General features: G+C 69.5%; 58 protein-coding genes, 1 tRNA gene and 2 pseudogenes (2 of these 61 running past the window's edge). 45 read left to right on the plus strand and 16 right to left on the minus strand.

What is annotated here, in order from left to right; translation table 11 throughout:
* The 4 genes in view from ATK36_RS23965 to ATK36_RS23980 are tightly spaced (at most 15 nt apart) and all read left to right on the plus strand, a layout consistent with a single transcriptional unit that may run on beyond the window.
* Positions 1-693: the 3' portion of an aldo/keto reductase gene (locus tag ATK36_RS23965; protein WP_098513548.1), read on the plus strand. The gene continues 369 nt to the left of window position 1, outside the view; only the last 693 of its 1,062 coding nucleotides appear in the window; the start codon falls outside the window, past its left edge; its stop codon occupies positions 691-693.
* Positions 686-1,168 (plus strand): hypothetical protein, encoded by a 483-nt coding sequence (locus tag ATK36_RS23970; RefSeq protein ID WP_098513549.1) that lies wholly within the window; start codon positions 686-688, stop codon positions 1,166-1,168. The genes ATK36_RS23965 and ATK36_RS23970 overlap by 8 nt, the downstream gene beginning before the upstream one ends.
* Positions 1,169-1,181: 13 nt before the next feature.
* Positions 1,182-1,823 carry a DUF6445 family protein gene (locus ATK36_RS23975; RefSeq protein ID WP_098513550.1) on the plus strand — a complete coding sequence of 214 codons (642 nt, stop codon included), beginning with the start codon at positions 1,182-1,184 and terminating at the stop codon, positions 1,821-1,823.
* A gap of 15 nt (positions 1,824-1,838) precedes the next feature.
* Complete coding sequence (locus tag ATK36_RS23980) at positions 1,839-2,465, plus strand: pentapeptide repeat-containing protein (protein ID WP_141544517.1); 627 nt, start codon at positions 1,839-1,841, stop codon at positions 2,463-2,465.
* A gap of 749 nt (positions 2,466-3,214) precedes the next feature.
* On the opposite strand, the gene ATK36_RS34805 is transcribed toward ATK36_RS23980, so the two are convergent.
* From ATK36_RS34805 to ATK36_RS23995, 3 genes are read right to left on the minus strand one after another with little or no spacing between them, the layout of a single operon-like run.
* Entirely contained in the window at positions 3,215-4,243 is a 1,029-nt protein-coding gene (locus ATK36_RS34805) for a TniQ family protein (RefSeq protein ID WP_098513553.1), read from the minus strand.
* Positions 4,125-4,502 (minus strand): TniQ family protein, encoded by a 378-nt coding sequence (locus tag ATK36_RS31640; RefSeq protein ID WP_141544518.1) that lies wholly within the window; start codon positions 4,500-4,502, stop codon positions 4,125-4,127. Before ATK36_RS31640 ends, ATK36_RS34805 begins: the two co-directional genes overlap by 119 nt.
* A 3-nt stretch (positions 4,503-4,505) precedes the next feature.
* Positions 4,506-5,789: a TniB family NTP-binding protein gene (locus tag ATK36_RS23995; protein WP_098513554.1), complete on the minus strand. Its 1,284-nt coding sequence runs from the start codon at positions 5,787-5,789 to the stop codon at positions 4,506-4,508.
* A gap of 434 nt (positions 5,790-6,223) precedes the next feature.
* On the opposite strand from ATK36_RS23995, the pseudogene ATK36_RS34810 reads away from it, so the two are divergent.
* Positions 6,224-6,574, plus strand: a pseudogene (locus ATK36_RS34810) (recombinase family protein); the annotation flags it as partial.
* Between the two features lie 904 nt (positions 6,575-7,478).
* Here ATK36_RS34810 and ATK36_RS24005 read toward each other — a convergent pair.
* Positions 7,479-7,551 (minus strand) — tRNA-Arg (locus ATK36_RS24005).
* A 134-nt stretch (positions 7,552-7,685) separates the two neighbouring features.
* On the opposite strand from ATK36_RS24005, the gene ATK36_RS24010 reads away from it, so the two are divergent.
* From ATK36_RS24010 to ATK36_RS24020, 3 genes are all read left to right on the plus strand, one after another.
* Positions 7,686-8,807 carry an epoxide hydrolase family protein gene (locus ATK36_RS24010; RefSeq protein WP_098513555.1) on the plus strand — a complete coding sequence of 374 codons (1,122 nt, stop codon included), beginning with the start codon at positions 7,686-7,688 and terminating at the stop codon, positions 8,805-8,807.
* A gap of 153 nt (positions 8,808-8,960) precedes the next feature.
* On the plus strand, positions 8,961-9,881 hold the full coding sequence (locus ATK36_RS24015; protein ID WP_098513556.1) for a cation diffusion facilitator family transporter: 921 nt from the start codon (positions 8,961-8,963) through the stop codon (positions 9,879-9,881).
* A 9-nt stretch (positions 9,882-9,890) separates the two neighbouring features.
* Positions 9,891-10,496, plus strand: coding sequence for a flavin reductase family protein (locus tag ATK36_RS24020; protein ID WP_098513557.1), 606 nt, complete (start codon positions 9,891-9,893; stop codon positions 10,494-10,496).
* 235 nt (positions 10,497-10,731) lie between these two features.
* On the opposite strand, the gene ATK36_RS24025 is transcribed toward ATK36_RS24020, so the two are convergent.
* Entirely contained in the window at positions 10,732-11,469 is a 738-nt protein-coding gene (locus ATK36_RS24025) for a DUF305 domain-containing protein (protein ID WP_098513558.1), read from the minus strand.
* A 4-nt stretch (positions 11,470-11,473) separates the two neighbouring features.
* The gene (locus ATK36_RS24030) at positions 11,474-12,304 is read right to left on the minus strand and encodes a thioredoxin-like domain-containing protein (protein ID WP_098513559.1); all 831 of its coding nucleotides are present in this window, start codon (positions 12,302-12,304) and stop codon (positions 11,474-11,476) included.
* 200 nt (positions 12,305-12,504) lie between these two features.
* On the opposite strand from ATK36_RS24030, the gene argS reads away from it, so the two are divergent.
* The 8 genes from argS to prfA all read left to right on the plus strand — a co-directional run bounded on the left by argS (position 12,505) and on the right by prfA (position 22,911).
* Positions 12,505-14,169, plus strand: a complete 1,665-nt coding sequence (argS, locus tag ATK36_RS24035) for an arginine--tRNA ligase (RefSeq protein WP_098513560.1) — start codon at positions 12,505-12,507, stop codon at positions 14,167-14,169.
* A 2-nt stretch (positions 14,170-14,171) separates the two neighbouring features.
* On the plus strand, positions 14,172-15,602 hold the full coding sequence (lysA, locus tag ATK36_RS24040) for a diaminopimelate decarboxylase (protein ID WP_098513561.1): 1,431 nt from the start codon (positions 14,172-14,174) through the stop codon (positions 15,600-15,602).
* A gap of 12 nt (positions 15,603-15,614) precedes the next feature.
* Positions 15,615-16,961, plus strand: coding sequence for a homoserine dehydrogenase (locus ATK36_RS24045; protein ID WP_386998933.1), 1,347 nt, complete (start codon positions 15,615-15,617; stop codon positions 16,959-16,961).
* A 70-nt stretch (positions 16,962-17,031) separates the two neighbouring features.
* Positions 17,032-18,087 (plus strand): threonine synthase, encoded by a 1,056-nt coding sequence (gene thrC, locus ATK36_RS24050; RefSeq protein WP_098513562.1) that lies wholly within the window; start codon positions 17,032-17,034, stop codon positions 18,085-18,087.
* Positions 18,084-18,980 carry a homoserine kinase gene (gene thrB / locus ATK36_RS24055; RefSeq protein WP_098513563.1) on the plus strand — a complete coding sequence of 299 codons (897 nt, stop codon included), beginning with the start codon at positions 18,084-18,086 and terminating at the stop codon, positions 18,978-18,980. Before thrC ends, thrB begins: the two co-directional genes overlap by 4 nt.
* A 422-nt stretch (positions 18,981-19,402) precedes the next feature.
* Positions 19,403-21,337, plus strand: coding sequence for a transcription termination factor Rho (rho, locus tag ATK36_RS24060; protein ID WP_098513564.1), 1,935 nt, complete (start codon positions 19,403-19,405; stop codon positions 21,335-21,337).
* Between the two features lie 199 nt (positions 21,338-21,536).
* The gene (rpmE, locus tag ATK36_RS24065; protein ID WP_098513565.1) at positions 21,537-21,761 is read left to right on the plus strand and encodes a 50S ribosomal protein L31; all 225 of its coding nucleotides are present in this window, start codon (positions 21,537-21,539) and stop codon (positions 21,759-21,761) included.
* 79 nt (positions 21,762-21,840) lie between these two features.
* Entirely contained in the window at positions 21,841-22,911 is a 1,071-nt protein-coding gene (gene prfA, locus ATK36_RS24070) for a peptide chain release factor 1 (RefSeq protein WP_098513566.1), read from the plus strand.
* 109 nt (positions 22,912-23,020) lie between these two features.
* On the opposite strand, the gene wsfD is transcribed toward prfA, so the two are convergent.
* The gene (wsfD, locus tag ATK36_RS24075) at positions 23,021-24,463 is read right to left on the minus strand and encodes a glycan biosynthesis hexose transferase WsfD (protein WP_098513567.1); all 1,443 of its coding nucleotides are present in this window, start codon (positions 24,461-24,463) and stop codon (positions 23,021-23,023) included.
* A gap of 134 nt (positions 24,464-24,597) precedes the next feature.
* Here wsfD and prmC point away from each other — a divergent pair, with 134 nt between their 5' ends.
* From prmC to ATK36_RS24140, 13 genes are all read left to right on the plus strand, one after another.
* Positions 24,598-25,464, plus strand: coding sequence for a peptide chain release factor N(5)-glutamine methyltransferase (gene prmC / locus ATK36_RS24080; RefSeq protein ID WP_098513568.1), 867 nt, complete (start codon positions 24,598-24,600; stop codon positions 25,462-25,464).
* Between the two features lie 98 nt (positions 25,465-25,562).
* Positions 25,563-26,213, plus strand: a complete 651-nt coding sequence (locus ATK36_RS24085) for an L-threonylcarbamoyladenylate synthase (RefSeq protein WP_098513569.1) — start codon at positions 25,563-25,565, stop codon at positions 26,211-26,213.
* A 95-nt stretch (positions 26,214-26,308) separates the two neighbouring features.
* A complete protein-coding gene (locus ATK36_RS24090) occupies positions 26,309-27,478 on the plus strand; it encodes a glycosyltransferase family 4 protein (RefSeq protein ID WP_098513570.1) in 1,170 nt (389 codons plus the stop codon).
* A gap of 49 nt (positions 27,479-27,527) precedes the next feature.
* Positions 27,528-27,968 carry a Cg1360 family ATP-synthase-associated protein gene (locus ATK36_RS24095; RefSeq protein ID WP_098513571.1) on the plus strand — a complete coding sequence of 147 codons (441 nt, stop codon included), beginning with the start codon at positions 27,528-27,530 and terminating at the stop codon, positions 27,966-27,968.
* Positions 27,969-28,359: 391 nt separating this feature from the next.
* Entirely contained in the window at positions 28,360-29,160 is an 801-nt protein-coding gene (gene atpB / locus ATK36_RS24100; protein ID WP_098513572.1) for a F0F1 ATP synthase subunit A, read from the plus strand.
* A gap of 56 nt (positions 29,161-29,216) precedes the next feature.
* Positions 29,217-29,471, plus strand: a complete 255-nt coding sequence (locus ATK36_RS24105; protein ID WP_098513573.1) for an ATP synthase subunit c family protein — start codon at positions 29,217-29,219, stop codon at positions 29,469-29,471.
* 28 nt (positions 29,472-29,499) lie between these two features.
* Positions 29,500-30,057, plus strand: coding sequence for a F0F1 ATP synthase subunit B (locus ATK36_RS24110; protein WP_098513574.1), 558 nt, complete (start codon positions 29,500-29,502; stop codon positions 30,055-30,057).
* 7 nt (positions 30,058-30,064) lie between these two features.
* Positions 30,065-30,889, plus strand: coding sequence for a F0F1 ATP synthase subunit delta (locus ATK36_RS24115; RefSeq protein WP_098513575.1), 825 nt, complete (start codon positions 30,065-30,067; stop codon positions 30,887-30,889).
* A 63-nt stretch (positions 30,890-30,952) separates the two neighbouring features.
* Complete coding sequence (gene atpA, locus ATK36_RS24120) at positions 30,953-32,590, plus strand: F0F1 ATP synthase subunit alpha (RefSeq protein WP_098513576.1); 1,638 nt, start codon at positions 30,953-30,955, stop codon at positions 32,588-32,590.
* An 11-nt stretch (positions 32,591-32,601) separates the two neighbouring features.
* Positions 32,602-33,540, plus strand: coding sequence for a F0F1 ATP synthase subunit gamma (locus ATK36_RS24125; protein WP_098513577.1), 939 nt, complete (start codon positions 32,602-32,604; stop codon positions 33,538-33,540).
* The gene (atpD, locus tag ATK36_RS24130; protein WP_098513578.1) at positions 33,540-34,967 is read left to right on the plus strand and encodes a F0F1 ATP synthase subunit beta; all 1,428 of its coding nucleotides are present in this window, start codon (positions 33,540-33,542) and stop codon (positions 34,965-34,967) included. The genes ATK36_RS24125 and atpD overlap by 1 nt, the downstream gene beginning before the upstream one ends.
* Positions 34,968-35,081: 114 nt before the next feature.
* Positions 35,082-35,447, plus strand: a complete 366-nt coding sequence (locus ATK36_RS24135) for a F0F1 ATP synthase subunit epsilon (RefSeq protein ID WP_098513579.1) — start codon at positions 35,082-35,084, stop codon at positions 35,445-35,447.
* 28 nt (positions 35,448-35,475) lie between these two features.
* Positions 35,476-35,910, plus strand: coding sequence for a DUF2550 domain-containing protein (locus tag ATK36_RS24140; RefSeq protein ID WP_098513580.1), 435 nt, complete (start codon positions 35,476-35,478; stop codon positions 35,908-35,910).
* Positions 35,911-36,348: 438 nt separating this feature from the next.
* On the opposite strand, the gene ATK36_RS24145 is transcribed toward ATK36_RS24140, so the two are convergent.
* Entirely contained in the window at positions 36,349-36,915 is a 567-nt protein-coding gene (locus tag ATK36_RS24145; protein WP_098513581.1) for a cob(I)yrinic acid a,c-diamide adenosyltransferase, read from the minus strand.
* Positions 36,916-36,977: 62 nt separating this feature from the next.
* Here ATK36_RS24145 and murA point away from each other — a divergent pair, with 62 nt between their 5' ends.
* On the plus strand, positions 36,978-38,252 hold the full coding sequence (murA, locus tag ATK36_RS24150) for a UDP-N-acetylglucosamine 1-carboxyvinyltransferase (protein ID WP_098513582.1): 1,275 nt from the start codon (positions 36,978-36,980) through the stop codon (positions 38,250-38,252).
* A 220-nt stretch (positions 38,253-38,472) separates the two neighbouring features.
* On the opposite strand, the gene ATK36_RS24155 is transcribed toward murA, so the two are convergent.
* Both ATK36_RS24155 and ATK36_RS24160 read right to left on the minus strand, forming a co-directional pair.
* Positions 38,473-38,904: a LysE family translocator gene (locus tag ATK36_RS24155; RefSeq protein WP_245915064.1), complete on the minus strand. Its 432-nt coding sequence runs from the start codon at positions 38,902-38,904 to the stop codon at positions 38,473-38,475.
* A 23-nt stretch (positions 38,905-38,927) separates the two neighbouring features.
* Positions 38,928-39,554, minus strand: a complete 627-nt coding sequence (locus ATK36_RS24160; protein ID WP_098513583.1) for a LysE family translocator — start codon at positions 39,552-39,554, stop codon at positions 38,928-38,930.
* Between the two features lie 352 nt (positions 39,555-39,906).
* Here ATK36_RS24160 and ATK36_RS24165 point away from each other — a divergent pair, with 352 nt between their 5' ends.
* The gene (locus ATK36_RS24165) at positions 39,907-40,308 is read left to right on the plus strand and encodes a hypothetical protein (RefSeq protein WP_098513584.1); all 402 of its coding nucleotides are present in this window, start codon (positions 39,907-39,909) and stop codon (positions 40,306-40,308) included.
* Positions 40,309-40,533: 225 nt separating this feature from the next.
* Positions 40,534-41,307 (plus strand): enoyl-CoA hydratase-related protein, encoded by a 774-nt coding sequence (locus ATK36_RS24170; RefSeq protein WP_098513585.1) that lies wholly within the window; start codon positions 40,534-40,536, stop codon positions 41,305-41,307.
* Positions 41,308-41,313: 6 nt separating this feature from the next.
* Here ATK36_RS24170 and ATK36_RS24175 read toward each other — a convergent pair whose 3' ends face one another.
* Positions 41,314-41,853: an NUDIX domain-containing protein gene (locus tag ATK36_RS24175; protein WP_098513586.1), complete on the minus strand. Its 540-nt coding sequence runs from the start codon at positions 41,851-41,853 to the stop codon at positions 41,314-41,316.
* A gap of 37 nt (positions 41,854-41,890) precedes the next feature.
* On the opposite strand from ATK36_RS24175, the gene ATK36_RS34815 reads away from it, so the two are divergent.
* Both ATK36_RS34815 and nucS read left to right on the plus strand, forming a co-directional pair.
* Positions 41,891-42,112 carry a hypothetical protein gene (locus ATK36_RS34815; protein ID WP_423682844.1) on the plus strand — a complete coding sequence of 74 codons (222 nt, stop codon included), beginning with the start codon at positions 41,891-41,893 and terminating at the stop codon, positions 42,110-42,112.
* Entirely contained in the window at positions 42,109-42,768 is a 660-nt protein-coding gene (gene nucS / locus ATK36_RS24185) for an endonuclease NucS (protein ID WP_098515145.1), read from the plus strand. Before ATK36_RS34815 ends, nucS begins: the two co-directional genes overlap by 4 nt.
* A 201-nt stretch (positions 42,769-42,969) precedes the next feature.
* Here the strand turns inward: nucS and ATK36_RS24190 are convergent, their stop codons facing one another.
* Together ATK36_RS24190 and ATK36_RS24195 are read right to left on the minus strand one after the other, a co-directional pair.
* A complete protein-coding gene (locus tag ATK36_RS24190; RefSeq protein WP_098513587.1) occupies positions 42,970-44,058 on the minus strand; it encodes a helix-turn-helix domain-containing protein in 1,089 nt (362 codons plus the stop codon).
* Between the two features lie 10 nt (positions 44,059-44,068).
* Positions 44,069-44,365, minus strand: coding sequence for a type II toxin-antitoxin system RelE/ParE family toxin (locus tag ATK36_RS24195; protein WP_098513588.1), 297 nt, complete (start codon positions 44,363-44,365; stop codon positions 44,069-44,071).
* A 406-nt stretch (positions 44,366-44,771) separates the two neighbouring features.
* Between ATK36_RS24195 and ATK36_RS24200 the strand changes: the two are divergent.
* From ATK36_RS24200 to dhaM, 7 genes and pseudogenes are all read left to right on the plus strand, one after another.
* Positions 44,772-44,898 (plus strand): annotated as a pseudogene (locus ATK36_RS24200) (endonuclease NucS domain-containing protein); the annotation flags it as partial.
* A 393-nt stretch (positions 44,899-45,291) separates the two neighbouring features.
* A complete protein-coding gene (locus tag ATK36_RS24205; RefSeq protein WP_098513589.1) occupies positions 45,292-46,989 on the plus strand; it encodes a sodium:solute symporter family protein in 1,698 nt (565 codons plus the stop codon).
* Between the two features lie 10 nt (positions 46,990-46,999).
* Entirely contained in the window at positions 47,000-47,260 is a 261-nt protein-coding gene (locus tag ATK36_RS24210) for a hypothetical protein (RefSeq protein ID WP_098513590.1), read from the plus strand.
* Positions 47,261-47,307: 47 nt separating this feature from the next.
* Positions 47,308-48,294 carry a DUF3558 domain-containing protein gene (locus ATK36_RS24215; RefSeq protein WP_170069885.1) on the plus strand — a complete coding sequence of 329 codons (987 nt, stop codon included), beginning with the start codon at positions 47,308-47,310 and terminating at the stop codon, positions 48,292-48,294.
* 115 nt (positions 48,295-48,409) lie between these two features.
* Positions 48,410-49,411 (plus strand): dihydroxyacetone kinase subunit DhaK, encoded by a 1,002-nt coding sequence (dhaK, locus tag ATK36_RS24220; protein ID WP_098513591.1) that lies wholly within the window; start codon positions 48,410-48,412, stop codon positions 49,409-49,411.
* A complete protein-coding gene (gene dhaL / locus ATK36_RS24225) occupies positions 49,411-50,034 on the plus strand; it encodes a dihydroxyacetone kinase subunit DhaL (RefSeq protein ID WP_098513592.1) in 624 nt (207 codons plus the stop codon). Before dhaK ends, dhaL begins: the two co-directional genes overlap by 1 nt.
* Complete coding sequence (gene dhaM / locus ATK36_RS24230; RefSeq protein ID WP_098513593.1) at positions 50,031-50,711, plus strand: dihydroxyacetone kinase phosphoryl donor subunit DhaM; 681 nt, start codon at positions 50,031-50,033, stop codon at positions 50,709-50,711. Before dhaL ends, dhaM begins: the two co-directional genes overlap by 4 nt.
* A gap of 42 nt (positions 50,712-50,753) precedes the next feature.
* On the opposite strand, the gene ATK36_RS24235 is transcribed toward dhaM, so the two are convergent.
* A complete protein-coding gene (locus ATK36_RS24235) occupies positions 50,754-51,266 on the minus strand; it encodes an Lrp/AsnC family transcriptional regulator (protein ID WP_098513594.1) in 513 nt (170 codons plus the stop codon).
* A gap of 58 nt (positions 51,267-51,324) precedes the next feature.
* Here ATK36_RS24235 and ATK36_RS24240 point away from each other — a divergent pair, with 58 nt between their 5' ends.
* The gene (locus ATK36_RS24240; protein ID WP_098513595.1) at positions 51,325-52,437 is read left to right on the plus strand and encodes a trans-sulfuration enzyme family protein; all 1,113 of its coding nucleotides are present in this window, start codon (positions 51,325-51,327) and stop codon (positions 52,435-52,437) included.
* Here the strand turns inward: ATK36_RS24240 and ATK36_RS24245 are convergent.
* Positions 52,434-52,634 (minus strand): FmdB family zinc ribbon protein, encoded by a 201-nt coding sequence (locus ATK36_RS24245; RefSeq protein WP_098513596.1) that lies wholly within the window; start codon positions 52,632-52,634, stop codon positions 52,434-52,436. The genes ATK36_RS24240 and ATK36_RS24245 overlap by 4 nt on opposite strands.
* Positions 52,635-52,679: 45 nt before the next feature.
* Here ATK36_RS24245 and ATK36_RS24250 point away from each other — a divergent pair, with 45 nt between their 5' ends.
* The 3 genes from ATK36_RS24250 (at position 52,680) to ATK36_RS24260 (ending at position 55,671) form a co-directional block, all read left to right on the plus strand.
* Complete coding sequence (locus ATK36_RS24250; protein WP_098513597.1) at positions 52,680-53,801, plus strand: alkaline phosphatase family protein; 1,122 nt, start codon at positions 52,680-52,682, stop codon at positions 53,799-53,801.
* A 77-nt stretch (positions 53,802-53,878) separates the two neighbouring features.
* Positions 53,879-54,178: a hypothetical protein gene (locus tag ATK36_RS24255; protein ID WP_098513598.1), complete on the plus strand. Its 300-nt coding sequence runs from the start codon at positions 53,879-53,881 to the stop codon at positions 54,176-54,178.
* Between the two features lie 749 nt (positions 54,179-54,927).
* Complete coding sequence (locus tag ATK36_RS24260; protein ID WP_098513599.1) at positions 54,928-55,671, plus strand: alpha/beta fold hydrolase; 744 nt, start codon at positions 54,928-54,930, stop codon at positions 55,669-55,671.
* A 20-nt stretch (positions 55,672-55,691) separates the two neighbouring features.
* Here the strand turns inward: ATK36_RS24260 and ATK36_RS34820 are convergent, their stop codons facing one another.
* On the minus strand, positions 55,692-56,060 hold the 3' portion of the coding sequence (locus ATK36_RS34820) for a phosphotransferase family protein (protein WP_425427397.1). Its footprint extends 96 nt past the window's final position; only the last 369 of its 465 coding nucleotides appear in the window; its start codon lies off the right edge, out of view; the stop codon is at positions 55,692-55,694.

Below are 56,060 nucleotides of genomic sequence, written 5' to 3' on the forward strand. Positions count from 1 at the left end.
CTGTACTACCTGCACTTGTGGGACCGCGAGACACCGGTCGCAGAGACCCTAGCCGCCGCGCAGACCCTGGTCGCACAGGGCAAAATCCGCTATCTCGGCGTGAGTAACGTGCCCGCCTGGTATGTCGGCGTCGCCGAAGGGCTGCACCCCGGCGCCGTGTCGGCGGTCCAGCTCAACTACAACCTGCTGGTCCGCTCGGTCGAGCACGAGTTCGCGACTCTGGCCGAACACACCGGGGTCGGGCTGGTCGGGTGGGGTCCGTTGGCGAACGGCCTGCTCGCGGGCCGCTACCGGGTCGCCGAGGGCGAGCGCAGGCTGGAGGGCGCCGGCAGGCTCACTGAGACCTTCGGCACCGGCAACGTCGATCCGTTCGCCCCTGGCGTCGGTGACGTGCTGGAACAGCTCGACAAGGTCGCCGCCGACACCGGGCACCCGCGTGCGGTGGTGGCTCTGGCGTGGCTGCTGGGGCGTGAACCGCTCGCCAGCATCCTGCTCGGGGTATCCGGGCCGGAACAACTGGCACAGAACCTGCGCGCAGCGGAGGTCGACCTGCCCGAGGACGCGCGGACCGCGCTCGACAGGGTCAGCGAACCCGTGTTGGCCCACCCGTACAACTTCCTGACACCACAACTGCAAAAGCTCGTCCACGGCAACGACCTGCCGCAACGCCAAAAGAGGGCCGCTGATGCGTAAGACCATCGAGGTTGTCGACTCGTTCTACCGCGACCCGGACGCCGTACGCACGGTCGCCGCATCGGCGGCCTGGTCCACCGGTTCCCGGCCAGGCCGGACCACCGCCGGGTACTCGACAACCGAGGCGCGGGACGGGATCGTGGCGGTCCTCGGGTGGCGCCCGGAGCACGAACGCCCCGATTTCGGGTACTTCGCCCTCCTCAGCGCGGACAGCCCACGGACCGAGGAGATCGACGGCACCGCCGAGTGGGCCGCCGTGGTCCACCTGAGCCCACCGTCGCTGTGCGCGGGCGGTACCAGCTTCTACCGCGACCAGACCCTGACCGAGGAGACCCTGCACATCCCGGTGGTCTTCAACCGCATGGTCGTCTTCCACGCCTCCGCGCTGTCCCACCGGGCCACCCTGGGCTTCGGCTCCTCCCCAGGGAACGGCAGGCTCACCCAGGTCTTCCTCTTCGAAGGTGCCCCAGCTTGAGGACAGGACAGCCATGCGCAGCAAAGTGATCATCGTTGACGGCTTCTACGCCAAGCCCGACCGGATGCGAGAACTGGCGCTGTCCGCCGAGTACGCCGACATCACTGCGACTGACTACCCCGGCTGGCAGAGCAGGCAGAACCTACGCACCGACGCCATCCAGCAGGCGTTCGCACGGCTGGTGGGCGCCCCCATCTACGTCGACCACGCCCGGTTCACCTGGGGCGGGTTCCGGTTCATCACCGCAGGGACCGGTGAACTGACCAAGGTCCACGCCGACACCTCCATCGACTGGGCAGGCATGGTGTACCTAACCCCTGACGCGCCGCCCAGCGCGGGCACAGGCTTCTTCCGCCACCGTGAAACCGGCCTGTCGGCCCCACCGACCGACCGGCAGGCAAGAGCCATGGGATTTGTCGATGCCGCCCAGTTCGAGGACGAGGTGGTGCATCGCGACATGGCGGATCTGTCCAAATGGGAGGAAGTGGGCCGGATCGGTCCCGTGTACAACCGGCTGATCCTTTTCCGCGGCAGCGAGGTCTACCACGCCCCACTCGGCGGCTGCGGTGACAGCCCGGAGACCGCCCGCCTCACCCACAGCTTCTTCTTTAACGAACTGCCGCGCCCCGTGACCATCGCCCGCAAAACATCCTGAGAGAGGAACGAGACCGTGCGAGGACTCGTTGACGCCATGATCTCCGCTTGCGCCGCTGATGGCACGAGCGAGGAGTACGGCCTGGTTGCCGCAGATGACGCGGTGCTAGCGGTGGTGGACATCGCCGAGTTCGTTGCGGAGGAGATCGCCGCAGGCCGCGTGTTCCGTACGGCCGCCGAACTTCCCAACCTGCGCACCCTCGTGCTGACCCGACTGGACCCCATTGACCTGTGGGTGGTCGACGGCTGGGCGCTGATCCGTGAACAGGGCGTCGAACTAGACCTGAGCGGCGCCTGTCTGCGCGGCGCCACCCTCACCGGCGCCCGCCTCAGTGATACCGACCTCGCCGAAGCCGATCTGCGTGGCGCCGACCTGGAGAAAGCCGACCTCAGCCGCGCCCGCTTGGTCGGCGCCAACCTGTCCGGCAGCATCCTCTACCGCGCAGGCCTCGCCGGCGCAGACCTCACCGAAGCCGACTTGCGTCGCACCGACTTGCGCCACGCCGACCTCCGCGACGCTACCTGCACCCACACCGCCTTCCGCGGCGCCGACCTGTGGGACGCCTACATGTGGGACGTCGACCTCAGCACCGCCTTCACGGAAGGTACCGATATCACCAGGGCCGCGAAGTTCCTCCGTTAAACCGAGGGTGACACCACGCCGGACTGTGCAGCTGTGCAGCTGTGAACAGCCAGATGTCAAGTGCACGGCGAGTAGTCATTGCCGCCCAATGGTTTCGGTGCAGGGCTCGTGGGTGACGTGCCCGGTGCGGTCGATGTGCGCAGCGAGCCTGCCAGCGTAGGCGTCGAGGAGCGTGTGCAGCGCGATGTCGTGGGGGCGCGTGCTGGGCTGCCGCAAGCGTGCCCAGAAGGCGTAGTCGCTGATCCGCCATGCGTTGCGCTGCTCGGCGGGTTGCCGGTCGCGCAACGGGTGCGGGGCGAAGACGTGCTCGGTGCCGGTGACGCGGGCCCACGTAGATCGACGCGCTCTGGCGTTTCCGGTCGCCGAGCTGGGGCTGGCGGCCGTGGATCCACTTTGGTGGCGGAAGCTGGTCGGCGATCCAGCGCCAGGTCTCGGTGTCGATGCACCAGTCCCCGCGCAGGGCAGCGCGGCGCCGGTCGTAGTCGATCAGGTCGGGGGTGGCCGCGAGGTGGTCAACGAGTTGGTGCAGCACGGTGTCGAACTCGTGCTGGTCGGGGCGAGCACGTGTCCAGCGGTGCAGCGCCTTGGCACTGGAGTGGCAGCGATCGAGGGCGGCGGGAGTGTCGGGCAGGCCGAGACGCCCGGCGGCCTGCTTGATGGAGCCGCCGGCCGCGAGCTGACACAGGTGCAGCGCGGCGCCGCGGCGCAGGTGGACCTCAGCGATGCCGGTGAAGTGCCCGAAGTGCTTGTCATACCAGTCTTGTTGCAGGAACTGGGCGATGTGCTCGGGACCGAACTGGGTGCGGCGGATGGGCGCGTGCAGGCCGCGAGATCGGTGAGCGCTGGTGTAGCTCTGGAGCACCGGGGCGACCGCCTGGCGCATCCCCTCCGAGCAGTCCGGGCGTCCGGACAGGAAAGTCCGGCTCCAGGCAGCTTTGCCCGGACGGCGGTCGTCGTGGGCCAGCAGGCGCCGCAGTTCGCCGCTCAGGGCCTGGGGCGAGCCGAGATGGAGTAGGTGGTGGTCGGCGATGTCCAACAGCCTGGCGCAGGCGAGGGCGTCCAAACGGGGGCGATTTGAGGAAGTGCTGGACGCTCTGGCTGTAGCCCTTGGATTTCGGGTTCCGGACGGTCGCTTGGAACTGCGCGTTGAGGTCGGCCAGGTGCTCGTCGAGCGCGTCGGCGACGGCGGGGGTGGCGGCGAAGTCGCGGCCCAGCGGCCAGGAGACCCGAACCAGGTAGGCCATCATCTTCAGGTCGACGAAGTAGTGGCGGGCGACGGTCTCTCGGCCGAGGACGTCGACCCGGTCCGGCCGCTGTGGATCCAGGGCGGCGTGGATGCGGTGCTGGAGGTCGAGCATTGCGACAGACATCGTGCTGGCCGGTTTGCCGGCTGGGTGCCGGGGCGCGGAAAGCCAGGCGGCGCAGGCGGCGCGCTCGGCTTCGCGTGCGCCGATTCCGCCAGCGAACCGGCATTGTGTGGGGTGCAGGCTGGTGGTGCCCCACTGGGGATGACCGCCGCCGTGCCGGAGGTGGACTGGGTGGTGGCAGGCCGGGCACTGGTGATCGAGGTAGCGGCGGTGCTCGGTGCAGGCAAACATGACCGGCAGCCGCCAGGTTCTGCGCCAAGGGCCGCCGAGTGTCCGGCCAAGTTCGCTGTCCTCACCGGTCAGGCAGGCCGGGCAGTAGCGAGTGGACCGGGTGAACAGCCACCGGTCGAAGTAGGTGGTGCTGCCCCAGCGATTGAGGCCGCGTTTCGGGTTGGGCGGCTGGGTAGCGATCGCCCAGCGCGCTGAGGAACAGGTTGTCGGTCTCGGTGGTGGTCAGCCTGGTCGCGTGCGCGAAGGCGTGCCGTGCGGCGGGAACGACGTGGACGGCCAGGCCCAGGGCGGAGGTGCTGCTGCGATGGCCGGTGTTCAGGCCGGTGAGTTCGACCACGCGGGCGGGTGGGATCTGAAGCCGCTGGGCCAATCGCAGCACGAACCCGATGATCGACTCGTCCGGCAGCGGGTCAAGGCTGCGCGGCAGCGGCCGGGACACAGATCATGCTCCCTGACCGGCGGTCCGGCCGCCGGTCGGGATGCCGGTGTCGTCGAAGACAGTGTTGCGGGCCTTGCGCTTGCGCTTGGTCGGAGCTGCGACGGCGGGAACCTTGGGGATCTCCCCGGCGGCGGCGTCCCGGGCGGGGTCGTTACCGAGGTTGATCAAGATGGTGTCCAGCAGATCCTCGGTCAGCTTTTCCACGCCGGTCTCCACGGCCTCGGCGCAGCCTTCCTCGATCGGGCGCTCCAGCAGGCCGACGACGCCGCCCGTGCGGCGGAACAGGTACTCGGGCATGGTGCCGCCGGTGAGCATCCCGCGGCGGGCGTGAAACAGCCGCAGGTGCTCCTCCAGCCCGACCAGGTGGGTAGTCCAGGCGGCGATGCTCCGGGGCGTGTCGTAGCGGAACGGCTCGAGGTGGATCAGGTCGAAGCGCCGCTCGGTCTGGGTGGCCGGGTCGTCGCCGGCCATCGTGGCCGCCGCGGCGCCGGAAGGTGGCGGGAACACCCACTGGCCGGTGCGCGGGTCGTGGCGGCCTTCCCGCAGCAGGCCGGAGCCGGGGATGTTGACGCCGATCAACACGAGCGTGGTGTGCATGCTCATGAAGGTGCGCATCAGGTCGAGGGTGTCCTGGTCGTCGGCGCGGTGCATCTTCAGGCGGGTGATGTCGTCCAGCAACAGCACCCGGTTGCCGTGGTCGCGCAGCGAGGTGCGGACCGCGCGGGTGAGCTGCGGCAGAGTCATGCGTTTGTGGTCGGCGCCGAAGAAGTCCAGGATCGCCTGGCAGGTGCTTTTCGGTTTGGCGGTCACCGGGGTCTGGACGTAGGCGACCGGTGCGTGCAGGTCTCTGGTGCCGGGGATCGCGGCGGGGTTGAGCTGGTCGTGCAGGTCCAGCCAGGCGTCCTCGAACGCGGCGGCGATCTCGCAGGCGGTCTCGGTCTTGCCCTGGTAACCACCACCGGTGATCATCAGGCCGGGCCGGGTGGTCGGCTTGTGCTTGAGCGCGTTGGTCTGCAACCGGGACCGCATCAGCCGGACGACCGCGGCGCTCATCGGGGTCTCCTGCAACGGCAGGTTGGCGTGAGTGGCCGCGCGGTGCAGGTCGTGCAAGGCCCGCTTGCGCGGGCTCAGCGTGCGATAGTCGGCCACGCTCAGTTGGGGCGCGGGCTGGAAGGAGTGGCGGGCCAGCCGCCACTCCTTCCAGCCCGCGACGGTCTCGCGGTCGGTGACCGGGCCGGGCAGGATGAACGGGGCGGCCGGCTGCTGCTCGCCGCCGTTCTGTGTCATGGGGTGCTGTGTCACGAGGCGCTTTCCGGGTGTTCGGCAGGGGTGTCGCCGACGTTGTCGTCGGGGTCGTTGTCGGCCAGTAGGAACAGCGAACGTCGGCGGAACGCCTCGCCCAACCGTGGTGGCGGGCTGACCGGTCCGGCGGCCACGGCCTCCTCGCGGCGGCGGCGCCGGTCAGCGTCGACTGCCTGTTGCCCGGCGCGGGCGCGCTCGGTCCAGCCCGCAGCCGGTGTGTCGCCGGTCGCGGGCTGGGGCGCGGGGTCCAGGCGGGGTGCTCGTGGCCGCCGGGGCTGTGGTGTGCCGGTGTTGTCAACGGTGTGCACCGCGCGGACGCTGGCGCGGTCGGCCGCCGCGGCGGCGGCGGCCTGAGTGACCTCACGGGCGTGCTCGGTGCGGGCGGCCTTGGGCAGGGACGGCCAGGCCGCGACCGGGATATGTGCACCGATCAGCTCCAGCAGCAGCGGCAACAGCTCGGCATCGGTGCGGGGTTTCAGACCCGCCTGCCGCGCGGCCGAGAGCAGGTCGCGGACGCGGGCGTCGCTGAAGGCCGGGACCTCGCCCTCGGGTGGCAGGCCGGTCCAGCGATCGCAGACCGGCTGAACCTCGATCCAGCGACCTACCCACCGCCCGTGCCCGTCGACCCGAAGCGCTCCGTCGGCCGCTGGACCTACTCGAACGTGCGCGACATCCTCACTAACCCCAAATACACCGGGCACATGGTGTGGAACCGCAAGGGTCGCAAGTCCCGCGGCAACCGCGCCAACCCCATCGAGGAATGGATCTGGTCCGCGCAACCGGTCCACGATTCTCTCGTCACCTTGGAAGACTGGCTCACAGCCCAGGGCATCAGCGGACACCGCTTCGGTTCCCGCAGTACCAGCAACACCAACGTCAAACATCCCCAGACCAAACGCTCGTACCTGCTGCGCACCTACCTGTTCTGGGGTGCCTGCAGCCGCCGCATGTACGGCAAAACTCGTCGTGACCAGGTCATCTACTACGTCTGCGCGCCGAAAAAGCACTACATCCCCAAAGGACATCCATCCGCCGGCAGTATCTGGGTCCGCGAAGACGCGATCGTCGACAAGCTCAACGAATTCCTCTCTACCCACATCTTCGGCACCTACCGCCGCAACCTGCTCGACAGCACAGTCCGAGACCTTGGCACCGCTGCCCAACGGGAACGAGAGCAACGCCTCGCCGCGCTGCGCCGCGAGATCGACAGCACAACCCGAATGATCAAGAACCTCGTCCGCAACTTCTCCCGTATCGACACACCGACCGAGGACTTCGTCCGCGACATCAACGAGGAACGCGCCGAACTTCACCAGCGCAAGACCCAACTCGAAGCCCAGCTCGCCGAAGCCGAGGAAGCCAACCAACAGGCACCCAACCCCGACCTGCTCGACACCTTGCCCGTGGGCGAGGTCCGGATCGAAGAACTACCCGAAGACACCGCGCGGCGCCTGTTCGAAGCCCTCCGACTCGAACTCCACTACCACAAAGACGCCAACCAGATCAAGTGCACGGTCACCTTAGCCGGAACGACACTGCCAGCGACACGTCACGCCGCCCACGAGGCCCTCATCCTGCCGTTCGACCGAGCGCAGCGACTCAACCAGCGCAAACACAACAACGAGAACAAGGAGGGTGCCATGACTAGCACCTCTCCCGTTCCCATCCTTGGAGTGCCCTCGGCAGGATTCGAACCTGCGACACCTGCCTCCGGAGGGCAGTGCTCTATCCCCTGAGCTACGAGGGCTTGCCACTTGCGCGACTGGAGAAAGCCTAGCGCACCCCGTTTCGTCCCCCACACCGGAGGGGTCCCGCCCGTCGGAAACCCGATAATGTCGATCTTGCCGGGCCATCAGGGGAGACGCCAGAGGGGAGACAGCCGTGACTGCGGAGCCGTTCCGGATCGAGGTTGACGAAGCGGACATTGTGGATCTGCGGGAGCGGTTGCGGCGTACGCGGTGGCCGGAGGCGGAGACCGTGGCGGACTGGTCGCAGGGGATTCCGCTCGGGTACGTCCAGGAGCTGTGCCGCGCCTGGGCGGAGGACTACGACTTCGGGTTCGGCGCGCGGCTCAATGCGTTTCCGCAGTTCCGGGACACCGTGGACGGGCTGGGGATCCACTTTCTGCACGTCCGCTCGCCCGAGCCGGGTGCGTTTCCGCTGGTGCTCACGCACGGGTGGCCCGGGTCGGTGCTGGAGTTTCTCGACGTGCTCGGGCCGTTGACCGACCCGCGGGCGCACGGCGGGGATCCGTGCGACGCCTTCCATGTCGTCGCGCCGTCGTTGCCGGGGTTCGGCTGGAGTGACAAGCCGGCGGAGGCCGGGTGGGGCGTGGACCGCATCGCGCGGGCCTGGGATCGGCTGATGGTTTCGCTCGGCTACGAGCGCTACGGGGCGCAGGGCGGCGACTGGGGGTCCGCGGTGTCCGGTGCGCTCGGCGAGGTCGCGCGGGAGCGGGTCGCCGGGGTGCATGTGAACATGGCGTCGGCGCCCTCGGGGGTGTTCGGCGATCCGACGCCCGGGGAACTCGCGGCTGCGGAAGCGTCGAAGGAGTTCGCGCGCACCGGGCGTGGCTATTCGGGTCAGCAGGCCACTCGGCCGCAAACGCTCGGCTACGGGCTCACCGATTCGCCCGCGGGGCAGGCAGCCTGGATCGCCGAGAAATTCTGGGCCTGGACGGACAATGACGGGCATCCGGAGGACGCGCTGTCCCGGCAGCGGATGCTCGACGTCATCTCGGCGTACTGGTTCACCGCGTCGGCCACCTCGTCCGCGCGGCTGTACTGGGAGAGCTACGGTGCATTCCGCCGCCAGGTCACCGCGCCGTCCGGGGTTTCGGTCTATCCGCGGGAGATCAGCCGGCCGTCGCGCCGGGAGGCCGAGCTGGGGTATCTCGACCTCCGCTGGTACGAGCAGCTGCCCCGGGGCGGGCACTTCGCGGCGATGGAACAGCCCGAGTCGCTGGTGGCGCAGATCCGCGGGTTCTTCCGGCTCGTGCGCTGACTCCCACTTCCCGGAAACCCTGCGTCAGGGGGTGGGCAGCCCCTGCCCTCCCGTGCTAGAAGTGAAGTGAGCCTAACCTGTATTGCATATATGCGCATTCGACTATATATTCCGCTCGAGGATAGGCAGCAGTGCGCCAACGGGAGGCGGGCAATGGGACACGGGCACGGCCACGGACACACCGCCGCTCCGGCGAGCGCGTCCGGTCGTTACCTGCGGGCGCTGCTGATCTCGCTGGTCATCGGCGCCGGGTTCATGGTCCTGGAGTTCGTGGTGGGCTTCGCCACCGGCTCGCTGGCGCTGGTCTCCGACGCGGCGCACATGTTCACCGACGTGCTCGGGGTCGGCATGGCGCTCGTCGCGATCATGCTGGCGCGCCGCAGCGGGCCGACGCCGAGCCGCACGTTCGGCATGTACCGGGCCGAGGTGCTGGCCGCGCTGGCCAACGCGGTGCTGCTGTTCGGGGTCGCCGGATACGTGGTGGTGGAGGCGATCGGGCGGATCACCGACCCGCCGGAGGTGCCCGGCCTGCCGGTGCTGCTCGCCGCGACGGCCGGGCTGGTCGCGAACGTGGTGTCGTTCTTCCTGCTCCGCTCCGGTGCGCAGGAGAGCATCAACGTGCGCGGGGCCTACCTGGAGGTGCTGGCCGACCTGATCGGCTCGGTCGGCGTGCTGGTCAGTGGCGCGATCACGCTGACCACCGGCTGGCGGTACGCGGACCCGATCATCGGCGTCGCGATCGGGCTGTTCGTGCTGCCCCGCACCTGGACGCTCGCCCGCCGGGCGCTGCGGATTCTGTTCCAGCACGCGCCCGCCGGCGTGGACGTGTCCCGGATCAGCACCGAGCTGTCCGCCCTGCCGGGCGTGGCGGACGTGCACGATCTGCACGTGTGGACGCTGACCTCGGGCATGGAGGTGGCCTCCGCGCACCTGACCGTGACCGCGGAGGCCGAACAGGCCGCCGTGCTGACCCGGGCGCAGGACCTGCTGGCGAAGCGGTATTCCATCGAGCATGCCACGTTGCAGGTCGAAGCCCCGCAGTCCGCCCGCAGGTGCACGGAGCTGTCCTGGTAGACCGGGCGTATGCGCAAGGACTTCGATCCCGCGGAGATCGCCCCGCACGTGTTCTACCGGTTGCTGACCGCCACGGTGGTGCCGCGCCCGATCGCCTGGGTGTCCAGCACTTCCGCGGCGGGCGTGGACAATCTGGCCCCGCATTCGTTCTTCACGGTCGCGTCGACGTCGCCCGCGGTGCTGCAGTTCACCTCGGTGGGACGGAAGGACACCCTGCGCAACGTCGAGGAGACCGGGCAGTTCGTGGTGAACCTCTCGCCCGAGGAGCTGTTCGAGCAGGTCAACGAGACCGGCACGGATTTCCCGCCGGAGGTCAGCGAATTCGACGCAGCGGGCCTGACCCGCGAGCCCAGCCTCCGGGTGCGCCCGCCCCGGGTCGCCGAGTCCCCGGTCTCCTTCGAATGCGAGCTGCACAGCACGCTCGGCTTCGGCGGGTCGACCGTGGTGTTCGGCCGGGTGGTGCACCTCGCGGTGGCCGAAGCCGTCCTCGACGGCGACCACCCGGTGATCGACCGCCTCCGCCCGCTGGCCCGCCTCGGCCGCGACGAGTGGTCGACGATGGGCGAGGTGCGGGAACTGCGGCGGCCCCGGTATTCCGACCGGAAGCCCCGCTGATGTCGGTTTAAGCCGGTTGCGCTGGCTTGTGCTCGCCCGCGCCGTGAAGGGGTCCTTCACCGCCGCAGAGTCCAGGGCCCCGCAAAGTTGGCCGAGGGCCCGTGATCAGCAGAGAGAGCCGTGGCTGCCCGACCGGTTTTGGGGTCCGTGAGGGTGCCCTTGACGGACTCAGAGTCTGTGAAGGGGCCCTTCACAGCCCCGCGTGCCCAGGAAGAGTTGGCCCCTGGGCCGCGGATCAGGCGGCAGGCAGCGGCTGAGCCCCCCGTGCCTGGAGCATCTGCTTCATCTGCGCCATTTCCGCGCCCTGCGAGGTCAGGATGCTCTGGCAGAGCTGCTTCACCGCGGTGACGCTGGTGTGCTGCTGGGCGTACTCGGCCATCGGCACCCCGCCCTGGTGGTGGCGGAGCATCAGCTGCAGGAAGTACACGTCCATCGCCTGGCCACTGAGCGTGCGCAGCTTCGCCAGCTCGGCGTCGGTGGCCATGCCGGGCATCAGGCCGTCGGCGATCGGCACGGAGGTGGCCCCGCCGGACATCTGCATCCCGTTGTGGCCGCCGGGTTCGCTCATCCAGCTCATGTACTGCCCGATGGACTGCTCGGGCCGATCCCACAGCATGAGCCAGCCCTTCATCCGGCCGACCTGTTCGGTCTGCGTGCTCGCGATGTCGAAGGCGAGCTGCCGGACCTCCGGATCGGCGGTGTGGTCGCGCGCCCAGTTCGCCATGGTGACCGCCTGCAGGTGGTGCACCGACATGTCCTGCGCGAAACCGACCTCCACCGAACCCGCCTCCGGGCTCGCGGTGTTCGCGTCCCCGCCGGAGAGCCGGGCCGCGAACAGCCCGAGGGCGGCGCCGGCCAGCAGCACGGCCACCAGCGTGCCGGCGATGATCACCCAGCGCGACCAGTTCGGCCGCCCAGGACCGGCAGGACCGGCGACGTCGGCGGTCTCCGGGGACGGCTCGGCCTCGGTCATCGGATCACTGTCCGGCCGGCATTCCGGGCTTCTGCTCCTTGGCCGCGCCGGTGCTGCCCTGGTAGTCCATCGGCTTCGCGTCCGGGCCGGGCTTGCTCGGGTCGAACTTCGGCGGGTTGGCCGGGTCGAACTGGCCGGGGCCGAGCGCGTCACAGGACGCGCCGATCTCCGGGTACACCCCGTTCGGGTTGGTCCGCAGCGCGGCGACGAACTCGTCGATGCGCGGGTCGTCGGCCTTGTCCAGCTTCAGCTGGTGGCCCCAGGACTGCAGCGAGATCGGCTTGTCGAGGCCGGGGTAGGGCGACATCATCATGTAAGGCTTGCCCTTGACCCGCGCCGTGAGCAGGTCGATCTGGTCGCCCTTGACCTGGTCCGGGTTGTAGGCGATCCACACCGTGCCGTGTTCGAGCCCGTGCACCATGTTCTCGTTGCGCACCGCGTTCGGGTAGACGACGCCGTTGCACGCGGCCCAGTAGCCGTCGTGAGGGCCGCCGAAGGGCGGGCTCTGGTCGTAGGCCACCCGCTCGGTGGGCAGGATGTGCACCGAGCCGGTGTACTGCTTGGTGAGCACGCCGGGGATCTTCTTCGACGGGTCGGGATCGCTCGCCGTCGGCGCGAATGCCGCGGCCGCTTCGTCCCGGGACTTCTGCTCGCGCTGCGGGGCCGACTTCACCAGGTAGTAGGTGATCACCCCGGCCAGCAGGCAGACCACCAGGATCACGCCGGTGATGGTGCCCCACGGCGTGCCCTTCTTGGCCACGACGGAGCGGCCACGGGCCGCCTTCACCGCCGATTTGCCGGTGGTGCCCTTCTTGCCGGTTGTGCCGTTCGCCATCGTCCCGCGATCTCCTCGTGAGGGCTGCGGAGACCCGGACGGGCCCGCCGGAAGCCCAGTGTAGAGACCGGACGCCGGACCACCGTGAACACCCGGGGAGCCGTTCCGCGGGCCAAACGGCCGGGGCGGGTGTGCGCGCGATCTCCGCTGTCCGGACCGCGGTGCGCCCCGCGCACGTGCGCGCACCTAGAATCCGGCGGGTGACTCCCGCCGCACTCGCCGATCTGATTCGCAGCTCCGCCGTGGCCGTCCTCGCCGCCCGCGGGGTGGACGCCGCCGTGCTCCCGGACCAGGTGACCATCGAACGCCCGCGCAACCCCGGCCACGGCGACTACGCGACCAACCTGGCCCTGCAGGTGGCCAAGAAGGCCGGGCTGAAGCCGCGGGAGTTCGCCGAGGCGCTGGCCGAGGCCGTCGCCGGGGAAGACGGTGTGGCCGCGGCCGAGGTGGCCGGGCCGGGCTTCCTCAACTTCCGGCTCGCTGCCGACGCCCAGGGCGAGGTGGTCCGCCAGGTGCTCGCCGCGGGCGAGGCCTACGGCCGTGGCGACGCGCTCGCCGGGCGCCGGATCAACCTGGAGTTCGTCTCCGCCAACCCGACCGGCCCGATCCACCTCGGCGGCACCCGCTGGGCCGCGGTGGGCGACGCGCTCGGCCGGGTGCTCGCCGCGCAGGGCGCCGACGTCACCCGTGAGTACTACTTCAACGACGCGGGCGCGCAGATCGACCGGTTCGTGCGGTCGCTGATCGCCGCCGCGCAGGGCGAGCCCGCCCCCGAGGACGGGTACGCCGGCGCCTACATCTCCGACATCGCCGCCGAGGTGCTCAAGGCCGAGCCGGGCGCGCTGGCGCTGCCCGAGCAGGAGCGGCACGAGACCTTCCGCAGCATCGGCATCGAGCTGATGTTCAGCCAGATCAAGCAGAGCCTGCACGAGTTCGGCACCGATTTCGACGTCTACTTCCACGAGAACTCGCTGCACGAATCCGGCGCGGTGGACGCCGCGGTGCAACAGCTCAAGGATTCCGGCAACCTCTACTTCGCCGACGGCGCCTGGTGGCTGAAGTCCAGTGAGTACGGCGACGACAAGGACCGGGTGGTCCTGAAGAAGGACGGCAACCCGGCCTACATCGCCGGCGATCTCGCCTACTTCAAGGACAAGCGCAACCGCGGCTTCGACCTGTGCATCTACATGCTCGGCGCGGACCACCACGGCTACATCGCCCGGCTCAAGGCGGCCGCCGCCGCGTTCGGCGACGACCCGGCCACCGTCGAGGTGCTGATCGGCCAGATGGTGAACCTGGTCAGCGACGGCAAGCCGGTGCGCATGTCCAAGCGGGCGGGCACCGTGATCACCATGGAGGATCTGGTCGAGACGGTCGGCGTGGACCCGGCGCGCTACGAGCTGATCCGCTACTCGGTGGACTCCAGCCTGGACGTGGACCTGGACCTGCTGCGCAAGCACTCCAACGACAATCCGGTCTACTACGTGCAGTACGCGCACGCCCGGCTGTCCTCTTTGCAGCGCTCGGCCGCTGATCTCGGCCTTGGTTCCGGAGTGTCCTCTTCGGACGTCCAATGGGGACTGCTGACGTTGCCCGCCGAGGGCGACCTGATCCGTACGGTCGGGGAGTTCCCCGAGGTGACGCGCCGGGCGGCGGAAATGCGCGAACCGCATCGGGTGGCCCGCTACCTCGAAGAGCTGGCCGGCGCCTACCACAAGTTCTACACAGTCGGCCGGGTTCTCCCGCAGGGCGACGAGGAGGCCACCCCGCTCACCCACGCCCGGCTCGCCCTGTGTGAAGCCGTCCGCCAGGTGCTGGCGAACGGCCTGTCGCTGCTCGGTGTCTCAGCTCCGGAACGGATGTAACCATGGCGCACCCCGCGGGACCCCGCCACGCCGACGTCTACCCCCATGCCGACGCTTCCGGGTTCCCGCCCGCGAGCGCCGTCGAACTCGACCAGCTGCCCGCGAAAGTGTGGCCGCGCAACGTCTACCGCGCCGCCGACGGGGTGGTCCGGATCGCCGGGGTGGACGTGCGCGACCTCGCCGAGACCTACGGCACGCCGCTGTTCGTGGTCGACGAAGCGGACTTCAAGTCCCGCTGCGCCGATTACGCCGAGGCGTTCGACGATCCGGCGCTCGTGCACTACGCGTCGAAGGCGTTCCTGTCCATCGAGATCGCCCGCTGGGTGGCCGAGCAGGGGCTGAGCCTGGACGTGTGCAGTGGCGGCGAACTGGCCGTGGCCCAGCGCGCCGGCTTCCCGCCGGAGCGGATCACCTTGCACGGCAACAACAAATCCGTCGCCGAGCTGGAGGCCGCGGTCGAGGCCGGGGTCGGCACGGTGGTGGTCGACTCGTACTTCGAGATCGCCCGGCTGGCCGAGATCGCCGCGCGCCGCGAGGCCGAGCAGCAGGTGCTGGTGCGGGTGACCGTCGGCGTCGAGGCGCACACCCACGAGTTCATCGCGACCGCGCACGAGGACCAGAAGTTCGGTTTCTCGCTGGCCTCCGGCGACGCCGCGGAAGCGGTGCGCCGGGTGCTGAACGCGCCGTCGCTGCGGCTGGCCGGCCTGCACAGCCACATCGGTTCGCAGATCTTCGACGCGGACGGCTTCGAGGTCGCCGCGCGCCGCGTGGTCGGGCTGATCGCCGAGCTGGCCAAGGAACACGGCCGGGAGCTGCTGGAGCAGCTCACCCTCGTCGACCTCGGCGGCGGCTTCGGTATCGCGTACACCGAAAAGGACAACCCGCCCCCGCCGGCGCAGCTGATCACGCAGATCCGCGAGATTGTGCGCAAGGAATGCGCGTACGCGGAGCTGCCGGTGCCACGGATCGCGGGCGAGCCCGGCCGGGCGATCGCCGGTCCTGGCACGTTCACCCTGTACGAGGTGGGCACGACCAAGGACGTCGCGCTCGGCGACGAGTCCACCCGCCGGTACGTGAGCGTGGACGGCGGGATGAGCGACAATATCCGCACCGCGCTCTACGACGCGGTGTACGACTGCCGGGTCGTTTCGCGCTCGGCTGCCGACGGCGAGGAGCCCGCGCTGCCCACGCTGTCCCGGGTCGTGGGAAAACACTGTGAATCCGGTGACATCGTGGTCCGAGACTGCTGGCTGCCCGACACGCTGGCCCCCGGAGACCTGCTGGCCGTCGCGGCGACCGGTGCGTACTGCTACTCGATGGCGAGCACTTACAACCGGCAGCCGCGCCCGGCGGTGGTGGCCGTGCGCAACGGCAGCGCCCGCATGCTGCTGCGGCGGGAGACGACCGACGACATGCTGCGCCTGGAGGTGTGAGGAGTGCCCACTGTGTCCTCGAGTACGGCTGTGCCTGCGGCGGTCGGGGAACCGCCCGTGGCCGGCCGCCCGCTCCGGGTCGCCCTGCTCGGCTGCGGCACGGTCGGCGGCGAGGTCGCCCGGCTGCTCGCCGAGCAGGCCACGGAGCTGGCCGCGCGGGCCGGTGCGCCGGTGGAGCTGGCCGGGATCGCGGTCCGCCGTCCGGACAAGCACCCCGAGCTGCCCGCCGAGCTGCTGACCGATGACGCGGCCGGGCTGGTCGTGCGCCCGGACGTGGACGTGGTGGTCGAGCTGGTCGGCGGCATCGAGCCGGTCCGCGGCTGGCTGCTGGCCGCGCTGCGGGCCGGGAAATCCGTGGTCACCGCGAACAAGGCGCTGCTGGCCGAGCATTCCGCGGAGCTGTTCGAGGCGGCCGACGCGGCCGGGGCGGACCTGTACTTCGAGGCCGCCGTGGCCGGGGCGATCCCGCTGCTGCGGCCGTTGCGGGAATCGCTGGCGGGGGACCGGATCACGCGCGTGATGGGCATCGTCAACGGGACCACCAACTACATCCTCTCCGCGATGGACACCACCGGTGCCGGTTATGCGGAGACGCTCGACGAGGCGAGCCGGCTCGGGTACGCCGAGGCGGACCCGAGTGCCGACGTGGACGGGTACGACGCCGCGTCGAAGGCGGCCATCCTGGCGTCGCTGGCCTTCCACACCCGGGTCACCGCCTCGGACGTGCACCGCGAGGGCATCGCCCAGGTGACCGCGTCCGATCTGGCCGCGGCCAGGGTGCTGGGCCGGACGGTGAAGCTGCTGGCCATCTGCGAGCGGGTGACCGCCGACGACGGCACGGAGTCGGTGTCGGCCCGGGTGCATCCGGTGATGATCCCGCGCGGGCACCAGCTGGCCGGGGTCGGCGGCGCGTTCAACGCGGTGTACGTGGAGGCGGACGCGGCCGGGGAGCTGATGTTCTACGGCCAGGGCGCGGGTGGCGCGCCGACCGCCAGCGCCGTGCTCGGCGACCTCGTCGCGGTGGCCCGCAACCGGGTGGCCGGCGGCCGCGGCCCGCGCGAATCGGCGCACGCCGCGCTGCCGGTGCGGCCGATGGGCCAGACGCCGACGCGGTATCACGTGAGCCTGGACGTGGCCGACCGCGCCGGGGTGCTCGCCCAGGTGGCGCAGGCCTTCGCCGGGCACGGGGTGAGCATCGCCGCGGTGCGCCAGCGCGACGCGAACGACACCGCGAGCCTGGTGGTGGTCACCCATCTCGCGCCGGACGCGGCGCTGCGGTCCACTGTGGACGAAATCGCGAAACTCGACGTGGTACACGAAGTCGTCAGCGTGATGCGGGTGGAAGGCGAAGATCAGTGAGTACGGCTTGCCGGCGAATCGGCGCGGCGCTGCCCGGCCGCGCGGGGAGAATCCGAAACGAGGCGACGGCATGAGCGCATGGCCGGGGATCATCGAGGCCTACCGCGAGCGGATCCCGGTGCCGGACGGCGCGCGGGTGGTGACGCTCGGCGAGGGCAACACCCCGCTGCTGCCCGCCCCGCACCTGTCCGAGGTCACCGGCGCCGAGGTGTACCTGAAGGTCGAGGGGGCGAACCCGACCGGGTCCTTCAAGGACCGCGGGATGACGGTGGCCATCACGCACGCGCTGGCGAGCGGCCTCAAGGCGGTGATCTGCGCGTCCACCGGCAACACCTCCGCCTCGGCCGCGGCGTACGCGGCGCGGGCCGGGCTGACCTGCGCGGTGCTCGTGCCGCAGGGCAAGATCGCGCTCGGGAAGCTGGCCCAGGCGGTGCTGCACGGCGCCCGCATTCTGCAGGTCGACGGCAATTTCGACGACTGCCTGGAGCTGGCCCGCAAGACCGCCGGGGACTACCCGGTCACCCTGGTCAACTCGGTGAACCCGGTGCGTATCGCGGGGCAGAAGACGGCCGCGTTCGAGATCTGTGACGTGCTCGGCAAGGCGCCGGACGTGCACTGCCTGCCGGTCGGCAACGCGGGCAACATCACCGCGTACTGGGCCGGGTATTCCGAGTACGCCGCGGACGGGGTGGTCCCCGGTGCCCCGCGGATGTTCGGGTTCCAGGCGGCCGGTGCGGCGCCGCTGGTGCACGGTGCTCCGGTGCCCGACCCGGACACGATCGCCACCGCGATCCGCATCGGAAGCCCCGCGTCGTGGGCGGGCGCGGTGGCCGCGAAGGAGGCGTCGGACGGGCTGTTCGACGCGATCACCGACGAGCGGATCCTGGCGGCCTACCGCCTGCTCGCGCGTCGTGAAGGCGTGTTCGTCGAGCCCGCTTCGGCGACGAGCGTGGCCGGGCTGCTCGCCACCGCCGCCGACGGCCGCCTGCCGAAGGGCGCCACGGTCGTCTGCACGGTGACCGGGCACGGTCTCAAGGACCCGGCCACCGCGCTGGAGGGCAACGTCGAGGTGGAGCCGCTCGCGGTGGATCCGGCCGCCGTGGCGGCGGCGCTGGACCTGCGGTGACCACCTCCGGCGGGCCGGCGCTCCGCGTCACGGTGCCCGCCTCGACGGCGAACCTCGGACCCGGTTTCGACGCGCTCGGTCTCGCCCTGGCCCGCTACGACGTGGTGGAACTCCAGGTCACCGACGGCGGTCTCGCGATCGAGGTGATCGACGCCGGCGCGGGCGACGTGGCCGACGTGCCGACCGACGAGTCCCATTTGGTCGTCCGCGCGTTCCGCCGGGCATGCGCCCATTGGGAGGTACGGCCGCCCGGTCTGCATCTGCGTTGCCACAACGCCATTCCGCACGCTCGCGGGCTCGGCTCGTCCGCCGCCGCCGCGGTGTCCGGGGTGGCATTGGGGTATGCGGTCGCCGGGCGCAAGCTCGACGAGTGCGCGCTGCAGCTGGCCGCGGAATTCGAAGGGCACGCGGACAACGCCGGGGCGAGCCTGCTGGGCGGCCTGGTGGTGGCGTGGTTCGAGCACGGCCGGTTTCGCGCCGAACGGGTGATTCCGAGCGAGCGGATCCGGCCGGTGGTCGCGATTCCGGCGGAACGCTCGTCCACCGTCGCGACCCGCGGCCTGCTGCCGCCGCAGGTCCCGCACGCGGACGCGGCGCACAGCGCGGGCCGCGCCGCCCTCACGGTGCTCGCCATGACCGAACGGCCGGAGCTGCTGCTCGCGGCCACCGAGGACCGGCTGCACCAGGACTACCGCGCGGAGGCGTATCCGGCCAGTTCCGAGCTGGTGCGCGCGCTTCGCGCCCAAGGTGTGCCCGCCACGATCTCCGGCGCCGGTCCCGCTGTGCTCGCGCTCACCGAGACGGGAATACTGCCGCCCTCGGTGGACGTTGGTGCCTTCAGCGTCGCCGAGCTGCCCGTCGACCGCTCAGGTGTGCAGGTGGAGGCCCGGTGACGAGGCAGTCACACCACGGGTGGGATGGAGCGCCACACGGGGGGTGGTTGTTGCACGCGGAGTGGGTGCGGTCTACCCTCGGGGGCGTTCGATCACCGTGCGTTTCCGCACCCGGTGCGGTTCTGCGCTCCACGTGAGTCCCGGAATCCGCATCCTTCGCCGATCCGCCGATCCGCACCGCCTGGCACGCGGGACGCGGAAGGGACGCGAGGCGGGTTCAGGAGTGTCGGCGGTGCCGAATTCCGTTTCCTCCTCCGGAGGAGGCAGCAACCAAGACCCTGTGCCGGCGGCGTTTCGCCGTGTCTCGCACGCCGAGGCACGGTTCGCCCGCATCGGAGGCAGAAGCCGTCTCTCGCGATCGGAAGCGAACGGCGGCAGCCCGCTGATCCACCTGAGGCGTGGGTCGGTCAGGAAGGACATGTGTGAGCAACACCGATCTGTTGAGCGGCGACGTGGCGACCCCGGCCGCGGCCGCTGAAGACAATGGGGCCGCGGCTGCTCCGAGGCGCCGCACCGGGGGACTGTCCGGGATGGTCATCGCCGAGCTTCGTCAGCTGGCGGGCGAGCTGGGTGTGGGCGAGACCACGGGGATGCGCAAGGGCGACCTGATCGCCGCGATCCGCGAGCGACAGGGCAAGAGCAGCCGCAAGCGGGCGGGCACGGCGGAGCCGCTGCCGCTCGAAGGCGTCGGCGAAGCCGCGCCGAAGGCGGAGAAGCCCGTGCGGGCGGCGAGGGCCGCGAAGGCGGAGGCGAAGCCGGAGGTCAGGGCCGAGGCGCCGGCGGAGAAGCCGAAGGCGGAGCCGGAAGGCCAGGCCGAAGCTCCGCAGGCGCAGCCGGAGGAGGGTGGCCGCAGCCGGCGGCGTCGCGGGGCGAACCGGGAGGGGAACCGCGAAGGCGGGAACCGGGACGGTGGCACCCGCGAAGGCAACCGTGACGGTGGCAACCGCGAAGGCAACCGCGATGGTGGCGGCAGCCGGGAGCAGCGCGGCAGCCGCGACGGCAACCGGGACAACAACCGCGACGGCGGCAACCAGGACAACCGCCAGCGCGGTAACCAGGACAACCGTCAGCGGGGCAACCAGGACAACCGCGCCCAGAACGACGACGACGAGGATGGCGGCCGCCGTGGCCGGCGCTTCCGCGACCGGCGGCGCCGGGGCAGCGGGGGCGGCCGGGGTGAGGGCGGCGCGCCGGACACCGAGATCCGCGAGGACGACGTCCTGCTGCCGGTCGCCGGCATCCTGGACGTGCTGGACAACTACGCGTTCGTGCGGACCTCCGGCTACCTGGCCGGCCCGAACGACGTGTACGTCTCGCTGTCGCTGGTCCGCAAGTTCGGCCTGCGCCGCGGCGACGCGATCACCGGCGTGGTGCGTCAGCCGCGTGAGGGCGAGCAGCAGCGGCAGAAGTTCAACCCGCTGGTGCGTGTCGACTCGATCAACGGGCTGGAGCCGGACGAGGCCAAGCGCCGCCCGGACTTCACCAAGCTGACCCCGCTCTACCCGAACGAGCGGCTGCGGCTGGAGACCGAGCCGCACAAGCTGACCACCCGCGTGATCGATCTGATCATGCCGGTCGGCAAGGGCCAGCGTGCGCTGATCGTGTCCCCGCCCAAGGCCGGTAAGACCACGATCATGCAGGACATCGCGAACGCGATCACGACCAACAACCCCGAGGCCCACCTCATGGTCGTGCTGGTCGACGAGCGGCCGGAAGAGGTCACCGACATGCAGCGGTCGGTGAAGGGCGAGGTCATCGCCTCCACCTTCGACCGCCCGCCCTCAGATCACACCTCGGTGGCCGAGCTGTCCATCGAACGGGCCAAGCGGCTGGTCGAGATGGGGCACGACGTGGTCGTGCTGCTGGACTCGATCACCCGGCTCGGGCGGGCCTACAACCTGGCCGCGCCCGCGTCCGGCCGGATCCTCTCCGGTGGTGTCGACTCGACCGCGCTGTACCCGCCGAAGCGGTTCCTCGGCGCGGCACGCAACATCGAGAACGGCGGCTCGCTCACCATCTTCGCCACCGCGATGGTGGAGACCGGGTCCACCATGGACACGGTGATCTTCGAGGAGTTCAAGGGCACCGGCAACGCCGAGCTCAAGCTGGACCGGAAGATCTCCGAGCGCCGCGTGTTCCCGGCGGTCGACGTCAACCCGTCCGGCACCCGCAAGGAGGAGCTGCTGCTCTCGCCGGACGAGCTCGCGGTCACCCACAAGCTGCACCGGGTGCTGCACGCGCTGGACTCCCAGCAGGCCATCGACCTGCTGATCTCCCGCCTGCGCAAGACGAAGACCAACATCGAGTTCCTGATGCAGGTCTCCAAGACCGCCCTCGGCGGCGGCGAAGACGACTGACGCTCGCGTTCAACGCTGTGAAGGGGCCCTTCACGGACTCTGAGTCCGTGAAGGGCCCCTTCACCGCTTTCCGGCTTGGAATAGCTGGTCACGGGGGTGCGTTGCAGGGAGAGCCGGCTGGTCTGGCAGAATGCTCCGCTGAAGTCCGGCACCGGTTCACCCCACATCCGGGGACCCGGGGCCAACGAGAGAGGACACCATGAAGAGCGGTATTCACCCCGAATACGTGACCACGGCCGTCACGTGCAACTGCGGGAACAGCTTCACCACCCGCAGCACGAAGGAGTCGGGTCAGATCCACGTCGAGATCTGCTCGAACTGCCACCCGTTCTACACCGGCAAGCAGAAGATCATGGACACCGGTGGCCGGGTCGCGCGGTTCGAAAAGCGCTACGGCAAGCGGCAGAAGAACGACGCCAAGTAGCTCGGCCGACGGCGCCCACCCGAACCGGGGTGGGCGCCGTCGTTCTGTCCAGGTGGGTGTGCGAGTGGAAGGCGGCTAAGTGGATTCGAGTTCGCTCAAGGGGCTGCTCGACGAGCACGCGCAGCTGGAGCGGGACCTGGCCGATCCGGCCGTGCACGCCGACCAGGCGAAAGCCCGCAAGCTGGGCCGGCGCTACGCCGAGCTGAGCCCGGTCGTGCGCACCGTGCGCGAGCTGGATCAGGCCCGCGACGATCTGAGCGCGGCCAGGGAACTGGCGGCCGAGGACCCGGCGTTCGCCGCGGAGGCCGACGAGCTGGCCGCGGCGATCCCGCAGCTGGAGGCAAAGCTGACCGAGCTGCTGCTGCCCCGCGACCCGTACGACGGTTCGGACGTGGTCATGGAGATCAAATCCGGGGAGGGCGGTGAGGAATCCGCACTGTTCGCCGGTGATCTGCTGCGGATGTACCTGCGTTACGCGGAGCGTCACGGCTGGAAGGCCGAGGTGCTCGACTCCACCGATTCCGACCTCGGCGGGTTCAAGGACGTCACGCTTTCGCTCAAGAGCAAGACCGCGGACGTGGACGGCGTGTGGTCCCGGCTGAAGTTCGAGGGCGGGGTGCACCGCGTGCAGCGGGTGCCCGCCACCGAATCGCAGGGCCGCATCCACACCTCCGCGGCCGGCGTGCTGATCTACCCGGAACCGGAGGAGGTCGAGGTCGAGATCGACCAGAACGACCTGCGGGTGGACGTGTTCCGCTCGTCCGGTCCCGGCGGGCAGAGCGTCAACACCACCGACTCCGCGGTGCGCATCACGCACCTGCCGACCGGCATCGTGGTGTCCTGTCAGAACGAGAAGTCCCAGGTGCAGAACCGGGCACGGGCGTTGCAGGTGCTGCAGGCCCGGTTGCAGGCGATCGCCGAGGAAGAGGCCGCCGCGAAGGCCTCGGACGCCCGTCGTTCGCAGGTCCGCACGGTGGACCGCTCGGAGCGGGTGCGCACGTACAACTTCCCGGAGAACCGGATCTCCGACCACCGGGTGAACTACAAGGCCTACAACCTGGACCAGGTGCTCGACGGCGAGCTGACCGGTGTGCTGGACGCGCTGGCCGCGGCCGACCGCGAGGAGCGGCTCGCCGCGCAGTCCGGCTGAGCCGCTGTTTGCAGTCGGGTGAGTCCGTGAAGGGGCCCTTCACGGACTCAGAGTCTGTGAAGGGCCCCTTCACAGCCTTGGTTTGGTTCGCGGTCCGGGCTCGGTCGGTTCAGCTGATCGCGGGGATGACCTCGGTCGGCGCGTCCTCGTCCCTGGCCGGAGCCGACTCCGCTGGTTCCTCGGTCGCGCGGGGGAGCAGGCTCAGGATCCCGAACACGATCGCCAGCACGGTCGGGAACAGCGTGAGCACCTGGTGCTTAACGCCCTCGATGCCCTCGCCGAGCGCCGACAGCCCGAGCTGGCCCACCGCGAAGAACAGCAGCAGGAACAGCACGATCCCGTACTCCCGCCGTTGCCGTCGGAACGACCGGACCCCGGCCACGGCGACCAGCACCCAGATCGGCACGAGCACGAACAACCCGAGCGGGGCGGCGAATGCGGCCAGCCCGGAGAAGACCGGCACCCGGTACTCCTTGGCCAGGCGTGGCTCGCCGGAGGACTCGCCGAAGCTGCCCAGGTTCTCCGGCCGCGCGGTCAGCGTGTCGACCCCGCCCTGCTGCAGGATCTCCGTCACCCGTCCCGGGTGCGTCGTGTAGTAGTGCACCACGTTCCGGCGGCTGATCTGCTTCTCGTACTTCGGATAGAGCGGGTCGTGCCAGGCCGCGTTGGCGCTCCACCAGCCGGTGCCGATGTACTGCGCGAACGAGGTGGGCAGGCCCAGTGCGGTCAGATCACCGTTCGTATCGTGCTTACCGTCCACAATGGAGCTGAAGATCGCGTTGTACATGTTGGCCTGGCGGTATTCCGTGTTGGCCGGATCGCCTTGGGACTGCATGGCGAGAGTGCCCGCGGCGACGATCGCGAGCACCGTGCCCGGTAGCGCCCAGCGGGCCTTCCCTCGTGCCCGGCCCGGCCGCACCAGCAGTACCGCGAGCGCGAACAGCGGGATCAGCACCAGGGTCTGCGACTTCGCGTTCAAGCCGATCAGTCCACCGAGGACGGTCACCACGGCACCGGCCCGGCGCAGCCCGAGCCGCCGGTGCATGAGCAGCAGGCCACCGCAGATCAGCAGGATGCCCAGGAACGCGGCGCCCTCGCTGAGTACCGAGGCGAAGTAGCCGAAGAACGCCGAATCGGCCATCACGAGCAGCAGCAGTGCCGTGGCGAGCCAGCGGTGCCACCCACGCGGCCCGAGCCCCGCCACCGTCGCGGTGATCGCCACCGCGACCAGCACACAGCTCAGCACCCCGAGCACGATCAGATTCAGCACCCCGGGCACGCCGAACAGCGCGCCGAGCTTGCTCGCCGCCCAGTCGAGCCAGGTCTGGCTGGACACATAGGCGGAATCGCAAGGCGGCGCGGCCCCGTAGGTGAACCGCACGAAGCCCTCGGACGGCCGGTCCAGCTGCCGTCCGCCGAGCTTGCACAGCAGCCGCCAGCCGTCGCCGTTGTCGGCCATGCCGACCGGGCGGGGAACGAGGAACCGCACCAGCAGCAGGGTCAGCGAGACAGCGAAGACCGAGAGGCCGAAGCGCAGTTGCCGGAAACGCACTGGGCGAGTGTAGGAGATGCCCTCTGCCCGCCCCGGCCGGACGGCACCGACCGGGCGGCACCCGGCGGCGCGCCGGAGTCGATACCCTGGGCGGCAGCCCTGTTGTGTCAGGCTCGAACAGTGAAGGATCACCAGTGAATCGGCAGCCGCTGCGCCTGGCCATCATGGAGGCGACCCGGATCCTCAAGGAGGCGGGCGTCGATTCGCCGCGGGCGGACGCGGACCACATCGCGGCGTATGTGCTCGGGGTGGAGCGCGGCCGGTTGCCGATGGTGCCGCTGGTCGATCCGCCGGTGATCGAGGCCATCGGGCAGCTGGTCGCGCAGCGGGCGAAGCGCATTCCCCTGCAGCACTTGACCGGCTGGGCCGCACTGGGCAATGTCACGGTGAACGTCGGCGCCGGGGTGTTCGTCCCCCGTCCGGAGACCGAGCTGCTTCTCGAATGGGGGGTGCAGTTCCTGCAGGGCCGGGAGTTCCCGGTCGTGGTCGACCTGTGCACCGGTTCCGGCGCGCTGGCGCTGGCCCTGGCGAACGAACGGCCGGACGCAGTGGTGTACGCGGTCGACGTGGACCCGCAGGCGCTCGCGTGGGCCCGGCACAACGCCGACGTACACGCCGACGCGGGCCGTACGCCGATCCGGCTCTACTCCGGCGACATCGCCGATCCGACCATGTTCGCCGAGCTGGACGGTCTGGTCGACCTGGTGCTGTGCAACCCGCCCTACGTCCCGGACGGCACCCCCGTACCGCCCGAGGTGGGCGAGCACGACCCGGCCATCGCGGTGTTCGCCGCGGAAAGCGGCCTCGCGGTGATCCGGCACGCCATCGCGGCCGGTGCCCGGCTGCTGCGCCCCGGCGGCGGCCTCGCCATCGAACACGACGACACGCACGGTTCGGCGGTACCCGCCCTGGTCCGTTCCCGCCGGGTGCTCACCGGCGTCGAGGACCACCCGGACCTGACCGGCCGTCCGCGTTTCGTCACCGCCCGCCGCCTCGGCTGAAGTCCGTGAAGGGTCCCTTTACGGACTCAGAGTCCGTAAAGGGCCCCTTCACAGCGGCGAAGACGGCCACTCCCGGACGGAGGGCTAGGCTTCGCGGCATGAGTGCGGTGTACGACTGCAGCAAGCGCGATTCCCGGGCCGAAGGGCTGGCCTCCGCGGCCGGCGCGGTGCGGTCGAGCCGGTTGGTGGTGCTGCCCACCGACACCGTCTACGGCATCGGCGCCGACGCGTTCGACGCCGGTGCGGTGCAGGCTCTGTTGCGGGCCAAGAACCGCGGCCCGGACATGCCGGTCGGCGTGCTCGTCGGCTCATGGTCCACTGTGGACGGACTGGTGCTCGGCATGCCGCCGCAGGCGCGTGCGTTGGTGGAGGCGTTCTGGCCGGGGGATCTGTCCCTCGTGCTGCCGCACGCGCCGAGTCTGCAGTGGAACCTCGGGCACTCGCGCGGCACGGTGATGCTGCGGATGCCGCTGCACCCGGTCGCCCTCGAACTCCTGCGCGACGTCGGCCCGATGGCGGTGTCCAGCGCGAACGTGTCCGGCCGGCCACCCGCGGCCACCGCCGCGGAAGCACAGGAGCAGCTCGGCGATTCGGTCGCGGTGTACCTCGACGGCGGCTCCAGCGGCGAGCCGGTCGCTTCGTCCATCGTGGACCTCACCGGGGAAGGCCCGGTGGTCCTGCGCGAGGGCGCGGTCACCCGCGCGGCCATCGCCGAGGTCATCGGTGTCCCGGTGGAATCGCTCGGCTGAGCCGGTCGGCTCGGTGCCCGCCGTGCGCCTGGTCCCCATCCGGTCGCGGTAGCGTAACGCGGTGACTCCGAACCCCCGGCAGATGTGACCCGGTCATGCCTGCAGCGCAAGGACTTCTCCTCCCGATCCGGGAATTCCTCCTGGTCGCGCTCACCGCGGCCGCGGTGACCTATCTGCTCACCGGGCTGGTGCGCAAGATCGCGATCCGGGTCGGCGCGATCGCCAACCCGCGGGCCCGCGACGTGCACGTCACGCCGATCCCGCGGATGGGCGGCGTGGGCATCTACTTCGGGCTGGCCGCGGCCATGGGGCTGGCCCACCAGTTGCCCGCGCTCGGGCACGGGTTCGACGCCTCGCTCGACTCGGTCGGCGTGCTGATCGCGGCCGGGGTCATCTCTCTGATCGGCGTGCTCGACGACCGGTTCGAACTGGACGCCTGGACCAAGCTGGCCGGCCAGGTGATGTGCGCGGGCATCCTGATCATCTTCGGCGTGCAGTGGGTGTCGTTCTGGGTGCCCTGGGGCGGCGGCGGTGATTCGTTCGGCTCGGTGCTGGTGCTGGACAAGAACCAGGGCGCCCTGCTGACCGTGGTGATGGTCGTGCTGATGGTCAACGCGATGAACTTCGTGGACGGCCTCGACGGGCTGGCCGGCGGGCTCGGGTTCATCGCCGCCGCGGCCACGTGCACCTTCTCGCTCAACCTGCTGGTCACCACCGGCGGGTCCTTCGTGGACGCCGGCACCTATGCACCCGCGCTGATCGCGGCCGCGCTCGCCGGGGCGTGTCTGGGCTTCCTGCCCTACAACTTCCAGCCGGCCAAGATCTTCATGGGCGATTCCGGCTCGATGATGATCGGGCTGGTGCTGGCCGGGGCGACCATCTCGGCCAGCGGCCGGGTGAACTACCTGCGCTACACCGCCTCCGACGCGCTGGCCCTGCTGTCCCCGCTCGTGGTCGTCGTCGCGGTGCTCTTCATCCCGGTGCTGGATCTGGTACTGGCAGTGATCCGGCGGACCCGGCGCGGGGAGAGCCCGTTCGCCGCGGACAAGATGCACCTGCATCACCGGTTGCTCGAGATCGGTCACTCCCAGCGCCGTGCGGTGCTGCTGATCTACTTCTGGGCGGGCATCCTCGCTTTCGGCGCGGTGTCGGTGACCCTGTTCGACAGCGCCGTGGTGTTCTGGGTGATCGGCGCCGGACTGGTGGTCGCGGTGCTCGTCTCACTGGTGCCGCGGCTGCGCGCCCGGCACCACCGCGGCGGCTGAGCGCCGGCGGCGGCTACACTGGCGGGTCGAACCGACCAGGGAGCCAAGCGTGAGCGAGACCGAAACCGAGAACCCGCACGCCGCGGTCGTGAACAAGGCGGCCCGTGCGATGACCCGGGCCTCCCTGCTGGTGACCCCGCCCGCGGTGCTGGCGTGTATCGCGGTGTTCAGCATCGTGTTCGGGTTGCACGGTTTTCTCGGCTCGCTGGTCGGCGGGGTGCTGGCGATGCTGGCCTCACTGTCCACTCTGGGCCTGATGAAGCTCGGTGCGGGCCAGGACCCGGCGTTCGTCATGATGACCGCGCTGGGTGGCTACATCATCAAGCTCATCGTGCTATTCGGCGCGCTGACCGTCCTCAAGGGAGTCGGTGTGCTGCACCCTCTCTCCCTCGGCATCACCATGATCGTGGCGATCCTGGTGGCCGCGGCCGTGGAGTTCGCCGCCTTCCGGCGGACCAAGATCCCGGCCATCATCCCGGCCGGCAGCTGACCTTCCGCCCGGTTCGAGACGGTGGTCCCGGCCGGACCCGGGACTTAAGTCCTCGGCCGTTCGGTGGGTTAGGAGTACGCCTGTACGGCACCGATTGACCTGCTGGTATGGTCCGCGTCATGGGTGGCGGCCTCGGCCGCGTACTCCCTCGCGAGACCTCGATCAGCAGTGTGGCGACCGACTGGTTCCGGCCGCTCCACCGCTGGTCCGAAGTGGACCGAAGGGCAGTGCGCACGCGAGACCTCCCCGTGGTGCAGAGCGCGCTCAGGCGCTCCGCACGCGGTGGGTAAGCCGCCTCCGGCGTCCCGAAGCGTATCGGGTACGTTAAGTCCAGATCGTGACGATTCCCCCGGCGGAGTGAACGCCGGCCGGGAGAACCGGAAGGAGCGCAGTGGGCGCGCTGGTACTGGCCGAGGGCGGGACCTTCACTCCCCCCGGTGCCGAGGCCTTTGAACTGCCGCCGATCTTCGGATCGGGGTACTGGGGCAGCTTCACCAAGCCGATGCTGTTGGCCATCATCTCGGTGGTGCTCATCCTCGGGTACTTCCTGGTGGCCTCACGCAAGCTCAAGGTAGTGCCCTCCAAGGGGCAGTTCCTGGTCGAGAGCCTTTACGACTTCAGCCGCAACAGCATCACGCGGAACCAGATCGGTGCGAAGGAATTCACGCCGTACATCCCGCTGGTGCTCGCGCTGTTCACCTTCTGCCTGGTGAACAATCTGTTCGGGGTCATCCCGTTCTTCCAGTTCCCGACGCTGGGCCGGATCGCCTTCCCGCTGGCCATGTCACTGTTGGTGGTCTACCCGATCTACCACTTCGTGGGCATCCGCAAGCACGGCATCGGCGGCTACCTGAAGAAGGAGCTGGCCCCGCCGGGCGTGCCGGGTTTCGTGCTCCCGCTCTACAGCGTGATCGAGTTCGCGACGAAGTTCTTCCTCACCCCGCTCACCCTGGCCATCCGGGTGTTCGCCGCGATGTTCGCCGGTCACCTGATGATCGTGGTGTTCACCCTCGGCGGCGAGTTCCTGCTCTTCGAGACCTCGAGCTGGGCGCTCAAGCCGGTTTCGCTGGTCGCCTGGATCGTGACCATTCTGATGACCTTCCTTGAGGCCTTCATCCAGGTGCTGCAGGCCTACATCTTCGCCCTGCTGTCCGCGGGGTACATCGGCGCCGCACTGTCCGCGGAGCACTGAGAACCATCAAGCCCCGATCCGCGTGAGTGCGCGGACCGAAGTGAAGGGAAACGCACGTGAGCAACATCGTTCTGGCCCAGGCCGCCGCCGAGACCGTGAACCTCAACAAGGGCCTCGCCGCGATCGGCTACGGCCTGGGCGCGATCGGCCCCGGTATCGGTGTGGGTCTGATCTTCGCCGCGGTGATCAACGGTACCGCCCGCCAGCCGGAGGCCCAGGGCAAGCTGCAGAGCATCGGTTACGGAACCTTCGTGCTCACCGAGGTGCTCGCGCTGATCGGTATCGTCATCTACTTCATCGCCTCCGCCTGAGTCGTCCACTCTCGCGTAAGGAGACGTTGTGCTGAAGACCGAAATGGTGCTGGCAGCCGAAAATCCGATCATTCCGAATGTCCCGGAGCTGATCCTCGGCCTCGTCGCCTTCCTGATCCTGTTCTTCGTGCTAAAGAAGTTCGTCGTGCCGCGCTTCGAGAAGGCGTACGAGGAGCGGGCGCAGAAGATCGAAGGCGGCATCGAGCGGGCGGAGAAGGCACAGGCCGAGGCCGAGGCCGCGCTGACCGAGTACAAGGCGCAGCTGGCCGACGCCCGGTCCGAGGCCGCGAAGATCCGCGACGACGCGCGCCTGGAGGCCGAGCAGATCAAGGCCGAACTGCGGGCGAACGCCGAGGCCGAGGCCCAGCGGATCGTCACGCAGGGGCAGGCTCAGCTGCAGGCGCAGAAGGCGCAGATCGTCACCGAGCTGCGGGCCGAGCTGGGCCGCAACGCGGTGGAGCTGGCCGGCCGCATCGTCGGCGAGTCGCTCGAGGACGAGGCGCGCCGCCGCGGCACCGTCGACCGGTTCCTGGCGGAACTCGAGACATCCGGTGCCAACGGTGCCGGCCACGGAGCGGGGAAGTAGACCAGAGATGACGCTGCATGCTGCGAGCCGGGAAGCGCTCGACCTCGCCGGGACCCGTCTCGGCGAGGTACTGGCCGACGCGGGGGCCGACCCCGCGACGGTCGGGGACGAGCTGCTCTCGGTCGTCGACCTGCTGGACCGCGAGATCGGCCTGCGCCGCGCGGTCGGTGACCCTTCGGTGGACCCGGAGAGCCGCCGGGGCCTGGTCCGCCGGCTGTTCGAGGGCAAGCTGAGCGAACCGGCCCGCCAGGTGCTCGACACCGTGGTGGGCAGCCGCTGGTCCAGTCCCCGCCAGCTGGTGGACGGGCTCGAATCGCTCGGCCGCTCGGCGCTGCTCACCGCGGCCGAGCAGACGGGCGGGGTCGAGACCGTCGAATCCCAGCTGTTCCAGATCGCGCGGATCGTGGCCGGTTCCCCGGAGCTGGACGCCGCGCTGTCCGACCCGATCGCTCCCGCGGAGGCGAAGCGCACGCTCGTGCGCGGGCTGTTCGCGGACAAGGTCGACGTGGTCACCGAAACCCTCGTCGAGCAGGTCGTGCGCCGGGCCAAGGGCCGTGGGGTCGGTGCCAGGCTGGACACGCTGGTCGCACTCGCCGCGCAGCGGCGGGAGCGCTCGGTCGCCTACGTGACCAGCGCGAGCGCGCTCAGCGACACCCAGCGGGCGCAGCTTTCGGCCAAGCTCGACGGGCTCTACGGCCGGCCGATCGCGCTGCACGTGGAGATCGATCCGGCCCTCGGCGGCGGGCTCGTCGTCCGGGTCGGCGACGAGGTCATCGACGGCAGCACCTCCGGTCAGCTCGCGGCGCTGCGCCGCAGGCTGGCCAGGGCCTGAGGCCGCATCCCCCGGCACACAGACTTTGCACACTGACGAAACAGAAGCGAGAGCGGGAACGAAATGGCGGAGCTGACGATCTCCTCGGACGAGATCGCCCAGGCGATCGGGAATTACGTCTCGAGTTACGCCCCTTCGGTGGAGCGGGAAGAGGTCGGCGTCGTCGCCGACGCCGGTGACGGGATCGCCCACGTCGAGGGGCTGCCCTCGGCCATGGCCAACGAGCTGCTCGAATTCCCGGGCGGCGTGCTGGGCGTGGCGCTGAACCTGGATGCGCGCGACATCGGTGTCGCGATCCTCGGTGACTTCGACGGCATCGAAGAGGGCCAGCAGGTCAAGCGGACCGGTCAGGTGCTCTCCGTGCCGGTCGGCGACGGCTATCTCGGCCGGGTCGTCAACCCCCTCGGCGAGGCGATCGACGGACTCGGCGAGATCGAGACCACCGGCCGTCGCGCGCTGGAGCTCAAGGCCGCCTCGGTGGTCGAGCGCCAGCCGGTGTCCGAGCCGCTGCAGACCGGCATCACCGCGATCGACGCGATGACCCCGATCGGCCGCGGCCAGCGTCAGCTGATCATCGGCGACCGCAAGACCGGCAAGACCGCGGTCGCGGTGGACACGATCATCAACCAGAAGGCCAACTGGGAGACCGGCGACCCGAAGCAGCAGGTCCGCTGCATCTACGTCGCGGTCGGCCAGAAGGGCTCCACGATCGCCTCGGTGAAGACGGCGCTCGAAGAGGCGGGTGCGCTGGAGTACACCACCATCGTCGCCGCCCCGGCCTCGGACTCGGCCGGCTTCAAGTGGATCGCCCCCTACACCGGCTCGGCCATCGGCCAGCACTGGATGTACGAGGGCAAGCACGTCCTGATCGTGTTCGACGACCTGACCAAGCAGGCCGACGCCTACCGCGCGATCTCGCTGCTGCTGCGCCGCCCGCCGGGCCGTGAGGCCTTCCCCGGCGACGTCTTCTACTTGCACTCGCGTCTGCTGGAGCGGTGCGCGAAGCTCTCGGACGAGCTGGGCGCGGGCTCGCTGACCGGGCTGCCGATCATCGAGACCAAGGCCAACGACGTGTCGGCCTACATCCCGACGAACGTCATCTCGATCACCGACGGCCAGTGCTTCTTCCAGTCCGACCTGTTCAACGCCGGTCAGCGCCCGGCCATCGACGTGGGTATCTCGGTCTCCCGCGTGGGTGGTGCCGCGCAAGTCAAGGCGATGAAGAACGTCGCGGGCTCGCTCCGGATCGACCTGTCCCAGTACCGCGAGCTGGAGGCGTTCGCCGCCTTCGCCTCGGACCTCGACGACGCGTCGAAGGCGCAGCTCGAGCGTGGTGCCCGGCTGTACGAGGTGCTCAAGCAGCCGCAGTACTCGCCGGTCCCGGTCGAGGAGCAGGTCGCCACGGTGTACCTGGGCACGAACGGCCACTTCGACTCGGTCCCGACCGAGGACGTGCGCCGGTTCAACCTGGAGTTCCTCGACTCGGCGCGGCGCAAGCACGCCGAGGTGCTCGGCGCGATCCGCGAGACCGGCAAGTTCGAGGACGCCACCCGGGACGCGCTGATCGCGGCGGTGGAAGAGTTCAAGAAGGAGTTCACCACCGCCGAGGGCAAGCCGCTCGAGTCGAACGCCGACGCGATGGACGCCGAGAAGGTCGGGCAGGAGACCGTCAAGGTCAACAAGCCCGCCCCGAAGAAGTGAGCTGGTAGCCCATGGCCGCACAACTGCGGGAGCTTCGCTCGCGCATCAAGGCGACGAAGTCGATCGGCAAGATCACCAAGGCGATGGAGCTCATCGCCACCGCGCGCATCACCAAAGCGCGGGCGAAGGTCGCCGCTTCCCGGCCGTACGCGGACGAGATCACCAAGGTGCTCTCGGCGCTGGCCGGCGCGGCGACGAGTCTCGACCACCCGCTGCTGGTCGAGCGCTCGAACCCGAAGCGCGCCGCGGTACTGGTCGTCACCAGTGACAAGGGCCAGTGCGGTGGATACAACTCCAACGTGCTGAAGGCGACCGAGGAACTGCTCGCGCTGCTGCGCGAGGAGGGCAAAGAGGTCGACGTCTACACCACCGGCAGCAAGGGGCTGAACTACTACCGGTTCCGCAACCGCCCGGTGGCCGGCAGCTGGACCGGGTTCTCCGACCAGCCCGGCTACCCGGACGCGGTGACCGCCGCGGAGACGCTGGTGCAGTCCTTCAACGCCGGGGTCGACGACTCTTCCGGTAATGCCGACGGCATCACCGGGGTGGACGAGATCCACGTCGTCTACACCGAGTTCGTGTCGATGCTGACCCAGCGGCCGGTGGCCAAGCGCGTCGCGCCGCTGGAGGTCGAGTACTCCGAGGGCGAGGACGAGAAGCCCGCCGGGCTGCTGCCGAGCTACGAGTTCGAGCCCAGCGCCGACAAGCTGCTCTCCGCGTTGCTGCCGAAGTACATCAACACCCGGTTGTACTCCGCGCTGCTGGAGTCGGCGGCCTCGGAGCTGGCGGCCCGCCGCACGGCGATGAAGGCGGCCTCGGACAACGCGAACGAACTGGTGAACACGCTGACGCGGGAGGCGAACCAGGCCCGCCAGGCGCAGATCACCCAGGAGATCTCCGAAATCGTCGGTGGCGCGAACGCGCTCACCGCAGCAGGAAGTGATGACTGATGACGAGTACTGAAGCCCCGCGCGCCAAGGGGCGCATCGTCTCGGTGACCGGGCCGGTCGTCGACGTCGAGTTCCCGCGCGGTTCCGTCCCCGACCAGTTCAGCGCGCTCAAGGTCGACATCGAGTTCGAGCAGCTGCGCAAGACGGTCACCCTTGAGGTCGCCAGCCACCTCGGCGACAACCTGGTGCGCACCATTTCGCTGCAGCCGCAGGACGGTCTCGTCCGCGGTGCAGAGGTCACCGACACCGGTGCCCCGATCAGCGTGCCGGTGGGCGACAAGGTCAAGGGCCACGTCTACAACGCGCTCGGCGAGTGCCTCGACGAGCCGGGCTACGGCGCGGACCTCGAGCGCTGGGGCATCCACCGCAACCCGCCGGCCTTCGACCAGCTCGAAGGCAAGACCGAGATGCTGGAGACCGGCCTCAAGGTCGTCGACCTGCTGACCCCGTACGTGCAGGGTGGCAAGATCGGCCTGTTCGGCGGTGCCGGCGTGGGCAAGACGGTGCTGATCAAGGAGATGATCACCCGGGTCGCCCGGAACTTCGGTGGTACCTCGGTGTTCGCCGGCGTCGGCGAGCGCACCCGTGAGGGCAACGACCTGTTCCTGGAGATGTCCGAGGACGGCGTCATCAACGACACCGCCCTGGTCTTCGGCCAGATGGACGAGCCGCCGGGCACCCGGATGCGGGTCGCGCTGTCCGCGCTGACCATGGCGGAGTACTTCCGCGACGTCCAGAACCAGGACGTGCTGCTGTTCATCGACAACATCTTCCGGTTCACCCAGGCCGGTTCCGAGGTCTCCACCCTGCTGGGCCGGATGCCCTCGGCGGTGGGGTACCAGCCGACGCTGGCCGACGAGATGGGTCAGCTGCAGGAGCGGATCACCTCGACCCGGGGTCGCTCGATCACCTCGATGCAGGCGATCTACGTACCCGCGGACGACTACACCGACCCGGCCCCGGCGACCACGTTCGCGCACCTGGACGCCACCACCGAGCTTTCCCGGTCGGTGTTCCAGAAGGGCATCTTCCCGGCGGTGGACCCGCTGGCCTCGACCTCGACCATTCTCGACCCGGCGATCGTCGGCGAGGACCACTACCGGGTGGCCTCCGAGGTCATCCGGATCCTGCAGAAGTACAAGGAGCTGCAGGACATCATCGCGATCCTCGGTATGGACGAGCTTTCCGAAGAGGACAAGCTGACCGTGCAGCGGGCGCGCCGGATCGAGCGGTTCCTGTCCCAGAACATGCTGGTGGCCGAGGCCTTCACGCAGATCCCCGGTTCGACGGTGCCGCTGGCCGAGACCATCGAGTCCTTCGACCGGATCACCAAGGGCGACTTCGACCACTACCCGGAGCAGGCGTTCCTGGGTATCGGCGGGCTCGAGGACCTGGAGAAGAAGTACCGGGAGATCACCGGTAAGTGACGTTCCGGGGCGGCGGGGCGGATGTCCATTGTGGACTGAAAGCCTCGCCGTTCCGGTACCCGAAGCCGGACCTATTACACTCGGCGGTGACCCCGGCGAGCGAAGGAGTGCTACGTGGCTGAGATGTCCGTGGAGCTGGTGGCCGTCGAGCGCCGGCTCTGGTCGGGTACCGCCACCTTCGTGGTGGCGCAGACCACCGAAGGCGAGATCGGCATCATGCCGGGCCACGAGCCGGTCCTCGGCCAGCTCGTGGAGGGTGGCGTGGTGAAGGTGAACACGGTCGACGGTGAGGTGCTCACCGCGGCCGTGCACGGTGGTTTCCTGTCCGTCACCGCCACCGGCGTGAGTGTGCTGGCCGAGAGCGCCGAGCTGTCCGACGAGATCGACGTGGCGGCCGCGCAGGCCGCGCTCAGCACCGGTGACGAGGCCGAGCGAGCCAGGGCCGCGGGCAGGCTCCGCGCGGCCGGGCAAACGGCCTGACCGGGCGAACGCGAACGGAGGCCGGGCCATGGAGATTGCGATCGTGGTGCTGGCTCTCCTGATGGTGCTCGTCCTCGTCGCAGGCTGGTATGGCCAGCGATGGATCCGGATGCGCCGGGGCGGTGGCGTGAGCGTCGCGCTGCGGTGGCGTCCGGACCATCCGCGGGCCGGCTGGCACCTCGGGCTCGGCCGGTACGAGGGCGACAAGTTCGTCTGGTACCGGGTGTGGAGCCTGCGCGCCGGCCCGGACCGGGTCTTCCAGCGCGAGAGCATGCAGATCTCCGACCGGCGGGATCCCTCCGGATCGGAGGCCTACGCGGTGCCGGACGGTTCGACCGTGCTCCGCTGTGAATCCGCCGCCCAGGAAGCGATCGAGATCGCCATGGGACCGGGTGCGCTCACCGGGTTCCTGTCCTGGCTGGAGTCCGCCCCGCCCGGGCGCCGGTTGCCCCGGGCCTCCTGAACCCACAGTCTCGGCACGCCCTGCGCGGTCACCCGGCCGAGTTCCGACGAACTGCGAAGGCTGTGAAGGGTCCCTTCACAGACCCAGAGTCCAGGGTCCCGGCGAAGTCGGTCGGGACCAGTGATCAGCAGAGTGAGCCGTGGCTGCCGCGTCATCATCGACCGGCGCCCGCCGTCTTCGTCGATTGTGCCCGGCAGCGGGGATGTTCGAGATGCGCGATCACCTCGTGGTGTGCGCCGGACTTGTCTCGGGTCTGTGAAGGGGCCCTTCACAGACTCAGAGTCCGTGAAGGGCCCCTTCATGGACCTCCGCAGCCTGCGCATGGCCCCTCACACCGACCTTGCCGACACCCTGGACTCTGAGGCTGCGAAGGGACCCTTCACAGCCTTGCGTCGGAAGGTTCCGCAGCGAGCCCGCGTGCCCCGACGGCCGTGCCCGTCAGCCGCCCGGCCGCCACAGCACGTCACCGTCCGGGTTGGCCAGCCGGGAGAGGATGAACAGCAGGTCGGACAGCCGGTTGAGGTACTTCGCGGCGAACGGGTTCGTCGTCTCGGGCTCGGCCTCCGCCAGCGCCCAGGCGGCGCGTTCCGCTCGGCGGGTCACCGTGCGGGCCTGGTGCAGGTAGGCCGCTCCCGGGGTGCCGCCCGGCAGAATGAACGAGGTCAGCTTCGGCAGCCGCTCGTTGAACTCGTCGCACCAGTCTTCGAGCCGGGTCAGGTACGCCTCGGTGATGCGCAGCGGCTCGTACGGCGGGTTCTCCTGGATCGGCAGGCACAGGTCGGCGCCGACGTCGAACAGGTCGTTCTGGATCCGGCGCAGGACCGTGGTGATCTCCTCGGGCAGCCCGCCGAGCGCGACGGCCAGGCCGAGCACCGAGTTCGCCTCGTCGGTATCGGCGTACGCGGCCAGCCGTGGCGACGTCTTGGGCACCCTTGAGCCGTCGCCGAGGGCAGTGCTGCCGCTGTCGCCGACCTTCGTGTATACGCGGTTGATGCGAACGACCATGCGGCTGACTCTACCCGGCCCCGCGTCGGGCAAAGCTGGGCGAGAGGGCATGATTGGCGGCCATGAGCGAGCACTTCAACGTGCACGGCGGGGCGCGGCTGGTCGGTGAGGTCGAGGTCGTCGGCGCCAAGAACAGCGTGCTGAAGCTGATGGCCGCGGCGCTGCTGGCCGAGGGCACCACGACGATCACGAACTGCCCCCAGATCCTCGACGTCCCCTTGATGGGCGACGTGCTGCGCAGCGTCGGCTGCGAGGTGGAGATCGAGGGCGACACCGCGCGGATCACCACCCCCGCGGAGCTTTCGCACCGGGCGGACTCGACGGCGATGGGCAAGCTGCGTGCCTCGGTGTGCGTGCTGGGCCCGCTGGTCGGCCGGTTGAAGCAGGCCGTGGTGGCGCTGCCCGGCGGGGACGCGATCGGCCAGCGGCCGCTGGACATGCACCAGAACGGGCTCCGCAAGCTCGGCGCGACCAGCACCATCGAGCACGGCTGCGTGGTCGCGAAGGCGGAATCGCTGGTGGGCGCCCAGATCTGGCTGGACTTCCCGAGCGTCGGCGCGACCGAGAACATTCTGATGGCCGCGGTGCTGGCCGAGGGCTCGACGGTGATCGACAACGCCGCGCGCGAGCCGGAGATCGCCGACATCTGCACGATGCTCACCGAAATGGGCGCGAAGATCGAAGGCGTCGGCACGTCCACGCTGACCGTGCACGGCGTCCCGCAGCTGAACCCGACCGAGCACCGCGTGATCGGTGACCGGATCGTCGGCGCGACCTGGGCGTTCGCCGCCTCCATGACGCGCGGCGATCTGACCGTGCGCGGGGTCAACTCGCACCATCTCGACCTGGTGCTGGACAAGCTGCGCCTGGCCGGCGCCGAGGTGACCACCTTCGACGAGAAGGGCTTCCGGGTCGTGCAGCCGGAACGGCCCAAGGCGGTGGACTGGGTGACCCTGCCCTACCCCGGCTTCGCCACCGACCTCCAGCCGTTCGCGGTCGCGCTCTCCGCGGTGTCCGACGGCACGTCGATGATCACGGAGAACGTCTACGAGGCGAGGTTCCGCTTCATCGAGGAGATGATCCGCCTCTCCGGCGACGCCCGCACCGACGGCCACCACGCCGTCGTCCGCGGCGTCGACCGCCTCTCCAGCGCCCCCGTCTGGGCCTCCGACATCCGCGCCGGCGCCGGACTGGTCCTGGCCGGCCTGTGCGCGGACGGCGTGACCCAGGTGTGGGACGTCTTCCACATCGACCGGGGCTATCCGCACTTCGTGGAGAACCTGAACCGCCTCGGCGCCCGTATCGACCGCGTGGCGGGTGAACCGGAACGGGCGTAGACAGTGCCCGTACCCTGGGACTACACGTGAGAAGCGGGGTTCGTGATGACTGCGCTGCCCGACTGGATGGTTTTGCCGCCCGGTGGTTTTGTCCGCCGCTGATTACGAGGCGCTGGACGAAGAGGTCTGCCGGGCCATCGAGATTGTCGACGGAGCCATTGTCGTGAACCCCGCACCCCGCCGGACCTGTCTCGGGTCTGTGAAGGGGCCCTTCACAGACTCAGAGTCCGTGAAGGGCCCCTTCACAGACCTTCGCAGTCTGCGCAGGGCCTCTCACACCGACATTGCCGACATCCTGGAAGCCCTCACGCCACCGCCGGAACGCGTTCGGGCGCGTCCGCCGGGAGCCGGCCGCCGAGTTGTAGTCACCGCGCCAGGCGCCGCGCAGGGCTTGGCAGCCGACGACGACCAGGTACGCGACGCCGAGCCACTTGACCGTCTCGAACACCGGCTGGGCGCGCGTGATGACCGCGCCGAGCCCGAACGCCGCGGCGGTGGCTTGCAGAGTGTTCGCAACGGTAATGCCGAAGCATGCCCACGCCCCGCCTCGCGCACCGCCGGACAGGGCGTTCTTGAGCACCACCATGCTGTCCGGGCCGGGCACAATCGCAAGCAGCATCATCATGGCGAGGAATCCGCCGTACACGCCCACGTCATGCGCGCACGGTAACCGGCTCAGGACTCCAGGGCTAAAGCCGCCCCGAAGCCGAGCAGCGCGGTCCCGGTTACGCCGTCGAGTGTGCGGCGGACCTTGCGCTGGCTCAGCCAAGCGCGTACGCGGTGTACGAAGAACAGCAGCGCCAGCTGCCAGATCGCGCCCAGCACGGCGACCGTGTACGCGAGTACGAGCGCGTCCAAGGTGGTGGTCTGCACTGGGTCGAGGAACTGGGGCAGCACCGACAGGTACAGCACCAGCACCTTCGGGTTGGTGATGTTGGACAGGAAGCCCTCACGCCACCGCCGGAAGCCGCTCGCACGCTTGCGCTGGGTCTGCGCGACAGCGTCGTAGTTGCCCCGCAACGCACCGCGTAGCGCCTGGACGCCGAGGAACACCAGATAGGCCGCGCCGAGCCACTTGAGCGTGAGGAACACCGGCTGCGACCGCGCGATGACCACGCCGAGCCCGAGCGCCGCGGCGGTGCCCTGCACCGCGTTGCCCGCGAAGACCCCGGCTGTGGCGAGGAATCCGCCCCGCGCGCCGCCGGAAAGCGCGTTCTTCAGCATCACCATGGTGTCCGGCCCGGGGGCGAGCACAATGAGGACCACGATCACCAGGTAGCTGCCGTATACGCTCCATGTCACGTCTGTCCACGGTAGAGCCTGGATCGGCCGCAGTCTCGCGGATTTCCGTCACAGTGCCGGGCAACCCGGGCGAAGCGGACAGCGTGTCCTCTTCGGAACGGGGAGGCAGGCATGTACCCACTGGCCGAAGGCGAACAGCTGCTCTGGTCCGGGCGCCCGCCAGGGGTGTCGGCAAAGTCGGTGTGGGGGCCCTGCGTAGCTGCGGAGGGCTGTGAAGGGACCCTTCACGGACTCTGAGTCCGTGAAGGGTCCCTTCACGGACTCGAAACCGGTCGGGCCGCCACGGCTCTCTCTGCTGATCACGGGCCCTCGACCAACTTTGCCGGGGCCCTGCGGACGCCCGCAGCGGTACGTGCGGCGGTACCGCGATTACCACTACTACCTGTCGGTGGCGACCCTGCTCCTCGGCGGGGTCGTCCTGACTGCCCGCTTCGACCTGCAGCTCTGGAACCTACTCGGCTGGGGGGCCGTACTGGGGCTGCTGATCGGCACCGCCTGCGAACGCAACCGCGACCGGCGTGAGTTCGTCGCCGCGACCACCTATCTGGTCACCGACCGCCGGCTGATCTTCGTCTCGCAGGGGGAGCCCGGGATCGAGTTCCGCTGGATCGGGCTCGCCGATCTCCGCCCGCCGCGGGTGCAGGGGCATGGCGACGGTATCGGCACGATCGACTTCCACCCCACAGCTCTTGAGTGGCTGAAGGACCAGGGGTACCGGTCCGGCCCGCGTGGGTTCCGATCCTGCCCGAGCTGATGGCCATCCCCGACGCCGCACAGGTCGCCGCCCTGATCACGCGGAACGGTGCGGACGCCCGGGCCGTGGTGAGTCAGGGATCCGGGTCCAGGCGTCCGGAAGGTCAGGACAGCCGTCCTGACGCCTGAATTGCTGTCCACTATGGACTGTCGTGGGTCGCCTGGCCGCACACTTCGGCCCACGGAGCACTTTCCGTCGGCGTGATTCCGGGGCTACCGTCGGGGCATGGGCGAGTACGAGCACCTCCTCGTGAAGCGGGACGGGGACACGATCACCGTCACCATGAACCGTGCGGCGCGGCGAAATTCACTGTCCGCCGAGCACCTCGGTGAGTTGCTTGCGGCGTTTCAGGAAGCGGGCCGTTCGGACGCGACCGGCATCGTGCTGGCCGGCGCCGGTCCGGTGTTCTCCGCCGGGCACGACTTTGGCGACGTCGCCGCGCGCGACCTGATGGGCGTACGCGAGCTGCTCACGCTCTGCACCGAGCTGATGCGGACCATGCAGTCGGTTCCGCAGGTGGTGCTCGCGCGCGTGCACGGGTTGGCCACTGCCGCCGGCTGCCAGCTGGTCGCGTCCTGCGACCTCGCGGTGGCTGCGGAGTCCGCCGGTTTTGCGCTGCCCGGCGGCAAAGGCGGCTGGTTCTGCCACACCCCGGCGGTCCCGGTGGCCCGCTCGATCGGCCGTAAGCGCCTGATGGAGCTGGCCCTGACCGGAGACGTGGTGGACGCCGCGACCGCGCTCGACTGGGGGCTGGTCAACCGCGTGGTCCCGGACGCAGAGCTGGACGAAGCTGTGGCCGCCCTCCTGGCGCGCGCCACCCGGGGCAGCCGGGCGAGCAAGGCGATGGGGAAGCAGACGTTGTACGCGCAGCTCGATCGCCCGGAAGCGGACGCGTACGCGATCGCGCTGGAAGTCATGGCCTCGGCCTCGCAGCTGCCTGGCGCGCGCGAGGGAATGGCGGCGTTCCTGGAGAAGCGCAAGCCGGACTGGACGGACTGACCGGGGTCAGCGTCGTTCGTGCAGGAGCAGCAAGGTGTAGGCGGCGACGGTCTGCGCGTCCAGGATCTCGCCGGACGCGATCATCTTCTCCACCTCGTTCCGGCCGAACCAGGCGGTGCGCATGTCCTGCTCCTCCGGTTCCCGCTCCGGCTCGCCCTCGGTCAGGCCGGTGGCCAGGTACACGTGGCCACGCTGGCTGGTCAGGCCGGGGGCGACTTCGAGCAGGCCGATCTCGGTCATGGTCTCCGCCCGCAGCCCGGTCTCCTCGCGTAGCTCGCGGCGGGCCAGCTCGGCGGGCGGCACCTCGGCGAGATCGGGCGCGGTGCCCTGGACGAACTCCCAGCGGCGCGCCCCGACGGGGTAGCGGAACTGCTCGACCAGGTGCATCCGGTCACCCGCCAGCGGGATCACCAGTGCGTAGGTCGGTTTGTCGATCACGCCGTAGATGCCGGGGCTGCCGTCCGCACGGCGGGTGGCGTCCTCGCGCACCGTCATCCAGTTGTTCCGATACACCTCGCGGGTCGCGACACGCTGAACGGGGTCCACCCGTTCAGTATCACCGAGCCTGTCCTACCCTCGGCGGGTGCGTCTCGTGATCGCTCGGTGCCAGGTCGGCTACGCCGGCCGCCTCACCGCCCACCCGCTGCTCGTCAAGTCGGACGGCTCGGTGTCGGTGCATTCCGACGACCGTGGCCACAGGCAGGCCAATCCGGGGTGGAGACACTGGTCTCCAGCCATGAAGCGGATCGGTGCTGCTCTCCACAGGCTCTCTGGGGGATCGATCACGAAGGGATGGGCGCAGTGAGGCTCGTAGTCGCTCGCTGTCAGGTGGACTACATCGGTCGGCTTACCGCGCATCTGCCGATGGCCAACCGAGTGCTCATGGTGAAAGCGGATGGCTCGGTTCTCGTTCATTCGGATGGTGGCTCCTATAAGCCTCTCAATTGGATGTCTCCTCCTTGCTGGCTTATTGAAGATCCGGATATCTGGACGGTGCAGAACAAGGCCGGTGAAAAGCTGGTGATCACGATCGACAAGATCATGCATGACTCGAAGCACGAGCTGGGTGTGGATCCGGGCTTGCAAAAGGATGGCGTCGAAGCACACTTGCAAGAGTTGCTGGCCGAGCACATCAAGACCCTTGGCGACGGTTACACACTGGTCCGCCGCGAGTTTCCGACGGCGATCGGGCCGGTCGACATCATGGCCCGAGACGCTGACGGCGCAAGTGTGGCGGTGGAGATCAAGAGGCGTGGCGAGATCGACGGTGTGGAACAGTTGACGCGTTACCTCGAACTGCTCAATCGTGACCCGCTGCTCGCCCCGGTGCAGGGCGTATTCGCGGCGCAGGTCATCAAGCCCCAAGCCCGCACGCTCGCTCAGGACCGGGGTATCCGGTGCGTGGTGCTGGACTATGACGCCTTGCGCGGTACCGACTCCGACGAGTTCCGCCTGTTCTGACCGACGGATCACGGTGGCCTTGTGTGCTACACGGAGGTCACATTCAATGCGGCAAGATTATGAGCGCCCTCAATGCGGTGACATGTTGTGCTGCCGGTCTGAACGTGCTCAACCGGTGGCTTCGACCAGGATTGGCTCCGTGGTAAAGCGATGCCGGCCAGGGAGCTGCATCCTGGCGGAGCAATGCATCGATGTCCTAAGTCAAACCCCAGCTTCGGGGTTCCATGCCTTGAGGTAGGGCGTGGCGATGGGTGCGTTCTTGACCAGGGCGCTGCGCCACGGCAGTACACCCTCGCGTTGCAACCTGCCGATGACAACGACAGGGTGTACTCCTCGATCATTCGCAACGGTGTTGATCCATTGAGCGCCGATTCGCGAAGGTGGTCTGGGGAGAGGTTGATCGAAAACCCAGCTGGATGCGAGCTCATCTGCCTGGTCCTCGTCACCCAAAGTACGATCGTCCTCGTCGATGAGAGGTTTTCCGTTCTTGGAAACGTCGCCGCGAACTACATGAGCAATCTCGTGTAAAAGGGTGAACAGTACCTTGTCGAGACGTTGACCCCGGCCGGACAGTGCAATGACTGGGCCGGTCCCGTCCGCATAGGACGCACCGGAGATTTTGCTGGATGGGAATGCCTCCACGAACACCAGGCGAACTCCGGCGGCGCCGAATTGTTCCGGTAGGCTCGTGAGGCCGCTTGGGTCGCGAACCAGACGACTTACTTGCCTCGCAAGTTCTTCGAGCATGCGGTGCGAAAAAGTGTGGGATGACCTCTTGGAGGCGACTCTCCGCACGCAGGCGAACCAGCCGTTCTGGGTCGGTGTGAGTGGTTTGTCCTTGTTGGCGCGCCGTGCCGCCATTTGCCATGGGGGTCGTTCGTCGAGGGTTTCGATTCCCATGAGCTGCATGAGCTGCTGGGCCTGGCCGGCAGTGGACGTGGCCGTTATGATTCCGCGCTTGCGCAGTACGGTCATGGGGGCCAACGCGTTGATCTTTGCCCGTGTCTTGACGTCGTCGAGGTCCTCCTGAGTATCCGGATCTAGCCGCTGCTTCCAGAGAAAATAGGAATCCTGCAAGTTGAGCCAAAACTCGGCACTGGTCCCGAATGCTGCTCCGATCTGCGCGGCAGATTTCCGCGTGATCTCCTTCTTGCCCTGAATGATCTCGGAGACAAACTGGGTTGGGCGCCCCAGGATCTCGGCGAACTCGACTTGAGTCCATCCCCGGGCCGCCAGCTCGTCAGCGAGGTGCTCCCCGGCGGGAAACACCTCGGCGAGTGTGGTGTCCATGAGCGATTCCCTAGTGGTAGTCGACGACTTCGATGATGACTGCGATGCGGTCGCCGTTGGTCTTGAATGTGACGATCAGCCGGTATTGGTCGTTGAGGCGCATCGAGTGCTGTCCCGCTCGGTCACCCCGCAACAGTTCCAAGCGAAGGCCGCGAAGCGCGTACAGGTCACGCTCGTCTTTCGCGGCCACGATGCGCTGGACCGTCTTCCGATAGGCCTTGACGACGTCGCGACCCCATCCCTTCGGCGCAAAAGTGGCGTCTTCGGCCAGTCGACGCAGCTTCTCGTCGCTGTACTCGACTCGCAACTTGCCCTCACTTCATCACCCCTGGGCCGAAGCCCCGTGTGAGCATGAAGGCTACCTTTCGTTCTCGGGCGGACCGCCGTCCGGTCTTTGTTAGCTAGTGTACAGGTGTTCACCTCTAAGGTGAAGTGATGAGTATGATCAGGGGTGATAGTGGTTCCCGCTGTCAACCAGCCCGCAGTGAGGAGGTGGGGTGACTGTTCGGGGTGGAGTCGGACGCTTCGTGTCCGGGCAGATACGGGTTGACGGTGTATGCGCCCGGTCCCCAAGGCGGTTCCGGGTTTGTCGTGACGAGACTGTTGGGCAGTCGGCCCGCGCGGCTGCGGACGCTCGGCTTCCTGGGCGGCACCTGTGGTCGTGGCCGAGGAGGCGGTCGCGGTGAGGGCCCGGGCGCGCGCGTCCCCCTAGTGTGTTCGCCGCGCAGATCATCAAACCGCAGACCCGTACGCTCGCCGAGGACCGCGGCATCCGCTGCCGGACCACTCGACTACGACGCCCTGTGTGGTACCGACTCTGACGAGTTCCGCCTGTTCTGAGCTTCCCCCGCCGCTTCGCGCCCCGGCGGCAGCCGCCGCAGCGGTCCGCGATGCCCTCGCCCCTGGATCTGAGCGGCCAATGTGTGCCTGCGACGGCTCATCCACTTGTCGCCCTCTGCGCGGTTCGCCGGGCTGAACCTCCCTCCGACTCTGCCCGAACGGGCATTGCGCTGGATGGCCGACCAGGTTGCATCGCACGTCGGAACGCCCGGTCGGCCACGGGATCGACCACGACCGAACACGTGGTCTGGTCCACCGGATAAATCACAGGTCAGCCATCTGTTGGAAAGTTCCGCAGTGTCGGCGTGACCCCTCGGGAGTCATGCAGTACTGTCCGGTCGGCAGGGACGATGGTGTTTCCTGTGGGAGAATGTTTGATTCGGAGGTGGCCGGGTGCTCGTCCTCGCCGACGCGAACCTGCGGCTCAACGCGAGTCCGATCGACTACATCGAGCTGGCGTTCTATTTCCTGCTGGTGCTGGGCATCGGCTATCTCGCCCGGCGGCAGGTGTCCAGCAGTCTGGACTTCCTGCTCTCCGGCCGCTCACTACCGGCCTGGGTGACCGGCCTCGCGTTCATCTCCGCGAACCTCGGCGCGGTCGAGGTGATGGGCATGTCCGCGAACGGGGTGCTCTACGGCCTGCCGACGGTGCACTACTTCTGGATCGGCGCCATCCCGGCGATGCTGTTCCTCGGCCTGGTGATGATGCCGTTCTACTACGGCTCCAAGGTCCGCAGCGTGCCGGAGTTCATGCGCCGCCGGTTCGGCAAGCCCGCGCACCTGGTCAACGGCATCAGCTTCGCGGCCGCGCAGATCCTGATCGCGGGCGCGAACCTGTTCCTGCTGGCCAGTGTGGTCAACCTACTGCTGGGCTGGCCGCTGTGGGTGTCCATTGTGGTGGCCGCCGCGATCGTGCTCGCCTACACCGCGCTCGGCGGGCTCTCCGCGGCGATCTACAACGAGGTGCTGCAGTTCTTCGTGATCGTGGTGGCGCTGCTGCCGCTCACGATCGTCGGCCTGGTCAAGGTCGGGGGCTGGCAGGGCCTGGTGGACAAGGTCACCCACAGCCCGGGCGGTTCCGCGCAGCTGCACTCCTGGCCCGGTGACAACCTGACCGGCTTCGGCAACAACTTCCTGTCCGTGCTGGGCATCGTGTTCGGTCTCGGCTTCGTGCTCTCCTTCGGCTACTGGACCACGAACTTCGTCGAGGTCCAGCGCGCGATGGCGTCGAAGAGCATGTCCGCCGCGCGGCGCACGCCGATCATCGGCGCGTTCCCGAAGATGCTGGTCCCGTTCATCGTCATCATCCCCGGCATGATCGCCGGTGTGGTGGTGCCGGAGTACTTGCGCGACAAGGGAATCCTGCTCGACGGCGGTACCGCGCCGAGTGGTGTCACGGCGAACAACGCGTTGCTGCTGCTGATGCGGGACCTGCTGCCCAACGGCATCCTCGGCATCGCGATCGCCGGTCTGCTCGCCTCGTTCATGGCCGGTATGGCGGCGAACCTCAGCTCCTTCAACACGGTGTTCACGTACGACATCTGGCAGACGTACGTGAAGAAGGACAAGCCGGACGGTTACTACCTGCGGCTCGGCCGGAGCATCACGGTGGTCGCCACGATTCTGGCCATCGGCACCGCGTTCATCGCGTCGAACTCCTCGAACATCCTGAACTACCTGCAGGATCTGTTCTCCTTCTTCAACGCGCCGCTGTTCGCCACCTTCATCCTCGGCATGTTCTGGAAGCGGATGACCCCGCACGCGGGCTGGAGCGGCCTGGTGTTCGGCACGCTGAGCGCGGTCACCGTGTGGAGCCTTTCGCAGGCCGAGGTCCTGCCGCTGACCGGACAGGGCATCAGCTTCGTGGCCGCCGGTACCGCGTTCGCGGTGGACATCGTGGTCAGTGTGGCGGTCTCGCTGGCCACCCGGCCGAGGGCGGACGCCGAACTCGTGGGGCTGGTCTATTCGCTGACCCCGCGGGATTCCCTCAAACACGACGCGACCGGCGAGAACGCCGGCTGGTACCGCAAGCCGGGCCTGCTGGCCGGCATCGTGCTCGTGATAACCATCGGTCTGAACATCATCTTCTGAGGAGGCCCGCATGACCGAGTCCTCGCGGCCGCGCAAGGCGGGCGCCTTCGACATCCGGCTGATCATCTCGCTGCTGCTCGGCGTCTACGGCGTGGTCCTGACCGTGATGGGCCTGGCCTTCACCTCGGACGCCGACCGGGAGAAGGCGGCCGGGGTGAACATCAACCTGTGGGCCGGGATCGGCCTGCTGGTGGTCACCGCGATGTTCGTGCTGTGGACCGTGCTGCGCCCGCTGACGGTGCCGCAGGCCGCTGCGGAACCGGCCGAATAACCGGGTTGTGGCCACGTCCGGTAGCCCGGCCCGCTAGGTTTCCGGACGTGGTGCACGATCGCCGGCCCGGCCGGTTCCCGAAGCTTTCCGCCCTCGTCGCGGCCGGCGCGCTGGTGGTCTCCGGCTGCGGGCACGGGAGCCTCGGCAAGGAGAACTTCGCCCCCACCACCGTGCCTGCGTCGGCGAGCGTCGCGTCCACGGCGGTGGTGGACGATCCGGCGACTACCGCCGAGGTGCTGCGGAATCTGCAGCCGTGCCAGTTCGTCGGCCCGGAGGCGCTGAAGCAGCTGGGCACGCCGCAAGGGGAACCGGCGCCGTCCGCCGTGCGGTTCGACGTCTGCACTGCTTCGGTGACCGACGCCGGCGGCAAGAACCTCTCGGTGGAGGTTTCCCTCGGCAGGCCGGTGAGCATCACCGCGCAGAAGATCACCGGTCAGGTGGACGGCCTGCCCCGGCTGGAGGCGCCCGGTGCCGGCGCCGAGTCGTGCACGGCCGGTGTGCTCACTTCGCGAAAGCCGGACCTCGGCGTCTTGTTCGCGCTCAACTACCCCGACGGGGACGCCTGCCCGGCGGGGCGCACACTGGCCGCCGAGGCTGCGAAGATCCTGCACCGGACACCGCAGAAGTACGCCCCGGGCGCGGGCAGCCTGGTCACCGCCGATCCGTGCGCGATGCTGGACCCGAGCGTGGTGGACGCCGTGGCCAAGGACGCCAAGCCCGAGGTCACCGGTCTGCACAGCTGCCGATGGGGCACCACCGCGTCGCTGGAAGTGCTGCTGCTGCCGGGGCGCCCGCTGCTGGAGGGCGACGGCTGGCAGAAGGTCGACATCGGCTCGCCCGGCCAGGCCTTCGAGAAACAACGCCCGTCCGGTCCGGGGAGCTGCCAGGTGCACTGGCAGCACCGCCCGTGGCAGCAGGGCTATTTCGAAATCGCCCAGGTGGAGTACCAGAACGGAGCTCCGGGCGCCGATGATCCCTGCGGCCAGGCTGTCCCGGCCGCGAAACAGCTGGCCGCCGAACTGCCCAAGCCGTGAAGGGGCCCTTCACGGACTCAGAGTCCGTGAAGGGCCCCTTCACAGCTTCTTCGCCGGAGCCGTGGAGCCGCTAAGTTGAAGGTTGCCCACCACGTCGACGTGTCGGAGGCTCCGCATGAAGAAGATCATCAACGATCCGGCCACGGTGGTCGCCGAGTCGCTGAGAGGACTCGCCGTCGCCCATGCGGACCTGCTGCGGGTGCGGGACGATCCGGCGCTGGTCGTCCGGGCGGACGCCCCGGTTCCGGGCAAGGTCGCGGTGATCTCGGGCGGCGGTTCCGGCCACGAGCCCCTGCACGGCGGGTTCGTCGGGCCGGGGATGCTCGACGCGGCGGTGCCCGGCGCGGTTTTCACCTCGCCGACGCCGGACGCGGTGCAGGCGGCGCTCGCCGAGACCACCGGCCCGGCCGGTGCGCTGCTGATCGTCAAGAACTACACCGGCGACGTGCTCAACTTCGAGACCGCCGCGGAGCTGGCCGCGGTCGACGACCTCGACGTGCGCAGTGTGGTGATCGACGACGACGTCGCGGTCAAGGACTCGACCTTCACCGCCGGGCGCCGCGGCGTCGGCGGCACGGTGCTGCTGGAGAAGCTCACCGGGGCCGCGGCCGCCCGCGGCGACACGCTGGACGCGGTGGAAGCGCTGGCGCGCAAGGTGATCGGGCAAGTTCGCTCGATCGGGGTCGCGCTCACGGCGCCGACCGTGCCGCATGTCGGCCAGCCCAGTTTCGACCTGGGCCCGGACGAGATCGAGTTCGGTATCGGCATCCACGGGGAGCCGGGTCGCGAGCGGATCCCGGCCGAACCGGCCGACGCGCTGCTGGCCCGGATGGTCGAGGCGGTGGCTTCTGATCTGCCGTTCGCCGCGGGCGACCGGGTGCTGCTGTTCACCAATTCGATGGGCGCCACCCCGCAGCTGGAGCTGTACCTCGCGCACGGCATCGCCGAGCGGCTGCTGGCCGAGCGTGGCATCGTGGTCGAGCGCAGGCTGGTCGGCCCGTACATCACGAGCCTGGAGATGCAGGGCATCAGCCTGACCCTGTTGAAACTGGACGACGAGCTGACGCAGCTGTGGGACGCCCCGGTGCGCACCCCGGCTCTGCGGTGGGGGATCTGATGAGTTGTTCTGCCGAGGGTGTCGCCGCGGCGCTGCGCGAGGCCGCCGAGGTGGTCGCGGAGCACCGCAGTGAGCTGGTGGAGCTGGATCGGGTGATCGGGGACGCGGACCACGGCGAGAACCTGAGCCGGGGCTTCACCGCGATGGTCGCCGTCCTGGAGACGGAGGTGCCGCCGACCCCCGCCGCGGTGCTGAAGCTCGCGGCCACCACGTTGATCTCCAAGGTCGGTGGCGCGGCGGGTCCGTTGTACGGCACGGCTTTCCTGCGTGCGTCGGCGAAGCTCGGTGACGCCGCGGAGCTTGATCCGCCGTTGCTGATCGAAGCGCTGCGTGCCGCGCTGGAAGGCGTGCAGGCGCGGGGCAAGGCGGTCGGCGGGGACGCGACGATGGTCGACGCGCTGATCCCGGCCCTGTCCGCGGCCGAAGGGGCGGCCGGTGGCTCGGTGGCCGAGGTGCTCGCCGCCGCGGCGGAAGGGGCCGATCGCGGCGCGGAGTCCACTGTGGACTTGGTGCCGCGCAAGGGCCGGGCGTCCTATCTCGGCGAGCGGGCGGTGGGGCACATGGACCCGGGCGCGCGCTCGACCGCGTTGCTGCTGCACGCTTTCGCGGAGGCGGCCCGGTGACCGTCGGAATCGTTCTCGTGTCGCACAGCGCGAAACTGGCCGAGGGGCTGGCCGAGCTGGCCGGTCAGATGGCACCCGACGTACGCATCGTGCCCGCCGGCGGGCTGTCCGACGATGGTGGTCTCGGCACCGACTACGACGAAGTCGTGGCCGCCACCCAGCGGGCCGATTCCGGCGACGGCGTGGTCCTGCTCTACGACCTGGGCAGCGCGCAGATGACCGCCGAGCTGGCCGTGGAGTCGCTCGCCGACCCGTCGGCCGCCGTGGTCGCGGATGCGCCGCTGGTGGAAGGTGCCGTGGCGGCGGCTGTGGCTGCCCAGTCGGGCGCGAACCGCAAGGCGGTGGGCGAGGCGGCGGCAGGCGCCGGTCTCGCACCCGACCTGGCGGCCGTCGAAGCCTCCGCGGACGACGGCGGTGAGGAGAAGGCGTTCACGCTGACCAACGACGTCGGCCTGCACGCGCGTCCGGCGGCGGTGCTGGTGCGGAGCCTGGCCGGGTTCGAGGCGGACGTCTCGGTACGGCTGGGCGCGCGCGAAGCGGACGCGCACAGCGTGCTGGCGCTGATGTCGCTGGGTGCGCGGCAGGGGGACCGGATCGTGGTCCGGGCCTGCGGTCCGCAGGCGGCGGAGGTACTCGCCAGGGTGACCGAGCTGGTGGGCACGAACTTCGGCGAGTGATTTCCGGGGCGGGCTCCGGAGAGTATCCCTCCGGAGCCCGCGCTACGGCCTCGTCGTGCTGTCCGAAGTGGACGGGGTGGCTTCGCCCGGCGGCAGGAGCGGGCCGCCCGCCCAGTGCTGGAAGACCAGATTCGTGTGCACGCGGGCGATTTCGTCGCGGGCGGTCAGCTCGTCGAGCACGAGGCGCTGCAGTTCGCCGGCGGAGGCGACGGCGACGTGGGCGAGGAAATCGTCCGGGCCGGTCAGGTGGTAGACCGCGCGGACCTCGGGCAGGCCGAGCAGGTGCCGGACGAACGCGTCGACCAGCGGCCGCCGGTGGGGCCGGACCTGCACGAACAGGAACGCCTCCAGGGGGCGCCCGAGTTTCGCGGCGTCCACGGCCGCGTGCTGGCCGGTGATCACGCCCGTCTCGCGCAGCCGGTTGACCCGGTCGAGGCAGGTGGAGGGCGCGATCCCGACCGCGGCCGCGAGATCCTTGTTGGTGATCCGGGCATCGTTCTGCAGCTGACGCAGGATCTCAAGATCAACCGGACTCAGTTCGACAGAAGCGGTCATGTGCGAACAATATCCGAGACTATTGCCTGATATCCGGTGAAGAGCCGACGATGCGGCTATGACCTCCTTGCTGCACACGCGTGCTGTCCACGCCGGTCGCGACGATCTCGCCGACCTCGGCCTGCACGCCGCCCCGATCGATTTCTCCACCACCTACCCTTCGCGGGACAGTGCCGAGGAGGCCCGGCGGATCGACGCGTTCGCCGCGGGCGAGGACGTCACCGGCATCTACGGCCGGATCGGCAATCCGACGGTCGAGCGGTTCGAACAGGCGCTCGCCGAACTGGAGGGCTTCGACCACGCGGTCGCCTTCGCCAGCGGGATGGCCGCCGTGTCGGCCTGCCTGCTTTCCGCGGTGATGCAAGGGAAACCGCACATCGTCGGCGTCCGCCCGCTCTACGGCGGCACGGACCACCTGCTCACCACCGGACTGCTCGGCACCGAGGTCACCTGGACGGCGGCGGAGGATGTGGCCGGTGCGCTGCGGCCGGACACCGGGCTGGTCTTCGTGGAGAGCCCGGCGAACCCGACCCTGTCCGAACTCGATCTCGCCGCATTGGCGGAAACCTGCGGCGCGGTGCCGGTCCTGGCGGACAACACCTTCGCCACGCCGGTGCTGCAGCGGCCCGGACAGCACGGTGCGCAGCTGGTGCTGCACAGCGCGACGAAGTTCCTCGGCGGTCACGGCGACGTGATGGGTGGCGTGGTCGCCTGCGGTGCCGAGGAAGCCGCCCGCTTGCGGGGCCTGCGGTTCGCGACCGGCGGCGTCCTGCACCCGCTGGCCGGATATCTGTTGCTGCGCGGCCTTTCCACCCTGCCACTGCGGGTGAAAGCCGCCTCGGCGACCGCGGCCGGACTCGTCGAACGGCTTGCCACGCATCCCGCGGTGCACGCCGTGCACTACCCGAAACTGGGTGGCCCGCTCGTCTCCTTCGCAGTGACCGGCGACCCGCACGCGGTGATCGGCGCGGTCCGGCTGATCACTCCCGCGGTGAGTCTCGGCAGCGTCGACACGCTCATCCAGCACCCGGCGTCACTGACGCACCGCATGGTCGCCGAGGACGATCGCACCGGCTCCGGCATCACCGGCGGCCTGCTCCGGCTGTCCGTGGGGCTGGAGGACATCGAGGACCTGTGGCTGGATCTGGACCAGGCGCTGAAATCCTGCTAACCGCCGCAACAGCCGCCTCCGCAGCACCCGCCGGACGGGGCGGGGGCGGCTGAACCGGTGAGCGCGACCGTGGTCAGCAGCTTGACGGTGTCGGTGTGGCCGCCGGGGCACAGCGCGGGCGAGCCGGATTCGCTCATCGGCCGCTGAAGCTCGAACGTCTCGGTGCAGTCGCGGCAGCGGTAGGCGTAGGTGGGCATGCGGTGATTATCGCCGCTCGCGCCCGGCGGTGGGAAGCTGTCAGGGTGGATGTACCTCACTACGCGGATGTTCCGCACCTCGGCCAGGTCGCTCCGTCCCTGCTCGCCGCGCTGGGCGTGTCCGGGGAGGCGCGCACGCTCGAGGTACCCGAGTGCCGCAGCGCCTGCGTACTGCTCGTCGACGGGCTCGGCTGGCAGCTGCTGGCCGAGCACGCGGCCGACGCGCCGGTGCTGACGGAGCTGGCGAAGAGCCCGCTGCGCGTGGGATACCCGTCAACCACGGCGGCCGGCCTCGCGGCCATCGGTACCGGCCTCGCGTCCGGCGAACACGGGATGGTCGGCTATACCTTCGAGGTGCCCGGCGCCGGCGTGCTGAACGCCCTGCGCTGGCGTTCCCATGAGGACGGCAGCGATCTGCGCGGTGCGCTGCCGCCACGCGACGTACAACCGTTGCCCACGACGTTCGAGCGCGCGGCCGCCGCCGGACTCGATGCCGTCGCGGTGTCGTCCGCCCAGTTCGCCGACACGGCGATGACCAAAGCGACGCAGGGCGGCGCGCGGTACGCCGGTGTACACGCGCTCGGCGACCTCGCCGCGCGTACGCTGGAAGTGTTGTCGTCGCGGGCTTTCTGCTACGCCTACCACGGCGAGCTGGACCTCGTCGGGCACCTGTACGGCCCCGGTTCGACCGCGTGGCGAATGCAGCTGCGACAGGTCGACCGTCTCGTGGAGTCGATTGTGGACGGTCTGCCACCCGGTGCTGTGCTAGCCGTCGTCGCCGACCACGGCATGGTGCGTATCGGGGAGAAACTCGACCTCGAAGCCACTCCGGAACTACTCGCCGGCGTACGCGCTTTCGGCGGCGAGGTGCGAGCACGGCACGTGTACACCGAACCGGGCGCCGAAGCCGACGTACGCCAGACATGGCAGACCGTGCTCGGCGAGCGTGCGTGGGTCCGCTCCCGCGACGAGGCGATCGAGGAAGGCTGGTTCGGCACCGTCAGCGACCGCGTACGCCCCCGGATCGGCAACGTGGTCGCTGCGGCGCGTGGGACCTTCGGCATGGTCCGAGAACTCGGGGAGTCGGTCGAATCGTCCCTGCTCGGCCAGCACGGTTCGTTCACCGAGGCGGAACAGCTGGTGCCGCTGGTGCTGGCGGCGGGGTGAGTGACCCCCGTCCCGACGGCCCCGGACAGCCGGTACCGCTGATCCTTGCGACGGACCGAGCCCTTACCGTTGCTCGCGTGCCCCGACGCAACCGCCCCGGCCGGGCCCGCCCCGGACCGGCCGAACGACCGGACCCCGGCGCGGCCAGCGGCTGGGCAAGCACCGAATCGGCGCCGGACGGGGATTGGCTGGTGCGCACCGTCCCCGGCGCGCAGGCGGGCAAGACCTACCGCTGCCCCGGCTGCGATCACGAGATCCGCCCCGGCACTCCGCACCTGGTGACCTGGCCCGCCGACGACACCGGCGGCGTCGCCGACCGCAGGCACTGGCACCGCCCGTGCTGGGCCGCCCGCGCCCGCCGCCGCCCCGGCCGGTGACCTCCTCGTCCGGGAATCCCCACGGCGCCGACACTTCCGGCAGCACACGCCGCTCGTCCGGCGAGCCACGGCCAACGTCCACAATGGACTCAGCTCCGGAGGATGCCTGAGCCGCGGCCGCTCAGCTTACCGCCGGGTGCCCTGCCGGCGCCGCTCACGGCCGCAAACACGGCTCACCGCCGCGCGTCCTGACTGGCGCCGCACGCCGGGCACCCGCGTTCATGCCACACGTTCGGCTGGCTGCCCCTCATCCGGCTCGCGCTGGACACTGGCGCTCCCGGCTCACGCTGGACACTGCCGCTCCCGGCTTACGTCGGACACTGCCGCTCATCCGGCTTACGCCGGACGCTGGCGCTCATCCGGCTCGCGTTGGACATTTGCGTTCATGCCGGATACCCGCCTCACGCCGCTGCCCCGGCCCACGGCCGCACGCCGCCCATTGCCGCGCGCCCTGGCTGGCGCCGCGCGCCGGGCACCCGCGTTCATGCCGTACGTTCGGCTGGCTGCCGCTCATCCGGCTCACGCCGGACACCGCCGCTACCCGCCTCACTGCCGTTCACCCGGCTCACACTGGACACTTTCGCTTACGCCGGATACCCGGCTCACGCTGCTCACCGCGGGTCACGCGGCTGCCCAGCTCACCGCCGCACGCCGCCCACGGCTGCTCGCCGCCGCACCCGAGGCTGACACCAGGCCCATCCCGTTCCACACCCCTCGAAGGTAACTCCCAGGTACGACAGAATTCCGCCATGACCGAACTGCCCCTCCTGCTGCTGCACGCCTTCCCGCTCGACGCCCGGATGTGGGACCAGGTGCGCGCACCACTGGCCGAACGGCTCCGCGTGATCACGCCCGACCAGCGCGGTTTCGGCCGCAGCCCGTTGCCGGAGACCGAACGCGAGCCGGAACTCGGCGACGCCGCCCGCGATGTGCTCGCGTTGCTCGACAAGCTCGGTCTCGACCGGGTGGTGCTCGGCGGCTGCTCGATGGGCAGCTACCTGACGATGGCCCTCCTCCGCCTCGCGCCGGAACGCGTCGGCGGGCTGGTCCTGATCGACACCAAGGCGACCGCCGACACCCCGGAAGCCGCGCAGCACCGGCTCGACCTGGCGACTCGCGCCGAGGCCGAAGGTGTCACCGGCTGGCTGGCCGAGCAGAACCTGCCCGCCCTGCTTGCGGACACCGCAGCACCTGAGGTCGTCGAGCGGGTGCGCGGGCTGATCGACGGCCAGCCGCCGTCCGGCGTCGCCTGGGCCGCCCGCGCGATGCGGAACCGGCCGGACGCCACGGACGTGTTGCGGCAGGCCGAAGTCCCGGCGTTGGTGATCGTCGGCGAGCGGGACGCGCTCACCCCGCTCGACGCCGCGAACACGATGGTCGGGGCGTTGCCGGACCCGACCCTCGCCGTCATCCCGGACGCCGGGCACCTCACCCCGCTCGAAGCCCCTGCGAGCGTCACCGAGGCAATCCTCGGCTGGTACCCGGTCAGCTGAAGTAGGTGCGCAAGGCAGTCTCAGCTTCCGCAGCACGGTGTGGGAAGCGCTCTGCGATGAAGGAACCGCCAAGCGACGGCGAACAGCTCCCGAAGCTGCGTACACGTGGCAAGAACTGCTTCGTCTGCTTCGCCGGGGTACGCGGCCAGCACCTCCGGGCTGCCTTGCTTGGCGAGAATCGCCAGATCCCACTCAAGCGGTCCGCGCCAGGTGTCCTCGAAGTCGAGCCAGCACGGTCCGTCCGCGGTCGCCAGGAGGTTGCCCGGGTGCGCGTCGCCGTGCAGCGGGCGGCCCGGTCCTGACGGGAGATTCTCGGCCAGCCGCAGGGTTTCCGTCCGTATCCGGTCGCTCGCGCCGGGTGGCAGCGTCGCGGTCCGGTCGGCCGTACG

The organism is Amycolatopsis sulphurea (assembly GCF_002564045.1).
GTDB classification, from domain to species: Bacteria; Actinomycetota; Actinomycetes; order Mycobacteriales; family Pseudonocardiaceae; genus Amycolatopsis; species Amycolatopsis sulphurea.

Coding starts and splice junctions, on each gene's coding strand:
- ATK36_RS23970 (WP_098513549.1), top strand. CDS start 686: ATGCGTAAGACCATCGAGGTTGTCGACTCGTTCTACCGCGACCCGGAC.
- ATK36_RS23975 (WP_098513550.1), top strand. CDS start 1,182: ATGCGCAGCAAAGTGATCATCGTTGACGGCTTCTACGCCAAGCCCGAC.
- ATK36_RS23995 (WP_098513554.1), bottom strand. CDS start 5,789: ATGACACAGAACGGCGGCGAGCAGCAGCCGGCCGCCCCGTTCATCCTG.
- ATK36_RS24015 (WP_098513556.1), top strand. CDS start 8,961: ATGGGACACGGGCACGGCCACGGACACACCGCCGCTCCGGCGAGCGCG.
- ATK36_RS24020 (WP_098513557.1), top strand. CDS start 9,891: ATGCGCAAGGACTTCGATCCCGCGGAGATCGCCCCGCACGTGTTCTAC.
- ATK36_RS24025 (WP_098513558.1), bottom strand. CDS start 11,469: ATGACCGAGGCCGAGCCGTCCCCGGAGACCGCCGACGTCGCCGGTCCT.
- ATK36_RS24030 (WP_098513559.1), bottom strand. CDS start 12,304: ATGGCGAACGGCACAACCGGCAAGAAGGGCACCACCGGCAAATCGGCG.
- lysA (WP_098513561.1), top strand. CDS start 14,172: ATGGCGCACCCCGCGGGACCCCGCCACGCCGACGTCTACCCCCATGCC.
- thrC (WP_098513562.1), top strand. CDS start 17,032: ATGAGCGCATGGCCGGGGATCATCGAGGCCTACCGCGAGCGGATCCCG.
- rpmE (WP_098513565.1), top strand. CDS start 21,537: ATGAAGAGCGGTATTCACCCCGAATACGTGACCACGGCCGTCACGTGC.
- ATK36_RS24085 (WP_098513569.1), top strand. CDS start 25,563: ATGAGTGCGGTGTACGACTGCAGCAAGCGCGATTCCCGGGCCGAAGGG.
- ATK36_RS24090 (WP_098513570.1), top strand. CDS start 26,309: ATGCCTGCAGCGCAAGGACTTCTCCTCCCGATCCGGGAATTCCTCCTG.
- ATK36_RS24115 (WP_098513575.1), top strand. CDS start 30,065: ATGACGCTGCATGCTGCGAGCCGGGAAGCGCTCGACCTCGCCGGGACC.
- atpA (WP_098513576.1), top strand. CDS start 30,953: ATGGCGGAGCTGACGATCTCCTCGGACGAGATCGCCCAGGCGATCGGG.
- ATK36_RS24125 (WP_098513577.1), top strand. CDS start 32,602: ATGGCCGCACAACTGCGGGAGCTTCGCTCGCGCATCAAGGCGACGAAG.
- atpD (WP_098513578.1), top strand. CDS start 33,540: ATGACGAGTACTGAAGCCCCGCGCGCCAAGGGGCGCATCGTCTCGGTG.
- ATK36_RS24140 (WP_098513580.1), top strand. CDS start 35,476: ATGGAGATTGCGATCGTGGTGCTGGCTCTCCTGATGGTGCTCGTCCTC.
- ATK36_RS24145 (WP_098513581.1), bottom strand. CDS start 36,915: ATGGTCGTTCGCATCAACCGCGTATACACGAAGGTCGGCGACAGCGGC.
- murA (WP_098513582.1), top strand. CDS start 36,978: ATGAGCGAGCACTTCAACGTGCACGGCGGGGCGCGGCTGGTCGGTGAG.
- ATK36_RS24170 (WP_098513585.1), top strand. CDS start 40,534: ATGGGCGAGTACGAGCACCTCCTCGTGAAGCGGGACGGGGACACGATC.
- ATK36_RS24190 (WP_098513587.1), bottom strand. CDS start 44,058: ATGGACACCACACTCGCCGAGGTGTTTCCCGCCGGGGAGCACCTCGCT.
- ATK36_RS24210 (WP_098513590.1), top strand. CDS start 47,000: ATGACCGAGTCCTCGCGGCCGCGCAAGGCGGGCGCCTTCGACATCCGG.
- dhaK (WP_098513591.1), top strand. CDS start 48,410: ATGAAGAAGATCATCAACGATCCGGCCACGGTGGTCGCCGAGTCGCTG.
- dhaL (WP_098513592.1), top strand. CDS start 49,411: ATGAGTTGTTCTGCCGAGGGTGTCGCCGCGGCGCTGCGCGAGGCCGCC.
- ATK36_RS24235 (WP_098513594.1), bottom strand. CDS start 51,266: ATGACCGCTTCTGTCGAACTGAGTCCGGTTGATCTTGAGATCCTGCGT.
- ATK36_RS24240 (WP_098513595.1), top strand. CDS start 51,325: ATGACCTCCTTGCTGCACACGCGTGCTGTCCACGCCGGTCGCGACGAT.
- ATK36_RS24245 (WP_098513596.1), bottom strand. CDS start 52,634: ATGCCCACCTACGCCTACCGCTGCCGCGACTGCACCGAGACGTTCGAG.
- ATK36_RS24260 (WP_098513599.1), top strand. CDS start 54,928: ATGACCGAACTGCCCCTCCTGCTGCTGCACGCCTTCCCGCTCGACGCC.